Source organism: Salegentibacter haimaensis, from assembly GCF_054121495.1.
In genome coordinates, this window is sequence record NZ_JBSYGH010000010.1 from 70,405 (window position 1) to 125,885 (window position 55,481).

The 55,481-nt window shown below is 41.1% G+C and carries 62 protein-coding genes and 1 tRNA gene (2 of these 63 only partly in view); 30 read left to right on the forward strand and 33 right to left on the reverse strand.

The features are described 5' to 3' along the window. The 3 genes from ACW6QP_RS10660 to ACW6QP_RS10670 form a co-directional block, all read right to left on the reverse strand. On the reverse strand, positions 1-698 hold the start of the coding sequence (locus tag ACW6QP_RS10660) for a CusA/CzcA family heavy metal efflux RND transporter (RefSeq protein WP_457910855.1). Its footprint begins 3,736 nt before the window's first position; 698 of the gene's 4,434 nt are visible here — the first part of the coding sequence; it begins with the start codon at positions 696-698; the stop codon falls past the left edge of the window. A gap of 127 nt (positions 699-825) precedes the next feature. After that, on the reverse strand, positions 826-1,242 hold the full coding sequence (locus ACW6QP_RS10665) for a DUF6660 family protein (protein WP_457910856.1): 417 nt from the start codon (positions 1,240-1,242) through the stop codon (positions 826-828). A 200-nt stretch (positions 1,243-1,442) separates the two neighbouring features. Next, positions 1,443-1,524 (reverse strand) — tRNA-Leu (locus tag ACW6QP_RS10670). Between the two features lie 139 nt (positions 1,525-1,663). Here ACW6QP_RS10670 and ACW6QP_RS10675 point away from each other — a divergent pair. From ACW6QP_RS10675 to ACW6QP_RS10685, 3 genes are all read left to right on the forward strand, one after another. Further along, entirely contained in the window at positions 1,664-3,058 is a 1,395-nt protein-coding gene (locus tag ACW6QP_RS10675) for a dipeptidase (protein WP_457910857.1), read from the forward strand. Between the two features lie 126 nt (positions 3,059-3,184). Beyond that, positions 3,185-3,436, forward strand: coding sequence for a hypothetical protein (locus ACW6QP_RS10680; protein WP_457910858.1), 252 nt, complete (start codon positions 3,185-3,187; stop codon positions 3,434-3,436). After that, positions 3,433-3,699, forward strand: coding sequence for a type II toxin-antitoxin system RelE family toxin (locus ACW6QP_RS10685; protein WP_457910859.1), 267 nt, complete (start codon positions 3,433-3,435; stop codon positions 3,697-3,699). The genes ACW6QP_RS10680 and ACW6QP_RS10685 overlap by 4 nt, the downstream gene beginning before the upstream one ends. Positions 3,700-3,707: 8 nt before the next feature. Here ACW6QP_RS10685 and ACW6QP_RS10690 read toward each other — a convergent pair whose 3' ends face one another. The 12 genes from ACW6QP_RS10690 to ruvC all read right to left on the reverse strand — a co-directional run bounded on the left by ACW6QP_RS10690 (position 3,708) and on the right by ruvC (position 13,721). Next, complete coding sequence (locus ACW6QP_RS10690; RefSeq protein WP_457910860.1) at positions 3,708-4,286, reverse strand: PhnA domain-containing protein; 579 nt, start codon at positions 4,284-4,286, stop codon at positions 3,708-3,710. A 416-nt stretch (positions 4,287-4,702) separates the two neighbouring features. Beyond that, the gene (locus tag ACW6QP_RS10695; RefSeq protein ID WP_457910861.1) at positions 4,703-4,927 is read right to left on the reverse strand and encodes a hypothetical protein; all 225 of its coding nucleotides are present in this window, start codon (positions 4,925-4,927) and stop codon (positions 4,703-4,705) included. A gap of 76 nt (positions 4,928-5,003) precedes the next feature. Next, on the reverse strand, positions 5,004-6,722 hold the full coding sequence (locus tag ACW6QP_RS10700) for a DUF885 domain-containing protein (RefSeq protein WP_457910862.1): 1,719 nt from the start codon (positions 6,720-6,722) through the stop codon (positions 5,004-5,006). Positions 6,723-6,771: 49 nt separating this feature from the next. Beyond that, positions 6,772-7,779, reverse strand: a complete 1,008-nt coding sequence (locus ACW6QP_RS10705; RefSeq protein ID WP_457910863.1) for a metal-dependent hydrolase — start codon at positions 7,777-7,779, stop codon at positions 6,772-6,774. Between the two features lie 63 nt (positions 7,780-7,842). Continuing rightward, positions 7,843-9,621 carry a MutS-related protein gene (locus ACW6QP_RS10710; protein WP_457910864.1) on the reverse strand — a complete coding sequence of 593 codons (1,779 nt, stop codon included), beginning with the start codon at positions 9,619-9,621 and terminating at the stop codon, positions 7,843-7,845. After that, positions 9,618-9,980, reverse strand: a complete 363-nt coding sequence (locus ACW6QP_RS10715) for an MmcQ/YjbR family DNA-binding protein (RefSeq protein ID WP_457910865.1) — start codon at positions 9,978-9,980, stop codon at positions 9,618-9,620. Before ACW6QP_RS10715 ends, ACW6QP_RS10710 begins: the two co-directional genes overlap by 4 nt. A 52-nt stretch (positions 9,981-10,032) precedes the next feature. Next, complete coding sequence (locus ACW6QP_RS10720) at positions 10,033-10,383, reverse strand: DUF4260 domain-containing protein (RefSeq protein WP_457910866.1); 351 nt, start codon at positions 10,381-10,383, stop codon at positions 10,033-10,035. A 2-nt stretch (positions 10,384-10,385) separates the two neighbouring features. Then, the gene (locus tag ACW6QP_RS10725) at positions 10,386-11,132 is read right to left on the reverse strand and encodes a cyclase family protein (RefSeq protein ID WP_457910867.1); all 747 of its coding nucleotides are present in this window, start codon (positions 11,130-11,132) and stop codon (positions 10,386-10,388) included. A 92-nt stretch (positions 11,133-11,224) separates the two neighbouring features. After that, complete coding sequence (locus ACW6QP_RS10730; RefSeq protein WP_457910868.1) at positions 11,225-11,623, reverse strand: PIN domain-containing protein; 399 nt, start codon at positions 11,621-11,623, stop codon at positions 11,225-11,227. Positions 11,624-11,625: 2 nt separating this feature from the next. Continuing rightward, entirely contained in the window at positions 11,626-11,865 is a 240-nt protein-coding gene (locus ACW6QP_RS10735; protein ID WP_457910869.1) for a hypothetical protein, read from the reverse strand. A gap of 69 nt (positions 11,866-11,934) precedes the next feature. Continuing rightward, on the reverse strand, positions 11,935-13,071 hold the full coding sequence (hemW, locus tag ACW6QP_RS10740) for a radical SAM family heme chaperone HemW (protein WP_457910937.1): 1,137 nt from the start codon (positions 13,069-13,071) through the stop codon (positions 11,935-11,937). A 65-nt stretch (positions 13,072-13,136) separates the two neighbouring features. After that, positions 13,137-13,721 (reverse strand): crossover junction endodeoxyribonuclease RuvC, encoded by a 585-nt coding sequence (ruvC, locus tag ACW6QP_RS10745; protein ID WP_457910870.1) that lies wholly within the window; start codon positions 13,719-13,721, stop codon positions 13,137-13,139. 79 nt (positions 13,722-13,800) lie between these two features. Between ruvC and ACW6QP_RS10750 the strand changes: the two genes are divergently transcribed. Together ACW6QP_RS10750 and ACW6QP_RS10755 are read left to right on the forward strand one after the other, a co-directional pair. Next, entirely contained in the window at positions 13,801-14,946 is a 1,146-nt protein-coding gene (locus tag ACW6QP_RS10750) for a glycosyltransferase family 2 protein (protein WP_457910871.1), read from the forward strand. 225 nt (positions 14,947-15,171) lie between these two features. After that, complete coding sequence (locus tag ACW6QP_RS10755) at positions 15,172-15,462, forward strand: YciI-like protein (RefSeq protein ID WP_457910872.1); 291 nt, start codon at positions 15,172-15,174, stop codon at positions 15,460-15,462. Between the two features lie 7 nt (positions 15,463-15,469). On the opposite strand, the gene ACW6QP_RS10760 is transcribed toward ACW6QP_RS10755, so the two are convergent. From ACW6QP_RS10760 to ACW6QP_RS10780, 5 genes are all read right to left on the reverse strand, one after another. Continuing rightward, on the reverse strand, positions 15,470-15,679 hold the full coding sequence (locus ACW6QP_RS10760) for a hypothetical protein (RefSeq protein WP_457910873.1): 210 nt from the start codon (positions 15,677-15,679) through the stop codon (positions 15,470-15,472). A 139-nt stretch (positions 15,680-15,818) separates the two neighbouring features. After that, positions 15,819-16,292, reverse strand: coding sequence for a hypothetical protein (locus tag ACW6QP_RS10765; protein WP_457910874.1), 474 nt, complete (start codon positions 16,290-16,292; stop codon positions 15,819-15,821). A gap of 58 nt (positions 16,293-16,350) precedes the next feature. Beyond that, the gene (locus ACW6QP_RS10770; RefSeq protein WP_457910875.1) at positions 16,351-17,493 is read right to left on the reverse strand and encodes a tetratricopeptide repeat protein; all 1,143 of its coding nucleotides are present in this window, start codon (positions 17,491-17,493) and stop codon (positions 16,351-16,353) included. Further along, the gene (locus ACW6QP_RS10775) at positions 17,486-18,922 is read right to left on the reverse strand and encodes a M56 family metallopeptidase (RefSeq protein ID WP_457910876.1); all 1,437 of its coding nucleotides are present in this window, start codon (positions 18,920-18,922) and stop codon (positions 17,486-17,488) included. Before ACW6QP_RS10775 ends, ACW6QP_RS10770 begins: the two co-directional genes overlap by 8 nt. Beyond that, positions 18,922-19,284, reverse strand: coding sequence for a BlaI/MecI/CopY family transcriptional regulator (locus tag ACW6QP_RS10780; protein ID WP_457910877.1), 363 nt, complete (start codon positions 19,282-19,284; stop codon positions 18,922-18,924). Before ACW6QP_RS10780 ends, ACW6QP_RS10775 begins: the two co-directional genes overlap by 1 nt. Before the next feature lie 212 nt (positions 19,285-19,496). Between ACW6QP_RS10780 and ACW6QP_RS10785 the strand changes: the two genes are divergently transcribed. After that, a complete protein-coding gene (locus ACW6QP_RS10785) occupies positions 19,497-19,994 on the forward strand; it encodes a DUF456 domain-containing protein (RefSeq protein ID WP_457910878.1) in 498 nt (165 codons plus the stop codon). A gap of 40 nt (positions 19,995-20,034) precedes the next feature. Here the strand turns inward: ACW6QP_RS10785 and ACW6QP_RS10790 are convergent, their stop codons facing one another. Further along, the gene (locus ACW6QP_RS10790) at positions 20,035-20,334 is read right to left on the reverse strand and encodes an HPF/RaiA family ribosome-associated protein (protein WP_457910879.1); all 300 of its coding nucleotides are present in this window, start codon (positions 20,332-20,334) and stop codon (positions 20,035-20,037) included. A gap of 176 nt (positions 20,335-20,510) precedes the next feature. Here ACW6QP_RS10790 and ACW6QP_RS10795 point away from each other — a divergent pair, with 176 nt between their 5' ends. After that, positions 20,511-21,563, forward strand: coding sequence for a glycoside hydrolase family 130 protein (locus ACW6QP_RS10795; protein ID WP_457910880.1), 1,053 nt, complete (start codon positions 20,511-20,513; stop codon positions 21,561-21,563). After that, a complete protein-coding gene (locus ACW6QP_RS10800; protein WP_457910881.1) occupies positions 21,560-23,896 on the forward strand; it encodes a glycosyltransferase in 2,337 nt (778 codons plus the stop codon). Before ACW6QP_RS10795 ends, ACW6QP_RS10800 begins: the two co-directional genes overlap by 4 nt. Here ACW6QP_RS10800 and ACW6QP_RS10805 read toward each other — a convergent pair. Then, entirely contained in the window at positions 23,856-24,308 is a 453-nt protein-coding gene (locus ACW6QP_RS10805) for a hypothetical protein (protein WP_457910882.1), read from the reverse strand. The genes ACW6QP_RS10800 and ACW6QP_RS10805 overlap by 41 nt on opposite strands. Positions 24,309-24,449: 141 nt before the next feature. Here ACW6QP_RS10805 and ACW6QP_RS10810 point away from each other — a divergent pair, with 141 nt between their 5' ends. Genes ACW6QP_RS10810 through ACW6QP_RS10820 form a run of 3 tightly spaced genes read left to right on the forward strand, consistent with a single transcriptional unit; the run spans position 24,450 to position 26,488 of the window. After that, a complete protein-coding gene (locus ACW6QP_RS10810; RefSeq protein WP_457910883.1) occupies positions 24,450-25,106 on the forward strand; it encodes a dienelactone hydrolase family protein in 657 nt (218 codons plus the stop codon). Then, complete coding sequence (locus ACW6QP_RS10815) at positions 25,099-25,746, forward strand: phosphoribosyltransferase (protein ID WP_457910884.1); 648 nt, start codon at positions 25,099-25,101, stop codon at positions 25,744-25,746. The genes ACW6QP_RS10810 and ACW6QP_RS10815 overlap by 8 nt, the downstream gene beginning before the upstream one ends. Continuing rightward, complete coding sequence (locus tag ACW6QP_RS10820; RefSeq protein ID WP_457910885.1) at positions 25,727-26,488, forward strand: SDR family NAD(P)-dependent oxidoreductase; 762 nt, start codon at positions 25,727-25,729, stop codon at positions 26,486-26,488. The genes ACW6QP_RS10815 and ACW6QP_RS10820 overlap by 20 nt, the downstream gene beginning before the upstream one ends. Here ACW6QP_RS10820 and ACW6QP_RS10825 read toward each other — a convergent pair. The 3 genes from ACW6QP_RS10825 to ACW6QP_RS10835 are packed head-to-tail and all read right to left on the reverse strand — an operon-like array spanning position 26,485 to position 31,902. Then, positions 26,485-29,124, reverse strand: a complete 2,640-nt coding sequence (locus ACW6QP_RS10825) for a cation-translocating P-type ATPase (protein ID WP_457910886.1) — start codon at positions 29,122-29,124, stop codon at positions 26,485-26,487. The genes ACW6QP_RS10820 and ACW6QP_RS10825 overlap by 4 nt on opposite strands. Before the next feature lie 4 nt (positions 29,125-29,128). Beyond that, positions 29,129-31,507 carry a phosphoenolpyruvate synthase gene (gene ppsA / locus ACW6QP_RS10830; RefSeq protein WP_457910887.1) on the reverse strand — a complete coding sequence of 793 codons (2,379 nt, stop codon included), beginning with the start codon at positions 31,505-31,507 and terminating at the stop codon, positions 29,129-29,131. Between the two features lie 56 nt (positions 31,508-31,563). Continuing rightward, positions 31,564-31,902 (reverse strand): hypothetical protein, encoded by a 339-nt coding sequence (locus ACW6QP_RS10835; protein ID WP_457910888.1) that lies wholly within the window; start codon positions 31,900-31,902, stop codon positions 31,564-31,566. Positions 31,903-32,086: 184 nt separating this feature from the next. Between ACW6QP_RS10835 and ACW6QP_RS10840 the strand changes: the two genes are divergently transcribed. Beyond that, positions 32,087-33,367: a cation:proton antiporter gene (locus tag ACW6QP_RS10840; RefSeq protein ID WP_457910889.1), complete on the forward strand. Its 1,281-nt coding sequence runs from the start codon at positions 32,087-32,089 to the stop codon at positions 33,365-33,367. On the opposite strand, the gene ACW6QP_RS10845 is transcribed toward ACW6QP_RS10840, so the two are convergent. The 4 genes from ACW6QP_RS10845 to ACW6QP_RS10860 all read right to left on the reverse strand — a co-directional run bounded on the left by ACW6QP_RS10845 (position 33,364) and on the right by ACW6QP_RS10860 (position 35,879). After that, positions 33,364-34,056 (reverse strand): LrgB family protein, encoded by a 693-nt coding sequence (locus ACW6QP_RS10845; RefSeq protein ID WP_457910890.1) that lies wholly within the window; start codon positions 34,054-34,056, stop codon positions 33,364-33,366. The genes ACW6QP_RS10840 and ACW6QP_RS10845 overlap by 4 nt on opposite strands. Beyond that, positions 34,053-34,388: a CidA/LrgA family protein gene (locus ACW6QP_RS10850; protein WP_457910891.1), complete on the reverse strand. Its 336-nt coding sequence runs from the start codon at positions 34,386-34,388 to the stop codon at positions 34,053-34,055. The genes ACW6QP_RS10845 and ACW6QP_RS10850 overlap by 4 nt, the downstream gene beginning before the upstream one ends. Then, positions 34,389-35,162: a creatininase family protein gene (locus ACW6QP_RS10855; protein ID WP_457910892.1), complete on the reverse strand. Its 774-nt coding sequence runs from the start codon at positions 35,160-35,162 to the stop codon at positions 34,389-34,391. Between the two features lie 96 nt (positions 35,163-35,258). Continuing rightward, a complete protein-coding gene (locus ACW6QP_RS10860; protein WP_457910893.1) occupies positions 35,259-35,879 on the reverse strand; it encodes a fasciclin domain-containing protein in 621 nt (206 codons plus the stop codon). A gap of 165 nt (positions 35,880-36,044) precedes the next feature. On the opposite strand from ACW6QP_RS10860, the gene ACW6QP_RS10865 reads away from it, so the two are divergent. Genes ACW6QP_RS10865 through ACW6QP_RS10890 form a run of 6 tightly spaced genes read left to right on the forward strand, consistent with a single transcriptional unit; the run spans position 36,045 to position 42,142 of the window. Next, entirely contained in the window at positions 36,045-36,257 is a 213-nt protein-coding gene (locus tag ACW6QP_RS10865; protein WP_457910894.1) for a membrane or secreted protein, read from the forward strand. Further along, a complete protein-coding gene (locus ACW6QP_RS10870; RefSeq protein ID WP_457910895.1) occupies positions 36,257-37,360 on the forward strand; it encodes a glycosyltransferase in 1,104 nt (367 codons plus the stop codon). Before ACW6QP_RS10865 ends, ACW6QP_RS10870 begins: the two co-directional genes overlap by 1 nt. After that, positions 37,351-37,929, forward strand: a complete 579-nt coding sequence (locus ACW6QP_RS10875; protein WP_457910896.1) for an RNA polymerase sigma factor — start codon at positions 37,351-37,353, stop codon at positions 37,927-37,929. The genes ACW6QP_RS10870 and ACW6QP_RS10875 overlap by 10 nt, the downstream gene beginning before the upstream one ends. A gap of 51 nt (positions 37,930-37,980) precedes the next feature. Continuing rightward, positions 37,981-38,859 carry a lipoyl synthase gene (gene lipA / locus ACW6QP_RS10880; protein WP_457910897.1) on the forward strand — a complete coding sequence of 293 codons (879 nt, stop codon included), beginning with the start codon at positions 37,981-37,983 and terminating at the stop codon, positions 38,857-38,859. Positions 38,860-38,864: 5 nt separating this feature from the next. Further along, positions 38,865-39,875: a type I glyceraldehyde-3-phosphate dehydrogenase gene (gap, locus tag ACW6QP_RS10885; protein WP_457910898.1), complete on the forward strand. Its 1,011-nt coding sequence runs from the start codon at positions 38,865-38,867 to the stop codon at positions 39,873-39,875. Between the two features lie 41 nt (positions 39,876-39,916). Further along, positions 39,917-42,142: an ATP-binding protein gene (locus tag ACW6QP_RS10890; RefSeq protein ID WP_457910899.1), complete on the forward strand. Its 2,226-nt coding sequence runs from the start codon at positions 39,917-39,919 to the stop codon at positions 42,140-42,142. Between the two features lie 112 nt (positions 42,143-42,254). On the opposite strand, the gene lpxK is transcribed toward ACW6QP_RS10890, so the two are convergent. Further along, positions 42,255-43,262: a tetraacyldisaccharide 4'-kinase gene (gene lpxK, locus ACW6QP_RS10895; protein WP_457910900.1), complete on the reverse strand. Its 1,008-nt coding sequence runs from the start codon at positions 43,260-43,262 to the stop codon at positions 42,255-42,257. Positions 43,263-43,366: 104 nt separating this feature from the next. On the opposite strand from lpxK, the gene ACW6QP_RS10900 reads away from it, so the two are divergent. The 5 genes from ACW6QP_RS10900 (at position 43,367) to ACW6QP_RS10920 (ending at position 48,240) form a co-directional block, all read left to right on the forward strand. Then, a complete protein-coding gene (locus ACW6QP_RS10900; protein ID WP_457910901.1) occupies positions 43,367-44,461 on the forward strand; it encodes a Nif3-like dinuclear metal center hexameric protein in 1,095 nt (364 codons plus the stop codon). 2 nt (positions 44,462-44,463) lie between these two features. Beyond that, complete coding sequence (locus ACW6QP_RS10905; RefSeq protein ID WP_457910902.1) at positions 44,464-45,246, forward strand: zinc ribbon domain-containing protein; 783 nt, start codon at positions 44,464-44,466, stop codon at positions 45,244-45,246. Between the two features lie 147 nt (positions 45,247-45,393). After that, positions 45,394-46,005, forward strand: coding sequence for a hypothetical protein (locus ACW6QP_RS10910; RefSeq protein ID WP_457910903.1), 612 nt, complete (start codon positions 45,394-45,396; stop codon positions 46,003-46,005). A gap of 1 nt (position 46,006) precedes the next feature. Then, complete coding sequence (gene msrA, locus ACW6QP_RS10915) at positions 46,007-46,663, forward strand: peptide-methionine (S)-S-oxide reductase MsrA (RefSeq protein ID WP_457910938.1); 657 nt, start codon at positions 46,007-46,009, stop codon at positions 46,661-46,663. 83 nt (positions 46,664-46,746) lie between these two features. Then, the gene (locus tag ACW6QP_RS10920) at positions 46,747-48,240 is read left to right on the forward strand and encodes a potassium/proton antiporter (protein WP_457910904.1); all 1,494 of its coding nucleotides are present in this window, start codon (positions 46,747-46,749) and stop codon (positions 48,238-48,240) included. Here ACW6QP_RS10920 and ACW6QP_RS10925 read toward each other — a convergent pair. Continuing rightward, positions 48,237-49,589, reverse strand: a complete 1,353-nt coding sequence (locus tag ACW6QP_RS10925) for an FAD-dependent oxidoreductase (RefSeq protein WP_457910905.1) — start codon at positions 49,587-49,589, stop codon at positions 48,237-48,239. The two genes, ACW6QP_RS10920 and ACW6QP_RS10925, sit on opposite strands and share 4 nt — an antisense overlap. A 191-nt stretch (positions 49,590-49,780) precedes the next feature. Between ACW6QP_RS10925 and ACW6QP_RS10930 the strand changes: the two genes are divergently transcribed. From ACW6QP_RS10930 to ACW6QP_RS10960, 7 genes are all read left to right on the forward strand, one after another. Then, positions 49,781-50,026, forward strand: a complete 246-nt coding sequence (locus tag ACW6QP_RS10930; RefSeq protein WP_457910906.1) for a hypothetical protein — start codon at positions 49,781-49,783, stop codon at positions 50,024-50,026. A gap of 105 nt (positions 50,027-50,131) precedes the next feature. After that, positions 50,132-50,788 carry a flavin reductase family protein gene (locus ACW6QP_RS10935; RefSeq protein ID WP_457910907.1) on the forward strand — a complete coding sequence of 219 codons (657 nt, stop codon included), beginning with the start codon at positions 50,132-50,134 and terminating at the stop codon, positions 50,786-50,788. Continuing rightward, entirely contained in the window at positions 50,775-50,927 is a 153-nt protein-coding gene (locus tag ACW6QP_RS10940; RefSeq protein ID WP_457910908.1) for a DUF2256 domain-containing protein, read from the forward strand. Before ACW6QP_RS10935 ends, ACW6QP_RS10940 begins: the two co-directional genes overlap by 14 nt. After that, the gene (locus ACW6QP_RS10945) at positions 50,920-52,467 is read left to right on the forward strand and encodes a cryptochrome/photolyase family protein (RefSeq protein WP_457910909.1); all 1,548 of its coding nucleotides are present in this window, start codon (positions 50,920-50,922) and stop codon (positions 52,465-52,467) included. Before ACW6QP_RS10940 ends, ACW6QP_RS10945 begins: the two co-directional genes overlap by 8 nt. 83 nt (positions 52,468-52,550) lie before the next feature. Continuing rightward, the gene (locus ACW6QP_RS10950; protein ID WP_110688256.1) at positions 52,551-52,709 is read left to right on the forward strand and encodes a lmo0937 family membrane protein; all 159 of its coding nucleotides are present in this window, start codon (positions 52,551-52,553) and stop codon (positions 52,707-52,709) included. Between the two features lie 89 nt (positions 52,710-52,798). Beyond that, positions 52,799-52,954 carry a lmo0937 family membrane protein gene (locus tag ACW6QP_RS10955; protein ID WP_457910910.1) on the forward strand — a complete coding sequence of 52 codons (156 nt, stop codon included), beginning with the start codon at positions 52,799-52,801 and terminating at the stop codon, positions 52,952-52,954. Positions 52,955-53,065: 111 nt separating this feature from the next. After that, the gene (locus tag ACW6QP_RS10960; RefSeq protein WP_457910911.1) at positions 53,066-53,749 is read left to right on the forward strand and encodes a hypothetical protein; all 684 of its coding nucleotides are present in this window, start codon (positions 53,066-53,068) and stop codon (positions 53,747-53,749) included. Between the two features lies 1 nt (position 53,750). Here ACW6QP_RS10960 and ACW6QP_RS10965 read toward each other — a convergent pair whose 3' ends face one another. Together ACW6QP_RS10965 and kynU are read right to left on the reverse strand one after the other, a co-directional pair. Continuing rightward, a complete protein-coding gene (locus ACW6QP_RS10965; RefSeq protein WP_457910912.1) occupies positions 53,751-54,677 on the reverse strand; it encodes a serine hydrolase in 927 nt (308 codons plus the stop codon). A gap of 9 nt (positions 54,678-54,686) precedes the next feature. Then, positions 54,687-55,481, reverse strand: the 3' portion of a protein-coding gene (kynU, locus tag ACW6QP_RS10970; RefSeq protein WP_457910913.1) for a kynureninase. Its footprint extends 483 nt past the window's final position; 795 of the gene's 1,278 nt are visible here — the last part of the coding sequence; its start codon lies off the right edge, out of view; the stop codon is at positions 54,687-54,689.

Genomic DNA, 55,481 nt, shown 5'->3' on the forward strand with positions numbered 1-55,481 from the left:
TTGGACATCCGGTTTTTCTCGATATAAGCTCCGCCGGTATTCACATTATTTCGTGCAAGGGCTTCATATACATCAGAAATGCTTATCCCCATACTGTTCAACTTCTCAGGGTTGATGGCCACTTCATATTGCTTTATTGAACCTCCAAATGAATTTACTTCCACAACACCTTCCAAAAGGGTTAGCTGTCTTTTCACCAGCCAGTCCTGGATGGTTCGTAACTCCATAGGGGAATATTCGGTTTCATATCCCTCCTGGGGTTTGATCGTATATTCATAGATTTGGCCTAATCCTGTGGAAATAGGTCCCATGGAAGGGCTTCCGAATTTTTCAGGAATCGTTTCCCTTAGCTCATTAAGCTTTTCCTGCACTAATTGCCGGGGAAGGTAAGTGCCCATATCATCTTTAAAGACAATGGTAACCACCGATAGTCCAAAGCGCGAGACAGAACGGATCTCCGTCACTCCGGGCAGGTTTCCCATAGAAAGTTCAACGGGATAGGTTACAAATTGTTCTATATCCTCGGTAGCCAGATTGGGAGATTGTGTAATTACCTGAACCTGATTGTTTGTGATGTCTGGTACCGATCCAAGATTTACGGTAGCCATAGACCAAATACCGGTACCGATAAGAGCTAAGGTGAGTAGGCCAATAATAAATTTATTATTGATAGAAAATGATATGATTCTATTAATCATAAAAGAAAATTTAATTCAATTAAAGTATTCCAGGGTGTTGCAGGATTTGCCATACAGCTGATTAGTCCTGGAAGAAATAGGATAAAAGGATTGAAAAAAAAGGATATAAGTATCCTTCTAAATTGAATTAAACTCTTGGAGGTTGTAAAATAGAATGAGGAATTTCTTTTCCTAAACTATCAAAGTGAAGAAATAGCTCAGAAGAGATGCTGGCTATAAAAGGTTGAAATTCCGCAGAATCAAATTTCACGGTGTGCACATGGCAGCAATGACAGCTACAGAAGGGAGGACAGAGATCTGCCGTTTGATCGTGAGAATGATCTGGATCCATGTCTTGAAAATTAACCACCGAGATCTCTGTATCAGGATTTAAGGTAGACGCACTATCATTACAGGCTAAAAAATTAAGCCCTAAAACATAGAAAGATAATATGACAGCGATTATTTTCACAAGCACAAATATAAGGAATAATAGATGCACAGGGTATGCAAAAATATCCTGGTATCCGATTCGGCGAACACTCTGTTTTAAAATAAAAATCACCTAATATCACCAAATATGAAGCCATAAGGTTTTAGAAACCCTCAATTTAAATCCAGAAATTTCCAAAGAAAATTATCAAATGGCTTTGATGTTAATTAAAGTTAAAATTTAATTACTCGAAAAATTTACTGAATATGTGTTACCCCGGTGTTACCCAAACAAAAAAAGCCGACTCCTAAAAGTCGGCTTTTCCCTTGCTGTGCGGGCGAAAGGACTCGAACCTTCACACATTGCTGCACTAGATCCTAAGTCTAGCGTGTCTACCAATTCCACCACGCCCGCATTTTCAATTTACAACACTTAGGACTCGTTGTAAATGCACTTACTTGTTGTAAGCGGATGCAAATATACACAAATGTTTCAATTCACAAATAGTCCGCAAAAATTTTTTTTACCTTTATCTCAGTTTAAAAATTGAACGATGAAAGACATTACTACATACATTGAAGAAAACAAAGATCGCTTTATAAGCGAACTCATTGATCTTCTGAAAATTCCATCGGTAAGTGCCGACTCAAAACATAAACCCGATATGCTCAAAACCGCCGAAGCGGTGAAGGAAAAACTTTTGGAAGCCGGCTGTGATTCGGCTGAAATTTGTGAAACTCCGGGTCATCCTGTGGTCTATGGCGAAAAGATTATCGATAAAAAGCTCCCAACAGTACTGGTTTATGGGCATTATGATGTGCAACCTCCAGACCCGCTTGATTTATGGAATTCCCCGCCTTTTGAACCGGTGATCAAAAAAACCGAAATTCATCCTGAAGGAGCCATCTATGCCAGGGGCGCCTGTGACGATAAAGGCCAGATGTATATGCACGTGAAAGCCCTGGAATATATGACCAAAAACGATGCGCTTCCCTGCAACGTGAAATTTATGATCGAAGGAGAAGAAGAAGTGGGCAGTGAACATCTTAATTGGTTCATTGAAAATAATAAAGAAAAACTTGCCAATGATGTAATCCTGATTTCAGATACCGGGATGATCGCCAAAGATACGCCTTCTATCACCACAGGCCTGCGCGGCCTCAGCTATATGGAAGTGGAAGTTACCGGCCCTAACCGGGACCTTCATAGCGGACTTTACGGCGGAGCGGTGGCTAATCCTATTAACATACTATCCAAAATGATCGCCTCGCTTCAGGATGAGGACAACAGAATTACCATTCCAGGATTCTACGATAATGTAAAGGAATACAGCGAAGCTGAAAGAGCTAAAATGGCTGAAGCTCCCTACGATGAAGAAGAATACAAAAAGAAACTCGATATAGCTGAAGTTCACGGGGAAAAAGGCTTTTCAACCCTGGAACGGGCCTCTATTCGTCCCACACTGGACGTAAACGGAATTTGGGGCGGTTATATTGGCGAAGGTGCCAAAACCGTTTTGCCTTCAAAAGCATACGCTAAAATTTCTATGCGACTGGTAAGCGATCAAAACTGGGAGAAGATCAGCAGGCTTTTTACAGAGCATTTTGAAAGTCTTGCCCCGAAATCGGTTAAGGTAAAGGTTAACACCCATCACGGCGGGCAGGCCTATGTCACCCCAATCGACACTTTGGAATATCAGGCGGCTAATGATGCTTATAAGGAAGCTTTCGGAAAGGAACCAATTCCACAACATAGTGGCGGTAGTATTCCAATAGTTTCGCTTTTTGAAGAACAATTAAAAAGCAAAACCATCTTGATGGGCTTTGGGTTTGATACCGACGCCATCCACTCTCCCAATGAGCACTTTGGGATTTGGAATTATTTAAAAGGAATTGAAACCATTCCCTTATTCTACAAACACTTCACAAAGCTGAAGCAGGCAGAATAAAGACTATTTTAATTCGAACTAACTTAAACCTCACAGGTCTTCGAGACTTGTGAGGTTTTTTTAATTCATAATGGTATATTTGTATATAATATACATTTTGCATATTATATACAAAAAAGCCAGGCAATGAGAAAAAATATAGATGTAGATGAAACAACTCTGAAGAAAATCAAGATTATCTCAGCTTATGAAAATAAAAGTGTAAAAGCTCTTCTGGAAGAAGCCATTACTACTTATGTAAAATTAAAAGAAAGGGAAAAATTTGAGCAAATGACAGATGAGGAGAAAGAAGACATTGGGCTACTGCTTTTAATGCAACAAAATGATCCTGAAGATTTGGTTTCTGAAGAAGAAATCCTCAATCTGCTTGATGAATGATCTTAAACTATAACAGAAAATTTCTGAAAGATCTGGAGTGGGTAAAAGATAAAAAGATCAAACTTGCACTGAAGAAAAAAATTCTGAATTTAAAAGAAGCATCAGATTTAAGTAAGGTTAAAGGAATCAAAAAAATTAAAGCTCACCCTGATGCTTATCGCATTAGAATTGGTAAATACAGATTGGGATTATTTTTTTCCGGGGGGAAAATAATCCTGCAGCGATTCCTAAAACGCGAAGATATTTATAAGCTATTTCCGTAAGTAGGGAACTACACCTTTTTCACAAATTTGGTAAGGATCACAATTTGTTGTCCCTCTACCTTACCTTCGATCTGATCAGGGTTATCGTGAACCAGGGATACCCGTCGAACTGCAGTGCCTCGTTTTGCGGTTAAACTGCTGCCTTTCACATTCAGGTCTTTGGTAAGCACTACAGTATCTCCGGCTTCGATCACCGCACCGTTGCTATCGCGATGCACAGTTTCTGCAGAAGTTTCATCCTTCTTAATTCGCTTTTGCGCAAAAACTTTCAGCTCGTCATCCATATACATCATATCCAATAGGTCCTGCGGCCAGCCTTCAGCCTTAAGATAAGTAAGCATTTGCCAGGCTGCAACCTGCACGGCCGGCACGCTGCTCCACATCGAATCATTAAGACATCGCCAGTGATTTGGCTCTGCTTTTTCAGGATCTTCAAATTGTTCTCTGCAAACCGCACAAATCATAAAACTTCCATCTATTTCCTCTCCCGGGAAATCCTCAAAAGTGTAAATACTTAGGTTTTCTTTATTTCCGCAGAGCTCGCAGGTGGAGTCGCTGCGTTGTTTCAATTCTTTTTCCAGGTTCATCGATGGAGATTTAAAGTGGCGAAGTTACAATTTTAGACCCCGAACTTACCAGGGTTAAATTTAACATTATAAAAATGTACAGGCTCATTTAACAGAAATAGATAGGTGCCCATGTTATTTTTTAAACTGTTTTTCCAATTTCTCCGGATTCTGCCTGCTATCCCAAATAATCAAAACAAAAATCTCATCCTTAGTTGTTTCGTAAATAAGCAAATATGTACGAACAACCTTAATCCTAATATCCTAAAAATCTGTTGGTTTCCCTATTTCAGGATAGTTAGAAATTAACTTTTCAACTTCCTTGAATAAGTCTGCGAGTTTCCTGCTGTATACTTTAGATTTATTTCTCTTTATCCAATATTCCAGGATTTCTTTTCTATCATTTTGCGCTCTAAAAGACCAAATTACTTTTTTAGCTATTCGTCAATTTCCTCATTGGCTTGCTCACTCGTAAGGTAATCTCCATTATCAATCTGCTCCCTGGCTTCAAGTATGGCAGATTTTTGATCCTCACTCAAATTATAGATATCCTGGGTTTTATTTTCTCGTCCCAGGTATTGATAAAGTTCCTGAAGCAAACTTTTGTTGGTTGAGGAATTGATCTCCCTAATCAACTTTTCTCTAATTTCAGCAGTTTTCATCGCATTAAGATTTACTACAAGTTATGAAATTCCGGGCGAACTAATAGATTTTTTAATCCGGCAATAACCCAACATTTTATTCAATTTCCCCTTCAATAAAATCATTCACCCTTTCCTCCAAAATCGGTAACGTAACCACACCCTGCTCCAGGATCACTTCGTGAAAGTCCCGCACATCGAATTTAGCTCCCAGAGCTTCCTCGGCTCTTTTTCTCAGTTCCCTGATCTTTATCTCGCCAATCTTATAGGAAACCGCCTGCCCCGGCCAGGAGATATAGCGATCTACCTCAGTGTTGATATTATGCATAGAAAGCGCCGTATTTTTCCTGAAATATTCCACAGCCTCTTCCCTGCTCCAACCCATCGCGTGAATTCCTGTATCGATCACCAACCTGCAGGCCCGCCACTGCTCGTAAGTGAGTTTCCCGAAGCGCTCGTAAGGGGTGCGGTAGATGCCCATCTCTTCAGCCAGGGTTTCCGAATAAAGTCCCCAGCCTTCCCCGTAGGCCGATAAATACATATTTCTTCGGAATTTTGGGATGCTATCCCCCAGCTCAGCATTAAGGGCATTTTGCAGGTGATGCCCCGGCACAGCTTCGTGTGCGGTAAGCGAGGGTAACACATAAAGCGGACGATTTGGCAAATTATAGGTATTCACCCAATAATAACCCGGCTGGGTTTCGTCGGAAGCACCAATATATCTTCCAGTGGTGTATTTTGGAGCGATGGCATCAGGCACCGGCGCTACCCCATAAGGTTTCCGCGGAAGGGTTTTAAAATACGCCGGAAGCTTCGCGTCTATTCGTTTAGAAATATCCCGGGCTTCCTTCAGCAATTCTTCTGGCGTTGTCGCGTAGAATTGTTCATCGGTTCTCAGAAAATGAATAAAATCTTCAAAACTCCCATCAAATTCAACTTCTTTGATAATCTCTTTCATGTCAGCATTGATACGAGCTACCTCATCGAGGCCGATTTGATGAACCTCTTCTGCAGAAAGATTTAGGGTAGTGTAATAATCGAGTCTGTTTTGATAATATTCCCGCCCGTTTGGAATTTCTGAAACCCCAAGCTCAGTGCGGGTATTTGGCAAATATTCATTCTCGAAGAAATCCTTTATACGCTGAAACTTTGGCACTACATTTTTAGAAATAGCCTCTTCCGCAGCAGTTAAAACCGAATCTTTTTGAGCTTCTGAAAGTCCGCGCGGAAGGTTCTCAAAAGGCTCGAAGAAATAGCTTTCCCGGGGAGAGTCCACTAGCTGATCGTTATAAGTTGACTCATAGCCTTCAAAGATCACCCTTGGTTGAGTGATACCCTTTTCTAGGCCTTTCCGAAGCAAAACCAGATGTTGGTCTACATAGCCCGGAATCGCATTTAGTTTATTGAGATAAGATTTTACTTGCGAATAATTGTTGAGATCCCGCACCTGGTAGGCCAGACTCAAATGGAATCCCGCATCAGAAAGCAGCGGATTAAGATAAGCCTCGTACTCATAACTATCTACATCTTCCTGAAGTTTGAATTTCAGCAATTCCAAAGAGATCTTTTCGGTTTCGCTAAGGGATTCGGTATTGATTTTTTCCAGTTCTGCGATACGCGCCTGGGCAAATTCTGCCTGATTTTTATAGTGTTCTTCGGTATAAAGTCCCAGGGGAAATTCCTCCCGATCATAGAATTTATGTTCCTGAACCGTTTGTATGATGGAATCAAGTTTTGCCGATTCAGTTTGAGACAGAAGTAAATTACTGAATAGAAAAACTGAAAGAAAAAGAAGGTATTGAATTCTGGTTCTCATATATGAAGTGGATATGGGTTAAAGATAAGAAAGCTTTTGAATTCAAACTTTAATTCCCCATCACCCGCTCTCCCAGCTGAGCCAGAAGCTCTTTTGCATCTCCCCGGGTTTTGGGAGTTTCTTCAGCCATAATTTCTCCGTTTTCTTCTACCAGTTTATAATTAAAAGCGAATTCAGAATCGGCACGTGGAATAGGATCAAGGGTCCCGAAGCGGAGGTCGTTGAAATATAGCTCGCCTTCTTTCTCTGAAATCGTATACCAGCCTTCAGATATTTTGATGAGTCGTTGTACATTTCTTTTGTCTTTCCAATCACCCAGCAAATGATGATTTTTGGGGTATGCTACAAATTGAATGGGTTTTGAATCGAAGAGGGAATAATCTCCAATTAAATAAGAATCCTCCACCTCAACATTGGCAGTCCACAAAATCGTATTGAGCGGGGCCGGTTTGGTTTCGATCTTTTTATACGCAATTCTCTGCTCAGCAAGGGCGTTGGTGAATTTATTATAGGTATAGAGTTTTAAACCGGGAGTGATGATGAGCAGATAAATACTGGAAATAATAAGCCCGAGATTATTATACTTTCTGCGCTTTCGGGATTCCCGTTTTTGTCGCATTGCCATAATTAGAAATACCAGAAACGGCAAAGTGTACAGCGGATCTATAACAAAGATATTTTTATAAGCCAGCCTCACTTCCAGCGGCCACAAAAGTTGGGTTCCCCAGGTGGTATGCGCATCCAGCAACGGATGCGTGACCAGCCCCCAAAACATCAACCAGGACCAGTTTTTCCAGGTAGCGACCGACTTTCTTTCGATTTTCGATATAAGCCAGCCAAAAACCGGAGCGAAAAGAACCGAGAATACAATAGAATGTGTAAATCCGCGGTGTATTTCTATCGCGGTGATGGTATCGGTAAAAGCACCGGCGAAAGTATCAAGATCGGGAATGGTTCCGGCTATTGCGCCGTAAAGCATTGCCTTATTCCCCACTTTTCTGCCGAGTACGGCCTCGCCCACTGCGGCACCGAGAACTATTTGAGTTAATGAATCCATAGTTTAAATTCCAAACCTGACAGGTTTTAAAAACCTGTCAGGTTTAAAAGCTCGATTTAATTTTTAATCATCCACAATTTCCATTTTCCGAAGCAAAAAAGACGCATTCATATTCTGGCAAATCCCGTCTTTGAACTTATAGTCGAAAAACAATTCATCGTTTACAATCTCGGCATCGAAATAATGGTTTTTCACCTGGGGTAATTCCGAAGTGATCTCGCATAGACTCAAATCGTGGGTAGCGATGATCCCCGTTGATTTCGATTTCACCAGTTTTCTGATAAATTTTTTAGAGCCCGATGCCTTATCGCTGCTATTAGTACCTTTCAGAATTTCATCGAGAATGATGAAATAGCGATCGGTTTTAATTTCGTCTACAATAAATTTCAGGCGTTTTAATTCAGAAAAGAAATAAGACTCATCGTCACTTAAAGAATCGCTGGTGCGCATACTGGTGATGAGTTTAATCGGCGAATATTTACAGCTCTCAGCACAAACCGGAAGCCCGATATTGCTCATTAAAATTTGCAAAGAAACCGTGCGCAAAAAAGTACTTTTTCCGGCCATATTCGCCCCGGTGATGATAAAAAACTCTTCACTATTTATGCTGAAATCATTTGCCACCCGCTTTTTAGGATCCAATAATGGGTGCGCGAGGGCGGTGGCTGAAATCCCGTTTTCTTCAGCTGTGATTTCCGGAAAAACATAGGTTGGATGGTTAAAGGAAAAATTACCCAGCGAGTTGAGGGCGTCGGTGGCTTCAATTACTTCAAACCAGTGTTTTACATTTTGCCTGTAAGTGCCAATCCATTTTTCAAGTTTATAACTTTGACGCAGGTCCCAAAGCAAAAATCCGTTGCCAAAAATTCCAAAAATCACATTGTTGCGCTGGTCCAGGGCATCAATGGCTTTAGAAAACTCTTTAAAAATTGCCGAAGCCTTTTTCTTTTCACTGCGAATAAGCTGCTGATTCTCCTTCAAAATTTCAGAAGAAAATTCCTCACTTTCCAACAAGGCCAGCAAATGATGATATTGATGAAAAGTATCCTGCACCTTGCTCACACTGCCCGAAAGCAGGTTGATCTTTTTCAGGTAAATTCCGGTAAAGAGCAAACCTGAGAGAAACCACAGGAAAAGGTGAATGCCTTTTAAATAATCGAGGGAATAGCCCAGAATTACCAGCAGTGAAAGCACAGAAAAAACGCCGGGCAACCACTTCATATAAGACGGCACGAATTTTCTGTAATTTTTCAACCATTTTACTACGATTTTAGAAGGCGTTTCGGTTTTCACCAATCCAGCCAGGGCGGTGAATTCCTGCCGCCATTTAGGTTTTTGTTCCAGTTCTTTGATCGCCTCTTGTTTCTGCGGAATTCCTTCGATAGAATTTTCAGTTAAAATCGCCGCCAGTTTTTTGGTTCCCTCGTAAAGCGCGGTGCGGTTAAGGTATTGAAAGAAAGAACCCCTTCCGAAGAGATCGATATCCTGACTAAATTCGTGCATCGAATCTTCAAATTCGGTGCCTTCAGACAAATCCTGAAAATTGCGGGTTTTGATGATATCAATTTCTACTTCATTGAGCCTGATGAGTTCTTGCTGTTTATCGGCCTTATCCTTAAGGTCGCTATGCCGGGAAACCAGGAATAGGAAAATTGCAATCCCGCCAATTACCACAGGAACTATAACATTATAATTTCCGAAGAAATAATAAACCAGAAAGGCAATAAATAAAAAAACCAGCAGCCTGATTAAACTCGAGACTAATAACTTTTTGGATAATTGTGAGAGTTGGGATTGATGGGATTTCTTTTGATTTATATAAAATTCTAAAACCTGTTTCATTGTAAATTTTGAAGTTCCTGCTGTTGCTTTTTTGTTAGCCCGCTCACCACCAACTTATAAGAATGATCGATGAGCTCGAAGACCAGCTTTTTTTCTAAATATCCGTCTAAGATAAGGCTATTCCAGTGTTTTTTGTTCATATGATATCCGGGAAGAATATGTTCTTCATAAGTTTCCCGCAATTCGATAGCCCGTTCGGGATCGCATTTGAGGTTTACCGATAATGGCACCTCATCCAAACCGGCCAGGGCAAACATTTTTCCCATAACCTTAAACACCAGTGTATCTGGCCCGAAAGGAAGTTCTTCAGTCACCCCTTTTTTGCTGAGACAGTAATTCCTAAAAGTTTCAATATCCATAAGCCCCGCCCTGGCCCTCCCCCTGAAGGGGAGGAAAAAAAATGATTAAAAATTATTTTCCGATTTCCCCCAAATGCGTGAATTTAAATCCGGTTTCGTATTTGAGTCCGTAGCCCAACATTCTGTCAAAAGAAGCGTGAGCAAATAAAATTATGCCTGATAATTGAAAAATTTGATCCTCAATACTAAAGCCCAAAAACCAGACTAAAATTGCCAGTCCTTTATGGTGAAAAATATTATAGAGAAGAGCTCCAAATTTATTTCCGAAGAGATAACCCAACATCCCGAGATCGGGAGCGAGAAAAAACAGCAAAAACCACCACCAGGCAAAATCGAGCTGACTAAAGGCAAAGATTGCCAGAAGCAACATCGCTAGTTCTTCCAGTTTTAGGATTACTTTCATAATTACATAAGTTTGTATAAAACAGGTTTTGAAGGAGTCGCATCATTTTCAAAAGAAGCGATTTGAAGATTCAGCAAATACTCCCCATCGGGTATTGAATTCGGCACATAAATAAGTTCGGTAATTGTAGCTTCAAATCGGGTATTTTTAGGATAATTCCAGAAAGCTTTATGGGCCAGCAGTTTCCCGTCATCTTTTTCCTTATCTACCGAGGGCAGGTCGATAAGCAGATGCTCAACCCCACAATCCCGAATGTAAGTTGCGGCGTTTTCACTTAAGAAGGGCCAGTTGGTATGAGAATATTTCCTGCTGCGTTTTTCGATATAATTGGGCAGGGTTCTAATCACCAAAGCCTCAGTTTCTCCGTTTTTCAAAAGCTTTTGAACCATTGCCTGGGTGATTTCCATATCTTCCAGCCATTTTTCAGGAGTTACAGAGATCACTTTTGCGGTAAAGAAAAAGTTTTTCAGGGTTTGATTAATGCTAAGAAATTCCCGGGTAATGTGTCCCACACATTCGGTATGCGTTGCGTGTGCGTGCGGATTGAATTGCACGTTATTGAAATTCACCGCAGAGCCTTCAGAAACCTTCCCGATAAAATCCCCATCTTTCACCGGCTCGATTACCGGAGACCCCAGATACCAGGCAATAGGATTTTTGGCATCCCCTCGTAAACCCAGGGAAATATCCAGAGGTTTAGAAAGGTCTATCGTATAAGTTTTGTCTTTATGAATAATGTTGGCCAGCATTTCGTAAAATTACGAAAAGGGGGAGAAAATTTGCTTTTATTCGAACAGCGTAATCGGAATATATTCCTAAGGAATTTTTAATTTTTTTTAATTTATCTCTTGATCCAGTTTTCAATTTTGATACCCTGAATTCTTTTAAATTCACCAAGATTCTCAGTGACCATAATCAATTTGTGGGAAATCGATGTTGTTCCAATGAATAAATCCAAATCACTTATCATTTTCCCTAGTTTTCGGAGCCTCACCTTTTCCTTTGCGTAAAGATTTATCGAATTAAATATTGGTAGAATATTAATTTGATCTGAAAATTTTTCTACTAAAATCGTATTGCTCTCAGGGTGCGGACTATTTTCTGCACCAAACATCAATTCTGCCAATGTGATTTCAGAAATCGCGAAATTTTCCACACCACTAGCCTTCAATTTTTCTTTTAGATTAAATCTACCTCTAAGGAAATGAATACAAATATTGGTATCTAAAAGGTATTGCATTATTAAAATTCGGTTGACTGTTTTTCAATTCGTGAAGCTCGAATTTCTGAAATTATTTCATCTGAATCCCTGGTATCCATCCAGGCTCCAAACAGTTCGTCGAGCTTTGAATTATTTTTTGATGAATTTTCCATTGAAGCTGTCAATTTAGAAATGAGTTGTTTTTTTGATTTAATATCAAAGCTATTAAGTAAACTAAAATACTTTTCCAGAAGTTTATTTGAAATAATTAAATCTGCCATTGGAATTCTTTAGGTTATTACAAGATAATAAAAATCAGGCTTTTAATTTTGAGCTTTAACAATTCAAAACTATTGCGGAATATAAAAAAGATCAGCCGCAATGCCGTCACTGAGGAATTTGCCTTTGGGGGTGATATGGAATACCCCGTCCAGCTCTTCCAAAAGTTGTTTTTGCTGAAGAGGCTCAGCATTTTGAAGTAAATGCTGCCAATAATCGGCTCCAAATTTCTCTTTCACCTCAACAATTGAAACCCCGAATTTAGTGCGCAGTCGCGTCATCACATACTCATTGAATTTATCGGCAATGGAAAGCTCTTCGGTTTGCTGCGGAAGCTGGTCTTTTTCCAGGGCTTTTATGTAAAGGCTGTTATTGCTAATATTCCATTTTCTCGAATTCCCATCGTACGAATGCGCCGAAGGACCTATTCCCAGATAGGGTTTTCCCAACCAATAAGCAGTGTTGTTCTGTGAAAAATAACCCGGTTTGCCAAAATTGGAAAACTCGTAATGTTCAAAATTGTTTTTTTTGAGAGTCTCCACCAGAATTTCAAAATGTCGCCGGGCAACAGCATCATCTACTGGTTTTACTTTGCCTTTTTCGATGAACTTTTGAAGCGCGGTATTCGGTTCTACAGTAAGCGCGTAACTGGAAATATGCGGCACGCCAAGCTGCAGAGCGATTTGCAGATTCTCTCTCCAGCGCTCATCGCTCATCCCTGGCACGCCGTAAATTAGGTCGATTGAAATATTATCGAAATACTTTTTAGCCAGTTCGATGCTTTCCAGCGCTTCCTTCGAATTATGGGCGCGGTTCATCAGTTTTAAATCTTCTTCAAAAAAAGACTGCACTCCAATGCTAAGCCGGTTGATTTTGGACTCGGCCAGGCTTTTTAATTTTTCTTCTGAAAGATCGTCGGGATTGGCTTCCAGAGTGATTTCAGGATTTTCTGCAATCTTGAAATTGGAATAGATCGTCTCAAAAATGCGTTCCAGTTCTTCAATAGTGAGTAAACTCGGGGTCCCTCCTCCAAAATAGATGGTTTTTATCTCAGCACCTGGCAATTCTTCCTTCCGAAGTTCCAGTTCCCTGCACAGCATTTCTACCACCTGGTCTTTTTTCTTTAGCGAAGTCGAAAAATGAAAGTCGCAGTAATGACAGGCCTGTTTGCAGAAAGGGATGTGGATGTATAGGCCGGCCCCACCCAGCCTCCCCAAAGGGGAGGAGTTTTTATCATTACTCTCTAACAAATTTCCGTTCAAATTTAAATTAATTAGGATTTCTTATTCCCCCTTTGGGGGTTAGGGGGCTTGACTCTAGCATTATTCTGCTTCACAAATGCTTCCCAGCCCGAGTAACTCTTGCCGATCTCGGTTCGGCCTGAATTGTAAAAATGACAAACCGCTGCGGCCAGCCCATCGGTTGAGTCGAGATTTTTAGGTAAAGATTTCAGTTTTAGTAGGCTTTGAAGCATTTTGGCTACCTGTTCCTTACTGGCGTTTCCGTTTCCGGTGATCGCCATCTTTATTTTCTTCGGAAGATATTCAGTGATGGGAATTTGACGGGAAAGCCCGGCGGCCATCGCCACGCCCTGTGCCCGACCCAACTTCAGCATAGATTGCACGTTTTTTCCGAAAAAAGGCGCCTCTATCGCGATCTCGTCGGGGTTGTAAGTGTCGATGAGTTCTATGGTACGCTCAAAAATGAGCTTTAATTTGATATAGGGATCTGAATATTTGCTGAGCTGCAGTTCGTTGAGTTGCAAAAACTGCATCTTTTTGTTTTCCACCTTAATGAGTCCGAAGCCCATAATCGTGGTTCCGGGGTCGATGCCTAAAATAATTCTTTCGCCTTTCAAAATCGCAGATAGGGTTTAAAGCCGTCAAAAATTACGTAATTTCGGGCGGCCAGGCAAAGCTAAGGAATTCTAAGGGCCAATGATAATTTTCGTATTCATAAGTATCGCTTACCTCGTGCTCGTGATCTTCCTGATCTACGGCTGGAAGCAAATCCCGGAATTTTCACCCGATTTTTCTCCTGCGGAAACCGTTTTCTCGGTCATTATCCCTTTTCGAAATGAAGCTGAAAATCTACCGCATTTGCTACAATCGCTGGCCGACTTGAAGTACCCTTCAGATAATTTTGAGATCTTACTGGTGAATGATGCTTCAGGCGATGACTCGGTTAAAATCTGCGTGGAATTTCAGCAAAATCATCCTGAAATTAGGATAAAAATTCTGGAAAATAATCGCCTGTCGAATTCGCCAAAAAAAGACGCAATCACCACTGCAATTAAAGAGGCTAAATTCGAATACATCCTAACAACCGATGCCGACTGCAGTGTCCCAATGCTCTGGCTGCAGACTTTTAATGATTTTATAAATAAAACCAAATCGAAACTGATTGCAGGTCCAGTAATCACAAGCCCCCCTCTAACTCCCCCCGAAGGGGGGAAAATAAGACCCGCACACATTTTTGAAGAATTGGATGTTTTAAGTTTGCAAGCGGCCGGGGCAGGTGCTTTTGGAATCGGGCAGGCTTTTATGTGCAACGGGGCAAATTTGTGTTACCGCAAAGAAGCTTTTCTGGAAGTTGAAGGTTTCAGGGGGAATGATGCGATCGCTAGCGGAGATGATGTGTTTTTGCTTCAGAAATTTCAGCAGAAAAAATTTAAAATGGCCTTTTTGAAAAGCAGGGAGGCCATTGTGCAAACCCGGCCACAGGAAAATTTGCAGGCATTGATTTCTCAACGCGTACGCTGGGCCGCGAAAACTCCGGCGTACAGCTCGCTTTTTGCAAAATTTGCGGGCGCCACGGTTTTATTGATGAATGCCGGACTCGTTCTGGGAGCGGTTTTGTCTTTAATGGAAATCTGGCCTTATTATCCGGTACTTATTATTTTTCTTTTAAAATTTAATTTTGATTTCGGGCTTCTATATCTTTCAGCCAAATTTTTCCAACGTGAGGAAGTCCTGCGTAGCTATTTTTGGAGCAGCCTGGCTTATCCGTTTTTTTCAACTTACGTGGCGTTTAAATCCCTGGTTGCAGGATATGAATGGAAAGGAAGGAAGTTTAGAAGTTAGAAGTACGAGGTTAGAAGTATGAGGTTAGAGGTACGAAGGTAGAAGTACGACATTAGTTTTAGGAAGTGAGAAGGATTAATTAGTACCTATACATCAATTATTAACTTGAAAAAAGGCAACCTTAAACAGGCAAGGTCATACTGGTAACGGGGAACGGGTAACATGGAACAGAGAACAGACAACAGACAACAGACAACAGACAACAGACAACAGACAACAGAAAATATGGAATATTACATTTTAAAATACACTCCCATCCCTACTTATCTGGAAGAGCGTGGGAAATACCGGGAAGAACATCTTAAACTGGCAAAAGATTATGCCGAGCGCGGATTGTTAATTTTAGGCGGTGCCTTAAGCGATCCGGCAGATGAAGCAATTCTGGTTTTTAAAGCAGATTCAGAAAAAGTAGTGGCTCAATTTGCAACAAAAGACCCGTATGTTCAAAACGGCCTCATCGCAAAAACCGAAATTCGCAAATGGAAGGTGGTGATTGGGAGCTGTTTTAAGGATTAGAAAAAAATTACAGGGAAACCGATAACAAATCTTCGCCTAACTCGTGAATGGCCTTTTCTATTTGCCGCGCCCTATCTTCAGAGGCGTTAGCTTTGCCCGTGGCATATTGTCTCATCAAAGAAGGATTTATACCGGTTTTCTCTGCTATGGCAGAAATTTTTATGGGTAAAAGTTTAAAAAATGAAGCAATATCTAATTGGTATTCAAACTCGGTCATTTCTTTAACTTCAGCTACCCAGTCTTCCTGAAGATCTTCAGCGACTTCAAGATATTCCAGCTCCTAATTTCAGCCTGAAAAAGATAGGTTTTCTTAAAATAGATAATAAAAAATCCCCCCTTTGGGGGCTAGGGGGCTTTTATTCCGCCTTAATGAGAATAGGCATTTTAAAAACGGTGGACACGGGAACACCGCGTTTGCTGGCAGGATAAATTTTTGGAAGGGAATCTATGCTCTGGTCTAGCCAAAGTCTTAAATCGGGGATCTGGGCGGTAGTGCTGCTGTCAATTTCTACTGAATCTATCTGCGGCCTGCCCTCTTTGCTGATTTTTAAAAACAATAATATGGTGTCGTTAATAGCTTCGGTCACTACGGGTTGTTGTTTAGCCAAATAAGCATATACATTTTCGGCCACCTCGCGCTCAAAACAATTTCGCGCCTCGGCGAGTTGGGTTTCGTTCTGGCATCTATCAAAGGCGGGGTACTGGTCTACTTCCTTCCAGTTTAAGGTCTGGGATTCGAGTTCCAGCACCTCTTCCGAAGAGATTTTTTTGGTCTCGAAATTACAGGAAAGCAGCAAAAATGGGAAAAGCAGGAGTAAAGTTCTTTTCATTGGCAAACAGCGCTTTGACTCGAAAATTTAAATTATCTCAAACAAAAGTAAGCATTCTTTAATTTTCAAGGTGCATCTCCCGACTTATATCTTTGATCCTGTTTTTTGATAGTCTAATCAAACCTGCATTTCCAGAATTTTCAAATTTGTTGAGATAGGCTTTGTAATGATTAATAACGGTTTCCCGGTCCTCAAAATAATTATCGGCAGCCACCGCTTTTTCATAGAACGCCCGTTCATTGTCAGGGTTTTCTTCCAGGGCTTTATCAAAATACTCCAGGGCGTCTTTGTGTTTTTCCTGAAGTTTATACGTAAGTCCCAAACTCAAAAATTCGGCATCTACGGGTTGCTTTTTGATTAAAATTGACATCAGCAAATGGGTTTCCGATTTTTCCAGATCTCCGGTTTGCGCATACAATTTCCCCAGGCTATAATGGGTAGCAGAATTGCGGTCCTCGATCCTGAGAGCATTTTTATAATTCTCGATGGCCATTTTATAATCGAAAAGCTGGTAATACGCAAAGCCGAGTTTGGAATAAATAAATTCGCTTGCCTGCCCCAGCTCCAGCAATTTTTCATAATGCGGAATGGCTTCCCGGTATTCCTTCATAGCCGAATAGGTTTGCGCTAAGATTGAAAGCAGCGAAACATTATTGGGGTTGACTTCCAGACCCTGCTTGCTATAAACTTCAGCCATCGTATAGCGACCGGATTGCAATTCCTGTTTTGCAATTTTATAAAGCGCACCCTGATGCTGCCTGTCATAAGAAAGACTCATCATATAAAAACGTCGCGCTGTGCTATCCTGCTGTCGTTCTTTAATTAACCCACGCTGATAATAAAACCTGGCATTCTCCGGATATTTTTCAGAAAGTTTCTCAAAGAGGCTATCGGCTTTATTTAATTTACCCGATTTCACCAGTAAATTCCCATAATCTATCGCCGCCAGGAGTCGGTTGGGGTTTAACTCCAGTAATTGCCGGTAATGCTGAATGGCCTTTTCTGAATTCCCCGAAGCCGCATAGAATTTTGCCAGTTTTTGATGTTTATTTTCACTTTGCTGCCCGCTTGCTTCCAGAATTTCAATTGCCTGCCGGTACTCGCCAACCGCAGCCAAACTATCTGAAACAGCCAAAGCCGAAGATTGTGCTTCGGCCCCGGCAAAACTCAGTAAAAAAACTATTAAAATAAATCTATTCACTTGTCTGATCTCCTACCTGAAAAACTATGGGTAAAGAATACATTACATTAACGGGATTTCCCTGGTGCCTACCTGGAGTCATTTTTGGCATTGAAGCAATTACACGTTTTGCTTCTTCTTCCAGTTCTGGCTTTGCAGCACGGGCTTTTACTTCTACTATCTGCCCCGTATTATCGATTTTGAATTGTACAATTACACGATTAACTCCGGTAAGACCTAATTTATCACCTATATCTGAATCAAAGTTTTCATTTACAAAATTTTTGATTTTTTCCGAAGTACAGGCTTTTCTCGCATCACTTTGCTCATCCTCACAGCCTTCAAAAGCTGGAACTTCGTCTATTACGGCAAAAGGTACATCAGAAGCATTCGAATAATCTATTTGACTTTTAGTAGGAAAATCACCTTTTTCAACAATATCCTGCATCAAAAGGAAAAATTCTTGTTTTTCTTCCTTAGTTAACTCCTTGCCATTATCAATTGCCATTTTAATTTCAGCAATCTTTTCAGAGATGGTTTGATCGTTTTGGCTAATCTGTTCAGAATCTTCCGAACAGGCCACATAAGTAAGCATTACCAGTAAAAGCGGGACGATGATTAAAAACTTAAATTTCGCGATAGATTTCGATTTTGATTTTTGTAACATAATGATTCGTTTTTTGATTAATGAATGATTAAAAAACTGATTGATAAATGAAATATTCTGCGTGTTAAACGCGCTGTTGAGCAACTGCTCGTAATAATTGCGTTTCTGGGTGGTTTTAACCACGCTGGCATCGGCGATGAATTCGTGCAGGCTACTGATTCTATTCTGAAAAATATAAACCAGTGGGTTAAACCAAAAGACGATTTTAAGCAACTCGAAAATGAGCAAATCCAGGCTGTGTTTTTGTTTTATATGCACCAGCTCGTGGGACAGAATTTGCTGTTTTTCGGCTTCTTCTAATTTATCGCCTAAAAACACGGTCTTATAAAAAGTACAGGCGATATTGGAATTAGGCACTTCTACAATCTCAAAATCTTTTTCTTTTGAAATCTTTCTGAAACGGAAAAGTCGGTTAAGGCTATGTAACTTTCTTAAAAATATAGCTAATGCCCCAAAAAAGCCTACCGCATAAGTCAGCAGCCACCAATTAATCTGGAAGCCTTTATTCTCAATGACTACTTCCGGCAGTTGTTCCACGCTCTGCGGTTGTGTACCTATAAAAACTTCAGGCAACCAAACCGGTGTGAATCCCTGAACGCTTTCAGCAGGGAAAAGACTCCCCAGGCTTTCAATTTTCAGCAATGGGAGCAGAAGCGCAAGAATAGGAGTAATTATTAAATAAGCCCTATTTGCATTGAAAAAGGTCTCTTTCTTCAGCAAAAGCTCATAAATGAGCAAAAAAGCCAGCTGAAACAATATGATTTGTAAAAAGTACTGTAACATCACTCCTTTTCTTTTTCGATTTCTTTTAAAATAGCCTCCAGCTCCTGCGTGCTCAGGTCGTTCTTTTTCATGAAAAAGGAAAGCATACTTTTAAAAGAACCGTTGAAATATGAATTCATCAATTTATTCATAGTCTGGCTGCTGTAGGTTTCCTTCTCCAAAAGCGGAAAATACAGGTAACCCTTTCCCTTCTTCTCATGATCTACAAAACCCTTGTCTTCAAGAATGCGCACAATGGTTGAAACCGTATTGTAGGCGGGTTTTGGTTGGGGCATTTCTTCGATGATAGATGCCACATTGGCTTTGCCCAGTTTCCACAAGATCTGCATGATCTCTTCTTCTGCTTTGGTGAGTTGTTTCATAGTAGCCCCTCCCCAACCCTCCCCAAATGGGAGGGGGTTTTAGCGGGTTGTATTTAAAGTTTTATGTCAGTTTTGATTGAATTAAATCTGAATAATCAGTTATTCAACTCTGCTAATATAAAACTAATTATTTAGTTCTACCTAATAAATTAGTTAAAAAATTAATTTAACCAATCTATATTATTTGTAATTTCACCTGAAACAGAGGAAAAATGGATTTACTTTTTGTGATTCTTGGCGCGATTTTAATGATTACAGGCATACTTGGAAGTTTTCTTCCGGTACTTCCCGGGGTGCCGGTGAGCTGGGTGGGTTTATTAATGTTGTTTCTTGCGCCTTCGGTTCCTTTTAACTATACTTTTTTGGGGATCACCTTTGTGATCGCGCTTTTAATTTATGTGCTGCAGTTGGTTATACCGGCTGTGGGCACAAAGCGATACGGCGGGAGCAAATACGGTATGTGGGGCGCCACCATTGGTCTGGTAATCGGGATCTTCACCCCTATCCCCTTCGGAATAATAATCGGGGCGTTTATAGGTGCATTTATTGGAGAGATAATCAATAGAAGTGATTCCAGGTCGGCGGTGCGGGCGGCATTTGGCTCTTTTATTGGTTTGCTGGCTTCCACTTTTATGGAATTTATAGTGGCGGTAGGCTTCTTCTTTTTGTTTGTATATAAGGTCTGGGAATTCAGCGCAGTCTTATTCTAAAAAAAAGCCTGCCTGAAAAGGTTCCAGGCAGGCCGGGTATTTAATGAGTCATAAACACAGCTTTTCTTTTTTTAAGCTGCTGCTCAAGTTCAAGGATGGTACTTTTGATGGCTAATTCAAAACTATTTTCCTTTGAAGCTGCAAAAATGCGGGGTCCGGGAGCGCTAAGCTCAATTTCGCAAATATGCGAATTGCCCGTTGCATCATTTTCGGTTTTGATATAAACTTCAGCTCTTATGAGCCAGTCATATTTCTCCTGAAGTTTATGTAAATGTTCACTTACCAAATGGGCCAGCCGGCTGCTGCTTTTGGTTTTGATGAATTGTATATTGATGTTCATATGCTGAATATTTTATGCTTCAAAGGTAACTTTGACAGCCGGCCATAAATATGACCGCCATCAGCTTAAGCTTAAACTTCAAAATCCTTCAAAATTATTTTACAAGCCTGACTTTTATCATTGCCAAACTCATCTTCTAAAATCATATTTAGGAAGGATTTTGAGAGCAAAAAGCGATGCCATTAGAAGTAAGAAAACACGGGGTCATTCTGGAGAAAACCAGGAATTCGTTTGAAAGTCAAGGGGTTTTAAACCCCGCGATCGTTCAGGAAGGCAATACGCTGCATATGATCTACCGGGCCGTACGTGAAGGAAATTTTTCTACTTTGGGCTATTGCAAACTTAAAGGCCCTCTGGAAGTTACCGAACGCAGCAATAAACCCATATTTTTTCCGGAAAACGATTATGAATTTAAAGGCACCGAAGACCCCAGGCTGGTTAAAATCGAAGACACCTATTATCTAAGTTATTCGGCCTATGATGGCATAAATGTTTTTGGCGCCTATGCTACCAGCAAAGACCTGAGACATTTCCAAAGACAGGGCATCATTACTCCAAAAATTGGTTATGAGGAGTATGCTGCTTTAATGCGGGAGAACTTTGAGCAGATTAGTGAAAAACACCTCTTCTTCTACGAAATGTTTATTCGCTATAGGATTGAGGAATTGATGAAAGGAAAAATTTACGTTTGGGATAAGAACATCATCTTTTTTCCGGAAAAAATAAATGGAAAATTTGCAGTTCTACATAGGCTTTATCCTTCTATTCAGGTCTTTTATTTTAATGATCCTGCTGAACTCACAGCCGACTTCTGGAGGGAACATATTAGAAGCCTTCGCAATCACATTGTTATTAGGCCCCGATACCATTTTGAATGCAGCCATATTGGTGGCGGTTGCCCACCCCTACGCACTCCCCGGGGCTGGCTATTTATCTATCACGCAGCAGAATCTACCAGGGAAGGACTCATCTATCACGCCGGGGCGGCCCTTCTGGATCTGGAAGATCCTACCAAAGTCCTTGCCCAACTTAAGAGACCCTTGTTTTCCCCTACAGAAGATTGGGAAAAAAATGGTGTGGTAAAAAACGTGGTTTTTCCCAGTGGAAGTGCAGTTTTCGGGGAAGAACTCTATATCTATTACGGTGCCGCCGACGAGCGAATTGCGGTGGCATCGGTGCATCTTCAGGAATTAATTAATGAACTTCTTCAACAATCCAGCAAATCATGAAAATTCAGGCTTCAAAAATATTATTTGTCTCAAGCTTTCCTCCTACCCGATGCGGGATAGCCACCTTCACCACCGACCTTATGCAGGCGCTTTCCCAAAAATTCTCTCAGAGCTTTACGCCCGAGTCTTGTGAACTTGCTTCAGAAGAAAACTTAATTGCAAAACCGGCCTTTAGTTTTAATCCTAAAAACAAAAAGGAGTATGCTCAAATAGCGCAGAAAATCAATCAGGCGATGGAAATAAGCCTGGTGCATATTCAACACGAATTTGGATTGTTTTCGGGGGAATACGGTGAAAATCTATTTGATTTTCTCGACATTTTGAACAAACCTGTGGTATTTACATTTCATACCGTACTTCCTGAACCCAATGCCAGGTTGAGAGAAGTGGTTAATAAACTGGCGTCTTATGCCTCGGGAATTTTTGTGATGACCTGCAAATCGGTTGAGATTTTAGAACAGGAATATGATATAAACCCCGCACTCTTACACTATGTTCCTCACGGTACCCATCTTGTAAAATGGGTGGAAAAGCGAAAAATCAAAGCCCGGTTTGACCTTGAAAAGCGTACTGTTCTTTCAACCTTCGGCTTATTGGGGCCGGGAAAAAGCATAGAAACCGCATTAAAGGCCTTGCCTCAAATCATTGAATTTGAACCTTCTATTCTTTATTTAATCATTGGAAAAACGCATCCTAATCTTATCAAAAACGGCAAAGATGAATATGGTGATTTTCTGAAGCGACAGGTAAAAATTTTGAACCTGGAGAAACACGTGATCTTTGTTGAAAAATATGTAGAATTGCCCGATTTGTTGAGATTATTGCAGGCTTCAGATATATATTTATTTACCTCAAAAGATCCCAACCAGGCCGTGAGCGGAACTTTTTCGTATGCGCTTAGCTGTGGATGCCCCATCATCGCTACCTCGGTGGCTCATACCCGGGAAACCCTTAACCCAGATTTGGGGATTATTATTCCTATTGAAGACCACGAGCAGTTAGCCAGAGCTACTATAAGCCTTATTGCCGATAAAAACCGGCGCAAGCAAATGAGTCGTAATGCTACTGTATATACATTGGCTTCAGCCTGGGAAAATGTGGCGATTAAACACGCCGGATTATATCAGGAGATCATCCAGGCCCAACCGGTTCTTGAATTTGATTTACCGGCTATCAAATTGTCTCATCTATTTAAAATGACCAGTCGTTACGGTATACTTCAGTTTTCAAAATTCAGCAAATCCGATCCCGAATCGGGGTATACCCTGGACGACAATGCCAGAGCCCTGATCGCTATGATCAGGTATTATAAAATCTTCAGAAAAGAGAAGGTGATCAAGTATATGAGAATTTATCTCAACTTTATTGAGCGTTGCCAAAAACCCGAGGGTAACTTTGTGAATTATATAGATATTGACAATAAGGTGCATATTAAAAATGATTATGTAAACCTTGAAGACTCTAACGGAAGGGCTATCTGGGCCCTGGGAGAATGCATGTCGGCCGGGGCTTTACTTCCAAAAGATCTAACCAATAAAGCCTGGAAAATTTTCAAAAATACTGAAGCCTGGCTTGCTGGTTTTATGTCGCCGCGTGCGGCCGCATTTGCGATAAAAGGTTTGTATCTAATCGATAAAAATCAAAAATCATCAGAATTTATTTCAAAAATCGATCAGTTGGCTTCACATCTTATTACCCGTTATGATTTAAACCGGGAACGAAGCTGGAACTGGTTTGAAGAAAATATGACCTACGCAAATAGTATTTTACCCGAGGCCCTGCTTTATGCATATTTAGCCACCGGCGATGTTGCTTATAAAAAGGTTGCCAGAGAAAGTTTCGATTTTCTGTTGTCAAAAATATTTGTTGATGGGCAATTTAGGGTCATCTCCAATCGCGGCTGGTACCATAAAAATACACAGCCTAACCTGTATGGAGAACAGCCCATCGATGTTTTTACCACGGTGCAGAGTCTGGGCCTGTTTTATCAGGAAACTGGAAGACCTAAGTACAAAAGTTTTATGCAGAAGGCATTTAATTGGTTTTTGGGAGATAATCATTTAAATCAAATCATTTACAATCCCGCTACCGGAGGTTGTTTTGATGGTTTGGAGGCTAAAAATGTAAATATCAACCAGGGAGCAGAATCGAGCATTTGTTATTTGCTGGCCAGGCTGCTTATGGAAAAACTTAAAAATTCTGAAGACCTAACAACACAGGAGTTCCCTGTTCCTGAATTCAAAAAAGCAGGCTATGACAGAAAATCCAGACGCTCAAAATTTGCTGAAGATTTTAAGAGCTCATTAAGCCCGAAAGATCCTCGGTATCAATAACCTTTTCTGTGATCTTGAATACCTCGCGCCGGTTTTCTCTAAAGGCCTTAACGAAATCTACAATTTCGTTTTCCAGATGTTCGTGTTCGATACGAAATAATCTGCCGTTGTTTTCTTCGGTTTCATTCTCTATCATAGAACCCAATTGAAGCAGATGCTTTTTGGTTTTCTCGAGCAGGTCCTGGTTTTGGAATGCGACTTTTTTAAGTTCAGCCTGTAATTTACCAACCTCCTTATAATTCTCATCTGTGCTAATCCAGATAAAATATTTCTGAATTAATTTATTGAGAAATGTGAGGTCTTCCCTGTAGAATTCAAGATCAGATTTCCAATAGCGGGTAAGCACGTATAATTCAGACCAGGAGGCTTCTGAAAGAAAACTGCCTTTGGGACGTTTACGAAATTCGTTCATAGCTGCAGGGTGTTTATTAGCTTCTAAATTAAACTCTAAAAGTCACTGAAAAAATGACTAAAATCATCCTAAACAGCCTGACAAATATCATTTTACTGAAGCTAACTTCTTACTAAATTTAGAATTCAAGCAGGTTGAAAAATGAGCAATACTCTATTTAAAGAAATCCATATCCCGCTGAAGAAAGGTGAGATTCAGGGCAACCTGGTAATTCCAGAGGCTGCTTCAGTCATTATTATATTTTCTCACGGCCGCGGAAGCAATCGCTATTCTCCCCGTAACAATTTCGTGGCTAGAAGACTTCAACAGGCCGGGATGGCTACCCTGTTATTGGATTTGATCAATGAAAACGAAGACCGGGATTATGAAAAGCGCTTCAATACCTCACTTTTTACAAAACGGTTGATTGCTACCAGTAATTTTTTAAGCATACTTCCCGAAACCCAACAACTGCAACAGGCTATTTTCGGTGCCAGCACGGGAGCAGCCCCGGCTATTAGTGCAGCCGCAAAATTAGGAGATAAGATCATTGCCCTGGTTTGCCGGGGAGGAAGACCCGATCTGGCCCACGATGAAGATCTTAATAACCTTTCTACCCCCTCACTTTTTATCGTTGGAGGAGAGGATCCCGCCATTATCGAATTGAATCAAATCGCGCTTGAGAAAATGCACTGTAAAAAAGCACTTGAACTTATTCCGGGTGCCACTCATCTTTTCGAGGAAGCGGGTGCCCTGGAGAAAGTCACAGCTCTCGCCCTGGATTGGTTTGAACAAAATCTCATCAAAAAAAATGTTTGAAAATCGCACTCAAGCCGGGCAGCTACTGGCCAAACAATTACAGCATCTTAAAAATAAAAATGCTGTGGTACTTGCCATCCCCAGGGGAGGCTTGCCGGTGGGGGCAGAAATCGCAAATTCGCTGAACCTGCCTCTCGAAGTTGCACTTTCAAAAAAAATTGGGCATCCTTTCAATAAAGAGTTCGCAATTGGAGCGGTGAGTTTAGAAAATGAGATGATTATAGCCGATGCAGGAGTATCGGCCAGATACCTGGAAGATGAGATCAAAAGCATAAGAAGCGTACTTCAACAGCGACATAAACAGTACTATTCCAATCAGAAGGAATACCCATTAAAAGACAAAGTAGTAATTATTACCGATGATGGAATCGCCACCGGAAATACGCTCCTTCTCACCATAGATCTGGTTAAACAGAAGCTTCCCAAAGCCATCATCGTAGCTATCCCGGTAGGTCCACCCCAAAGTGTGGAGGCTTTATATGAACATCCGTACGTGACCGATTTGATATGCCTGGAAACCCCCTTTAATTTTAGAGCTGTAGGTCAATTTTATGAAGATTTTGAACCGGTTAGCGATAAGGAAGCTATCTCAATTTTTAATCAATTTAAAGATAAAGGTTATGAAAACACTCGAAAATAAGGTAGCAATAATCACGGGAGGTGCAGGCGGAATTGGCCTGGCTACTGCAAATTTATTTCTAAAGGAGGGAGCTAAAGTTGTGATCGTAGATCTTGATGAAAATAATTTAAAAGAGGCATCCAGGGAGCTGAATAACCCTAATTTAAAATGGTTTAAGGCCGATGTCTCCAGTTCTGCAGATACCGAAGCATTTCTGAATTTTACACTCAGGGAATTTGAAAAAATAGATGTCTTTTTCATCAATGCCGGAATTGAAGGAAAAGTTAGTCCACTCCCAGATTATCCTGAGGAGGCTTTCGATAAAGTAATCGCTGTAAACCTCAAAGGGGTTTGGCTTGGCTGTAAAATGGTAATTCCGAAAATGCAGGATGGCGGGAGCGTGATGATTACCTCATCGGTTGCCGGTTTAAAGGGATTTAGCGGGCTTAGCGCTTATGTGGCCAGCAAGCACGGAGTGATAGGTTTAATGCGAACCGCTGCTATTGAATTTGCGCCGAGGAAAATAAGGGTCAACTCTATTCATCCCGGGCCTGTAGATAACCGCATGATGCGCTCGGTAGAATCGCAAATTTCACCAGATGATCCCGGGCAGGCTAAAGAAGGTTTTTTACACGAAATCCCCTTTCAACGATATGCAACTTCTGCTGAAGTTGCTGAGCTGGCCCTGTTCCTGGCCGGGGATTCCAGTAAATACCTTACCGGCACTGTTCAGGTTATAGATGGTGGGATGAACCTGCTTTAATGAGTCAGGCCAAATCGTTTCAGGATTTGACTGAGTACCAGGGATCCAAGACCAAAAATCAAAACCAGGATAAAATACTCTGCCGGCAGGTAAACCAGCGAAAGCACTTCGGCCATTACCGGAATAAAATAAACCACAACCATTATCCCAAGGCTTAGCAGCAATGCTAACCAAACCCAGATATTTCTGGTGACTTCATTACTGAAAAAATGAGCTTTACGGGAAGGCAGGTTGAAAACATTGAGCAACTGCCCAAAGATTAAGGTGTAAAAAGCCATATTATTAACCACCGCTGCAGAGGCCTCCAGTATAAAATGCGCATAAATAGTTATTCCTAATACAGCAGCAGTTATTGAAATTCCATAAATAAGGGTTGAGGTCCATAATTTCCTGGTAAGTATAGGTTCTTCTGGTTTTCTGGGAGGTTGATTCATAATTTGAGGGTCGCCCTTCCCTACTCCCAATGCCAGGGCGGGGAAAACATCGGTCACTAAATTCAGAAAGAGAATTTGTAAGGGCAAAAGCGGCATTGGTAAATTGCTTAAAGCCGCCAGGCCTACCGATATAATTTCGGCCAGATTACAGGACAGTAGAAACACCACGAATTGCCTGATATTTTCAAAAATAGTGCGACCCTGTCTAATGGCCAGTTCTGTAGAAGTGAACTTATCGTCCATAAGAATTACATCGGCCACCTCTTTGGCTGCTTCGGTGCCACGAATTCCCATAGCTATGCCTATATCGGCTTTTTTCAGGGCCGGCGCATCATTTACTCCGTCGCCCAGCATTCCTACAATGGCATTATTTTCCTGATAAAATTCTACCAGTTCCAGTTTTTGCCGGGGAACCATTCTTGAAAAGATTGGGGCTTTTAACAATCGAGTTTTAGTCGCTTCATCCAAAGTTTTAAAATCGCCAAGATCACCTCCATATATTACCTCGGCATCATCATTTTCATCTATCAATCCTATCTCCTCCCCAATTTTTTTTGCAGTGGCAGGGTGATCGCCGGTAATCATCACCACGCGAATTCCGGCATTTTTATAGGTATCGATAGCTTGTTTTATATCTTTTCGCGGCGGATCTAAAAATCCTGCCATTCCTAAAAAAACCAAATTTTCCATCAGAAAATCATAATCGGGTTTAGCCGAATCTTCTCGGTAGGCAAAGGCCAGAATCCTGATTCCTTCAGATGCGATTTCGTTGGCCAGCTCGAGCCATTGCTGTTTGTTTTCGAATTCTATAAGCCTCTCTCCCTCAAGAATCTTATCGCAACCGGGCAAAATCGCTTCCAGCGCCCCTTTTACACAAACCAAATATTGATTTTTGTACTTATGGAGGCTGGCCATTTTCTTGATCTCTGCATCAAAAGGGATTTCAAGAATTTTAGGGAATTCTTCCCTTAGCTGGGCGTGTTCGCGACCTGATTTTTCAGCAAATTCTACCAGGGCAATTTCAACCGCATCGCCGTTTAGCTGCCCGTCTTTAGGACGTGCATTATTACATAAGATTGCGACTTCCAGCAATCGTTCAAATGCCCAATTCCCCTCCAGGCTATTGATTTCTTCTGCTTCAAAAATTTTAATTTCTCCTGAAGTAGAAATGACAATATTTTGCACGCTCATGCGGTTTTCGGTGAGTGTCCCCGTTTTATCGGTACAGATGAGCCCGGTTTCCCCCAGGGTTTGCACGGCTTCCAGTTTTTTAATTACCACATTTCTTTTAGACAACCTCAGCATTCCGCGGGCAAGAGCAATAGTAGCCACGATGGGAAGCCCTTCAGGAATTGCAGCCACAGCCAGGGCAATCCCGGTTTTAATCATAAGCATAAGATCCTTTCCCTGCAGGTACCCCGAAATACTAATAAGAATGGCCATTCCAAGGGTTAACCATATTAGCCACCTGCTTAAATGCTTCAGCTTTTTCTCTAAGGGAGTGCTTGCTTTTTCTGCCTCCCGGGTAAGAGCGCCTATTTGACCCACCACGGTTCTATCTCCGGTTTCGGTAACAATTGCCCTGCCTGCGCCCCTGGCCACTATGGTGCCTTTGTAGAGCATATTTTTCCTTTCTGCAAGAATGCATTCCTGAGGTAATTCTCCGGGATTTTTTTCAATCTGATTGCTCTCCCCCGTAAGCACGGCCTCTTTTACAGCAAGGCTCTGTGATTCCAGCACACGGGCATCGGCCGGGATTACATCCCCGGCCTCAAGAATAATGATGTCTCCGGGAACAAGAGAGGCCGCTGGTAAATGAAGAATTTTACGATCTCTAAGCACATTGGCCTGGGTTTGAACCATTTTCTGCAAAGCTTCAACCGAACGTATAGCCTGCCATTCCATAAAAAATCCGATAAGTGCAGTAATAAGAATCACCACCAAAACCGCTATCCCTTCCAGCCACTCCCCGAAAACAAAAGCCAGGATCATAGCTATTGCAAGAATATAAATGATAGGATCGAGAAACTGGTCGAAAAGTATAAGCCAAACATTTTTGGGTTTGGTTTGCCTCAGGCGGTTAGGCCCATATTTTTCCAGGCGCTTTTGAGCTTCTACTCCTGAAATTCCTGTCTCAGGATCTGAGTCAAGATAGGATAGCAGCTCTTCCTGCGCAATACTGTGAAAGCTATCTGGCTGCATCTAATTAAGAGGATTTTGAGCTATTAGCTTCGGCTTTATTAATATTTTCTATGCCCTTAAGCAGGGCATCGGGATTAAATGAAATACTATCGATACCGCAATTCACCAAAAACTCTGCATATTCAGGGAAATCGCTGGGGGCCTGCCCGCACAGGCCTATTTTAATTCCGGCTTTATTGGCCTTCTCAATAGCTGTTCGAATCATAAGCTTTGCCGCAGAGTCATTCTCATCAAAACTTTGCGCCATCAATTCTGAATCGCGATCAACTCCAAGAGTAAGTTGAGTAAGGTCGTTGGAGCCTATTGAAAATCCGTCGAAAATTTCAGCAAATTCTTCAGCCAGAAGAACATTGGAAGGAATTTCTACCATCATATAAATTTCGAGGCCACCCTGCTTTTGCTCCAGTCCAAATTTTTTCATCAACGCGACAACTCTCTTGGCTTCATCAAGAGTTCGGCAAAACGGAATCATCACTTTTACATTTTCAAGTCCCATTTCTTCTCTCACTTTTTTAATGGCCAGGCATTCCAGTTTGAAGCCTTCCCTATAGAGGTCATGATCATAACGCGCAGCTCCACGAAAACCAAGCATTGGGTTTTCTTCTTTGGGTTCAAACTGAGCCCCTCCCAATAAATTGGCGTATTCATTGGTCTTAAAATCGCTCATTCTTACGATCACTTCCCGCGGATAAAAAGCGGCAGCCATCATCCCGAGACCGCGGGCAAGTTTTTCAACGAAATAATCGGCTTTTTCGGGATATTGCCAGGTTAGTTCCCCGATCAAATCTTTGGTTGGAGCATCTTTAATTTCATCAAATTTCACCAGGGCCATGGGGTGAATTTTTATGAGGTGGGTGATGATAAATTCCATTCGCAGCAACCCTACCCCATTATTGGGATAGGCAGCAAGATGAAAGGCTTTGTCGGGATCTGACAGTATAAATTTCACTTCGGTTTTAGGCAGTTTTATCTTCCTGAAATCGATTTCTTTTTTTTCAAATTTCAGGATCCCTCTGTAAACCACGCCGGTTTTACCTTCGCAGGAAATGGTGATCTCATCTCCATTTTTAAGAATTTCAGTGGCATTACCGGTACCCACTACCGCGGGCACGCCCAATTCCCGGGCTACAATAGCCGCGTGACTGGTACGCCCTCCACGGTTGGTTACTACTGCAGCCGCACGCTTTAATAGTGGATCCCAGTCGGGACTGGTAGTATCGGCCACCAAAATTTCCCCCGGAAGGAGTTTTAGACTTTCGGTGGGAGACTTGAGCACCCGGGCTTTTCCTGTGGCAATTCGGGAGCCAATGGCATTGCCGGTTAAAAGAGGTTCAGCTTTTTCTTTTAATTTGAATTCGAGGTGAACCCGTTTCTCCTTCCGGTGAACGGTTTCAGGCCGGGCCTGGGTGATGTAAATTTTATTTGAAATCCCGTCTTTGGCCCATTCGAGATCCATAGGTTTATCGTAATGCTCTTCTACGGCCAGTGCCCAATTCGCGAGCTGCAAAATTTCTTCTTCTGAAAGAATAAATTGATCCTGAAGTTCAGGTGAGGTTTCGATATTTACAGTGGAAGAATGCCCGTTGGAACCCGCATAAACCAGGGTCATTTCCTTTCTTCCCAGGCTTTTTTGGATGATCGCATTTTTTTTCTTCCTGAGACTGGGTTTAAAAACATCAAATTCATCGGGATTCACCAGGCCCTGAACTATATTTTCTCCCAGGCCCCAAACTCCGGATATATGTATGATTTCTGAAAAACCCGATTCCGGATCAAGGGTAAAGATGATTCCCGAGCAACCTTTATCGGCTCTCACCATAATTTGAACCCCGACAGAAAGCGCTATCTCCAAATGTTTGAAGTCTTTATCTTCCCGGTATTTGATCGCCCTGTCGGTAAACAGGCTGGAAAAGCAATTTTTTACCGCTTGTAATAAATTATCATTTCCGTGAATATTTAAAAATGTATCGTGCTGTCCCGCAAAACTTGCTTCGGGAAGATCTTCGGCAGTTGCACTGCTACGCACTGCCACGCGGGCTTCAGCCTCACCACCAAGTTTTTGATAGGCCTCAATTATTTCAGCTTTAAAACTTTCGTTGAAGTTGGCATTCAGGATGAGATTCCTGGCCTTTGAACCAATTTCAGATAAATTTGAAAAATTATTTCTATCCAATGCATCGAGTAATTCCTGAAGTTTCGGTTGCAGTTTATTTTCTGAAATAAATTCTCTGAAAGCTTCTGCAGTGGTTGCGAACCCATTGGGGACCAGCACACCTTCAGAACTCAATTCATTAAACATTTCACCCAATGAGGCATTTTTACCGCCAACTTCTGGAAGATCGGCCATTGAAAGTTCACTGAAGAATTTGATATACCGGCTCATAATTTTTATTTAATAGTAAATTAGCTCATAGCCTATATTGAGAAGAAACAACCCGGTTAGATCAGGAATACGTAGATGGTTTGCACCAGTTTTATCTCTATAATTTCCAGGCGGCTGGTCACCGAGTCGGGAAAAACGAAGAGACCAATCCCCATTAACAGGGCAAGCCATCCTAAACCGGTAATGAGCAATCGCCAGTTAAGTTCCCAAACATTATGGAAAAGCACATTCAACAAGCCCAGGATTATGGCCATAAAAGCGACTAAAATCAAAAATTTCTGATCTCTTAAATCTTCAAAGATTTGCCTGATTCTTTTGGGATTGAAACTGAGGATAAAAAAGAAAATCAACAGATACCAACCCCAGAATTTTGCAAGAAATATGGAAATATCCATCCTGATTCTAATTTGAATTCCATTATAAATTTAGGAGGTACCTGCTGCTTTTAATATGATAAAAGTCATAAGTAGTTAGCTTAATGCCGAGACGGTCTTTTAATGATCACCTTTGGAAATAGTTATGCCAAAAGCCGGTTAAAGAAAAATAGAGCTGTTGAAATTTTAGTAATTTTAATCTTCTATGAAAGATCACTACTACATTTTGGCCGCTATTGGCTTTGCCACTCTCATTATGGCCTGGTTGCCATCAATTTCGAAAAAAATCAAGGTAAGTTCGCCTATACTACTTTTATTAATCGGATTTGTATTGTTTGGTCTTGATGTTCCTCTCTCCTGGCCAGACCCATTATGGAACGACAGGTATCTTATGTATTTTTCTGAAATGATTGTGATCATTTCTTTAATGGGTGCGGGCTTAAAAATAGGAACCCGTTATAGTTTAAAAACCTGGAAGAGACCTCTATTATTGGTGTTCATCACGATGCCCCTGTGTATGCTTTCGGCTTATTTAATAGGCCATTATTTTTTATTTTTAAGCATACCCTCTTCTCTCTTGCTAGCCGCTATACTGGCTCCCACCGACCCTGTACTGGCAGCCGAAACCCAATTGGATGATCCTAAAAGAGAAAAAAGGTTTAAAGGAAAAATTCGTTTTTCCTTAACTGCCGAGGCCGGCTTAAACGATGGTATGGCTTTCCCGTTTACCTACTTGGCTTTACTGGTTGCACAGGCAGGTAGTTGGGCCCTGTTTGACTTTAGTGATTGGTTTTGGGACAAATTATTGCTGAAAATTTTCATCGGAAGTTTGTTGGGAATTATAATTGGCCGACTTATTGGCTTTGTTTTAGATAGGTTAAATGTGGTCACCGGTATTAAAACTTTCGACGGATTTCTTGCTCTTTCCCTTACCGTTTTCGCCTATGGCATCACAGAACTTCTTCACGGCTATGGCTTTCTTGCGGTATTTTTCGCCGGTTTAAGCCTTAGATATTACGAGAAGATAAGCGGAGATTATAAAAAGAAAATGCACGATTTTGTACACGAAATTGAACGATTGATGTTGGTGGTGTGGATTATACTTTTTGGAGGCTCTATAATGAATGGCATGTTAAATTTAACCGATTGGAAAGGTATCTTATTTGCACTTGTTTTTATTGTCATAATCAGACCGCTGACAGGATTAATAGGCCTTGCAGGGATCAAAGACGATTTTAGAAATAAGCTCGCAATAAGCTTTCTGGGAATTCGTGGAATTGGTTCAGTTTTTTATCTCTCCTGGGCTTTGGTTCAATTTAACGGATTTGAAAATAAGAATGAATTATATTCAATCACTGCATATATCATTTTATTCTCGATCGTCTTACACGGTCTAACAGCACCTTCAATTATAAATTATTTCAAAAAGAAAGATTTGGAAGAATCTAACCCTGAAGATGAAGGCTTCGACGAAAAGGAGGTTTAAAGCATCCACTCTAAAAAATACGGGGTGATTAGTGCAGTAATTATTCCGTTTAGGCACATTGCCAGGCCGCTGTAAACCCCGGCAAGTTCGCTTTCTTCGAAGGCCCTGGCAGTACCGATTCCGTGGGCTGCGGTGCCTAGGGCAGTACCCAGGGCTATGGCACTTCTAATTCGGGTTTTCCTTAAAAACCAGGGACCAAAAGCGTTTCCAAAGATTCCAACGGCAATTACAATCCCTGCCGTTACCTCTGGCAATCCGGAAGTGATTTTTGTGATCTCTATCGCAATAGGCGTGGTCACCGATTTTGACGCCAGCGAGCGAACCAGAATTTCAGGCACCTGCAACAGCTGTAAAAATAGCACGACTGAGATTACTCCTGCCACTCCCCCTGCAAAAACCGATAAAACGAATATTTTCAAATTCTTCTTCAGCTCTTCATATTTCTCATAAAAGAAAACTCCCAAAGCCACCACCGAAGGGCCCAGGAAAAAACTGATATAGCTTCCGCCGCGATTATAGGATTCAAAATCGATTTGAAACAATTGAAGAAAAAGAATGATACCTACAATTGAAAGAAGCACGGGATTAAGCAGTACGTGCTTTCTAAGTTTTCTTATTCCTAAAGCCAGAGAATAAATAGCCAGGGTGAGAAAAACCCCAAAAATTGGTAGATCGAAAAACGCAATCATTCTTTCCCCAGTTTTTCAAGGATTAAGGCGGTAAGGTACATACTAAGCAGACTGCTAAAAATTACTGTTAGAATAATGTGGGGCCAATAGCCGGTGAGAATATTGAAGTATTCCATAAGGCCAACGCCATACGGAATAAAAAATAGAACCAGGTATTGAATAAGTTTATCTGAAGCCGGTTTAACCTGTTCAAGTTTTACGAGTTTAAATCGCAGCGCAAAAAAAATCAGGAACATTCCCAGGATATTCCCGGCTACCGGAATTTCAAAAAATCGGGTGATTCCCTCTCCTAAAAGCAGGAAACCAAAAATATAAACAAGACCTTTTAGCATCTATTCATACATTTTGTCAAGCGGGGTTTGATGCAACTCTACCAAAAACTCAGAAATCATATCGGTAGTCTTTTCAAAAAATCTGGCTCCTTTTTCTTTAGTGGCTTTTTTGGGATCTCCCACTCCGGTATCGGCTGTAACGCTGGTCCAATTTCTTTGAGCACTCACCCAGCCCTCTTTAAGGCCTTTGATCTTAAAAGATTTTGCCGAGCCATCTCCCGCCTCCTCCAGCGGTAATACCAATTCTGGTCTAAGGTGCATAACTGCGGCAGTTTCTAATTCCCCTGCGTGATCGCCCGGCTCATCAAAATATTTAGCGGGCTCTCCCACCTGCCACCAGTTTATACTACACACAAAAACTTGAGGAAACTCAAGGCTGAGTTCCCTGATCATCTGTTTAAAATTATTTCCGCCGTGGGCATTTAAAATCACCAGTTTCTCAATTTTATGTGCCGTAAGCACCTGCACAATATCTTTTAAAACCGCATATTGAGTCGATGGATTCATATTCAGGCAAAGTTTCACATCCATTTGCCCGGTATTTACTCCAAAAGGAATAGTAGGCAAAACTACAGGACGTGAATTTTTCTCCCAGGCCTTTCGAGCCGATTCTATGGCATTGGCCTCGCCCAGAATATTATCGGTCGCGTAAGGCAGGTGATAATTGTGGGCTTCGGTAGCACCCCAGGGCAATACCGCTACGCTATAGTTGGCATCTTTAACATATTTCCAGTTGGTATCGGCAAGTACGTAAGGTCGAATGGAGTTTTTCATTTGCGGAAAGCTTTCTTCAAAAGTAAAAAATCTAATGAACTCGCATAAAAAAAGGCCACCCTAAGGCAGCCTTTTTAATTGAAAAATTATAATTGGTTACGACTTCGCTTTTTTCATTACCACGGCATCGATCACGTGTACTACCCCGTTAGAGGCTTCTACATCGGCCTGGATTACGGTTGCAGTATTTCCGTTCTCGTCTTTAATTACTACGTTTTCACCGCTTAGCATTGCAGTTAACTCGGTACCTTCCATAGTTTGGAATTTGTACTCCCCGTTGTTGTCTTCGATCATTTTGATCAATTCATCTGAAGTGATTTCATCTTCTACCACGTGATATTTCAATACCTTGGCAAGATCATCTCTACGATTTTCAGACATTAAAGTGTCCAGTTTGGCTTTTTCAATTTTAGAGAAAGCTTCATTGCTGGGAGCAAAAACGGTATAAGGTCCTTCCTCTTCGTTTAAAGTTTGATCTAACTCAGCGCTTTGAAGGGCGGAAGAAAGAGTGCTCAAATTTTGATTTTCTCTGGCACGGGCAGCAATGCTGTTAGATTCCCATTCCATTCTTTCTTCTTCGGCACGCAATTCAGCCTCACGTTCGGCTTCCATACGTTCCATTCTTTCTTTTTCTTCCTGTTCTGCTTTGTTATCCTTACATCCTGTAAATACAACTCCTGAAAGGATTAGCATTATCATAAAAACTTTGGTTCTCATATTCTTAATTTTTATTTGATTGGAGATGCAATTTATTGCGTAAACCCGACATATACAGTGCTTTGCCATTAAATTTTAGTTAAATAGTGTAAAGCTTATGCTAACGGCCGGTATAATTTTAGTTTAAGGCTTTTTCTTAGTATTTTTGCATCACAAATCGAAGTCATGAAAATTCTACTTATATCTATAGTATTATTAGCACTGGCCTTTGCCGGAATCGCCATAAAAATCTGGGGAAAAAAGGATGGGAAATTCGCCGGCACCTGTGCGAGTCAAAGTCCGTTTCTAAATAAGGAAGGTGAACCTTGCAGTTTTTGCGGAAAACTTCCTGAAGAAGCCGGTGATTGTTCTGATGTAAACAAGTCGAAGCAGGCTTAATGGCAACACTACTACCGGGTTTATTTATTCTCTTTACATTAATTTGCCTGGTATATTATCTGGTATTCTTAAGATATGGTTTTAAGAATTGGGCGGCACCTTCTTCTGGGCAGCCTCCGGTTTCAGTTATCATCTGTGCCAAAAACGAAGCCGAAAATCTTCGAAATTTCCTCCCGGCATTCCTGGAGCAAAATTATCCTGAATTTGAACTTATTTTAATCAACGATGCTTCGGTAGATGATACTCTCGAGGTTATTGAAGAGTTCCAGGCCAGAGACTCCCGCATTAAACTGGTAAATGTTCAAAACAACGAAGCATTTTGGGCCAATAAAAAATATGCTCTTACCCTGGGCATAAAAAAAGCCCGGTATAAACACCTGCTTTTTACCGATGCCGACTGCGTGCCGCAATCTGAATTCTGGATTGAACATATGGTGGCCGGCTTCGCCCCGGAAAAACGATTGGTATTGGGCTATGGAGGCTATTTCAAAAACAAAAAATCTCTCCTCAATAAATTAATTCGTTACGAAACCCTGCTTACCGCCATTCAGTATTTTTCTTATGCCGGGGCCGGCAAACCTTATATGGGAGTGGGCAGAAATCTGGCTTATACCTCAGATCTTTTCTACGAACAAAAAGGCTTCGCCAACCACCTGCACCTTCGCTCGGGAGATGACGACCTGTTCGTGAACGAAGCCGGAAACGCAGAAAATACTTCGGGTATAATTAATGAGAAAGCAATTACGCGGTCTATTCCAAAAAGATCATACCGGGATTGGTTCGAGCAAAAACGCCGGCACGTCTCTGTAGCCAAACATTATAAATTAAGCGACCAAATGCTGCTGGGAATTTTTTATATAAGCCGGGTTGCCTTTTGGTCGTTATTACTCATATTGCTAATACTTCAGAAATATTTATTCATCGCCTACATCGGTTTGGGAGCTTTATTGTTAGTACAGGGACTGGTTTACTATTCCTGGAGTCGTAAACTTAAAGAAAGCGATGTGGTTTGGTTATTTCCGGTATTGGAAGTATTTTTATTGTCTTCGCAATTTGCGATTTTTATAGCTAACCTTTTTTCAAAACCCAGGCATTGGAAATAAACCCTGAAGAATTGATGCGGAAGATTGCAGCCGCTAAAGATGGAAGCCAATCTGCCTTTAATTTTTTGCTGGACGCCTATTGGAATGAAGTGTATGGTTTTCAGCTTAAGAAAACTCAAAATGAATACGAGGCCGAAGATATTACCATTCAAACTTTTTCCCGGGCTTTTAAAAAGATAGACACTTTCGATGAGAATTACTCTTTCAGCACCTGGCTTATCGCCATTTCCCGAAACCTGCACGTAGATATGCTTCGGAAGAAAAAATCTTCCATCAACCTGAGAACGAGTTATAAGGCCCAGGAAGAAATCCACGATATAGCAGATGAAACTCCCGGGATTGAAGATAAACTCATCAACGAACAACATTTGGCTCAGCTGCTTCAGGACATCAAGCAATTAAAACCTCACTATCAACAGGTAATCAATTTGAGGTACTTTCAGGAGAAATCATACAAGGAAATTGCAGAAGCCTTAGACGAACCTCTTAACAACGTGAAAGTAAAACTTTTAAGAGCAAAAAAGCTGTTGGCCGAAATTATAGAAATCCGCAATTCACGACAGGGCTGAAAATTATTCAGTTCAACTTAAAATTGTATCTTTGGGCCCAAGATTTTTGCTATGAGTACAGAAACCCTTACCCCGATAAAAGAGAAGCCAAAAGCCAAACCAAAATGGCTAAAAGTTAAGCTCCCTACAGGCAAGAAATATACTGAACTTCGCAACCTGGTAGCCAAATACGATTTACATACGATTTGTACTTCGGGAAGCTGCCCGAATATGGGCGAATGCTGGGGAGAAGGCACGGCTACTTTTATGATTCTCGGAAATATTTGCACCCGCTCCTGCGGATTTTGCGGCGTTAAAACCGGAAGACCTGAAAGTTTAGACTGGGATGAGCCAGAGAAAGTAGCTCGCTCAATTAAACTTATGAAAATCAAGCACGCCGTAATCACCAGCGTAGACCGTGATGATATTAAGGATATGGGTTCGATTATGTGGGCTGAAACGGTGAAAGCCATTAGGCGAATGAATCCCGAAACCACTCTTGAAACCCTTATCCCAGATTTTCAGGGGAACGAGAGAAATATAGATCGAATAGTTGAAGTGATGCCCGAAGTGGTTTCCCATAATATGGAAACGGTTAAAAGACTCACCCGCGAGGTGCGCATTCAGGCGAAATACGACCGTAGTTTAGGAGTTTTAAAATATCTAAAAGACCAGGGTGTTAGAAGAACCAAATCGGGAATTATGCTTGGGCTTGGAGAGCAGGAAGATGAAGTTATTGAAACCCTGCACGATCTAAGAAATGCAGGAGTAGATGTGGTAACTATTGGACAATACCTGCAACCCAGTAAAAAACACCTCCCAGTCAAAGAATTTATAACCCCCGAGCAGTTTAAAAAATACGAAGAAATAGGTCTTGACCTTGGATTTAGACACGTGGAAAGCAGCGCGCTTGTTCGCTCCAGTTATAAAGCTCAGAAACACATCAACTAAGTTAGATGGTTTCAAAAACTAAAATTGCCATTAACGGTTTTGGCCGTATTGGCCGAAGTTTGTTCAGGCTTTTGCTTGATCATCCTCATTTCCAGGTAGTGGCCATAAACGATCTGGCCGATATTAAAAGCCTGGCTCATCTGCTAAAATACGATAGTATTCACGGCCCTCTCAACCGAAATCTGGAGGTTAAAGCCGATACTATTGTAGTTAATGAAAATTCCACACGATTTTTTCAATTTTCGAAACCCGAAGATATCCCCTGGGATGAACTCGAGGTCGATTATGTAGTAGAGGCTACCGGGAAATTTAAACACAAAACAGAACTTGAAGCTCACCTGAAACCCGGAGTAAAGAAGGTGATTTTAAGTGTCCCACCTTTAGATAATAGCATCAAAATGGTAGTTTTAGGCGTAAACGACCATATTTTAGATGGTTCTGAAACCATCATCTCCAACGCCTCCTGTACCACCAATAATGTAGCTCCTATGCTAAAGTTGATGCAGGAAAATTTTGGCATCGCCCAGGCTTACATCACCACCGTGCATTCCTACACCACCGATCAAAGTTTGCACGACCAACCACACCGTGACCTTAGACGAAGCAGAGCTGCTGCCCAATCTATTATTCCAACAACCACAGGAGCAGCGAAAGCCCTCACCAGAATTTTCCCTGAATTAAGTGATGTTATTGGAGGTTGCGGCATTCGGGTACCTGTCCCAAATGGGTCGCTAAGCGATTTAACCCTGAATTTAAAAAAGGAAACCAGCATCGAGGAGGTAAATCAAATCTTTAAAACAGCAGCTTCAGAAGAAAAATTTAAAGGTATACTCAGTTATACCGAAGACCCCATCGTTTCTATAGATATTATAAACAACACTCACTCCTGCGTATTTGATGCAGAAATGACCTCGGTGATTGGAGGAAAATTACTGAAGATTATAGGTTGGTATGACAATGAATATGGCTATTCCTCAAGGCTTATCGATATAATTTCAAGAGTTAACAATTATTAACTATATTTAACACTTATTAGAAGCTTACTGATCAACCGCCCATGAAATACTTTAAGCTAAACCTGCTAATGGTGTTCTTCTTATTGAGCTTTGCTGCCCTTTGCCAGAAGCAACCAGGCCTCAATGAGGTGGCTAAGACCAATGATGAAATTCAGGTTTTGCTTGCCGAGGCCGAAATTTCTATAGACCAGTTGGATTTTGATTCGGCGATGGAGCAGTTAAACCATAGCCTGGAATTATCGAAATCTATTGGTCATAAGCGCTATATCGCGCTAACCAGCAGCATCATCGCCAAGCTCTACTATATCAAACACGATTACGAAAGAGCCATTACCGAATTGCAGCGGGCGATTTCTATTCAAAGAGAAATTGAAGATGAAGTTGGCCTGGCCTATAGTTATGTAAATTTCGGAAAAACCTTTCTGGCTAAAAAAGATGCGCAACGGGCACTTTCTTATTTTAATCAGGCCGAGCGTATTTATAAGGAAAGAGGAGACGAAGAGCACCTGGGAATTATTAGTCTAAACCGGGGATCAGTATACCTAAACCTAATTGGTGATCACGAAAAAGCCCTGGCCGAATTCAATAAAGCCGAGACTTTGCTGGAAAATTCAGAAAATTACTACGAGAAAGCAAGGCTAAATTATTTTCGCGGTCGCACTCATTTAAAACTCGAAAACATTAATCTCGCCGAAGAAGATGCTATGGCGGGTCTTGAACTAAGCCGTAAAAAGGCCTTTTCGGGGATGGAGATGAGCAATAATCGCCTGTTAAGCGATATTTACGAGGCTAAGGGAGATTTTGCCAAAGCCCTGGCCTATGCGCGGATAAGCGACGAGATAAGAGAATCGATTTTTAATTTAAACAAGGAAGCCCTTGCAGTAGATGCCAATACCCGCTATGGAGTTGATGCTTTACGAAGCAGTATGAATGAGCTTACCCGGCGAAATGCAGAGCAGCAACGCTCGCTCAAGGTAAACAAACTCACCACCATTTTAAGTGTTGCCCTTATCACGATTTTATCGCTGCTCACCTTATCTTTATATAAAAACAACAATCTAAGGGCCAGAGCCAACGAATTGCTTCAAAAGAAAAACAACGAGCTTACCAGGGCTAAAGAAAATGCCGAGAAAGCTTCCCTGGCAAAGGCACAGTTTTTATCTACTATCACCCACGAACTTCGTACACCTTTATATGCTGTTACTGGGCTAACTCATCTTTTGCTCGAGGAAAGCCCTACTGAAAATCAAAAAGAACATCTTAATTCTTTGAAATTTTCAGGGGAATATTTGCTTTCTCTTATTAATAACATTCTCGATCTAAATAAACTGGAAGCCAACAAGGTTGAAATTATTGAGACCAATTTCGATTTGGAAAAGAGGATCTCAGATGTGCTGGTGGCGCTTAAAAATTCGGCCGATGAGAAAAACACCAAAATTCATTTCGATTTCGACCAGGCTATTCCGAAGAAATTAAAGGGAGACCCTTTAAAAATTTCCCAGGTGCTTATCAACCTGATTGGAAACTCCATCAAGTTCACCGAAGATGGGGATATTTGGATCTCAGTAAAAAAGGCCAGGCAGGAAAGTGCTTTTGTATGGCTGGATTTTGAGATTAAAGATAATGGGGAAGGGATTTCAAAAGAGAAACAAAAGGCGATTTTTGAGAATTTCACCCAGGGTTCAACCCAAATTAACCGAAAATTCGGTGGTACAGGCCTGGGTCTTTCAATCGTAAAGAATCTGCTCAACTTAATGGGTAGCGAGGTAACGCTGGAGAGTGAGCTTGGCAAAGGTTCAAGGTTTAGCTTTCAACTAAAATTTGAAGCTCTTGAAATCCCAAAAGAGGCTTCAAAAGAAAGCATCGCCCTTGAGGATGCCAATATTATGAAAGGCAAAAAGATCCTTATCGTAGAAGACAACAAGATCAACCAGATGATCACCCGAAAGATTCTCGAAAAGAACGGGGTGATTTGTGAAGTTTCAGATACGGGAGATCTGGCCATAGATAAGGTGAAAAATGGAGATTTTGATCTTATTTTAATGGATATTCATATGCCCGGAATTAGCGGGATTGAAGCCACCGTTCAAATTAGAAAATTTAATGAGGATATTCCAATTATCGCGCTTACTGCGGTAACCCTGGAAGAAAGCCTGGAAGATTTCTACAAAAACGGCTTTAATGACATCATTCCGAAACCCTATAAAACCGAAGAGTTCTTCAATAAAATTAACAAACACTTAAGCCTAACTAAACATACGGTTTAAGCTTTTGGCAAGCTCTTTGAATAAAACTGGCCAGTAGAATTATATAGATCAGATTTCGAATATATAGTTTGAATTAGCCAAAACAAAAAGAGGTGCAATGTGCGCCTCTTTTTTATTTATAAGAATTTACAAACTTCAGCAATTCCTGCTGAAATTCCTCTTCCTTGCCCAGAAATGCCGATCTAATAGATAGATAGTAAAGCTTATTGTCACTAATTTTATCCTGAAGCCTTACATAATCCTTTTCGGTGGTGAGAATAAAGTTTTCTTTATTTAATTTTTTGATTTCCTCTTTATTGAAATTATGATGATCTCCAAAATTGAGATGTTTGAAATCCAATTGTTGTTTCTGAAGAAATTGCAGCAAAGGCTCAGGCTTAGCGATTCCGGTAACCAGGCAAAATTCTTTATTTTTTAAGGCATTCAAGTCCAGGGAACCTTCTTTGGAAACCAGCCGCGAATTATAGTCGATATAACTAAAAAACAGTTTTTGATAATTTCTGAGTTCCAGTCGGCTTCTAATTCGGTCCTTTTCAGGTGTAGTTAAATTTTTTGGGCATTTTGTAACCACAATGATTTGCGCCCGGGAAGCCCCGTTGCTGAACTCCCTTAAATTGCCGGTAGGCAGCATAAAATCGTCGGAATACAAATCTCCGTAGGCCGTGAGCAAAATCGAAAAGCCAGGTTTAATTTTTCTATGCTGAAAAGCATCATCGAGCAAAATCAACTCAGGTTTTATGGAGAGTAATTTTTCCACACCCCGTATTCTATTGGCATCAACGGCAACCAAAGCCTCCGGAAATTTTCGCTTAAACTGAAGCGGTTCGTCACCAACGGCTTCAGCCCTTTCGTTTCCCTTCAACAGGCAATAACCTTTGGTCTTACGTTTGTAGCCGCGGCTTAAGCTGGCCACCCGATGTTCCTTTCCGAAGAAATCCAACAAATACTCGATCATAGGACTTTTTCCCGTGCCGCCTGTGTTGAGATTACCCACACAAATTATGGGTAGGTTGAATTCAGTAGATTTTTTCCAGCCACTATCGTAAAGCATATTGCGCACCCAGGTTATGAGTCCGTACAGGATTGAAAAAGGCAACAGCAATTTTCTAAAAAGCTTCATAAAGGCAGAGAATAATCTTTAAATTTGAAAAAACCTGAATTCAGAGCTGTTTCAGCATCGAAAATAAGTAAAAAGCAAGGGCTTTTTATAAAATCCAGAGAAAAATGAAAATAAAGGAAGTAATAAAAATTCTTGAAGACTTCGCCCCTACTGCCTATGCCGAAGATTTCGACAATGTTGGTCTCCTAACGGGAGATCCCGAGACCCAGGTAAGCAATGCGCTTATTAGCCTGGACTGTTTGGAGGCTGTTGTTGAAGAAGCCATCGGTAAAAACTGTAATCTCATCATTTGTTTTCATCCTATAATTTTTTCGGGCTTAAAAAAACTTACCGGAAGAGATTATGTAGAGCGAACCATCATAAAAGCCATCAAAAACGACATCGCTATTTTTGCGATTCATACCGCCCTTGATAATCATTATAAGGGCGTGAATGATATGATTTGCGAAAAACTTGGGCTGGAAAACCGAAAGATTCTAATTCCAAGAAAAGATGTAATTCGCAAACTTACCACCTTTGTGCCCACCTCAGATGCCCAAAAAGTTCGTGCTGCCTTATTTGAAGCTGGAGCAGGCAGCATTGGCAATTACGATCACTGCAGTTACAATTTAAAAGGCGAAGGAAGTTTTAGGCCTAATGATGAAGCCAATCCAACTATAGGAGAGCGTGGGCAGGTGCATTTTGAGGAAGAAACCCAGATTGGCGTGACCTTTCCTGTGCATTTGGAATCAAAAATACTTCAGCAATTATTTGCCGCTCATCCGTATGAGGAAGTGGCCTATGAAATCACACGGCTTGAAAATGCGCACCAGCAAATTGGGATGGGAATGATCGGGGAATTAGCGAGCCCGGCGAATGAAAAGGATTTTCTTCAGCAGGTAAAATCTACCTTCGAATGCGGTTGCATAAGGCATTCAGAATTTCGCGGAAAAGAAATAAAAAAGGTCGCGGTTTTGGGCGGTAGCGGCAGTTTTGCGATCAATAAAGCCAAAGCTGCCGGGGCCGATGTGTTTCTCACTGCCGATTTAAAATACCACGATTTCTATAAAGCCGGAAAAAACCTGCTGTTAGCCGATATTGGTCACTATGAAAGCGAGCAGTTCACAAAAAATTTACTTCATTCTTATTTGACAAAAAAAATTAGTAATTTTGCACTTATTTTAGCAGAGACAAATACCAATCCTATCAAGTATATTTAACTATGGCAAAAAAAAACGAAGTAACTGTAGAAGAGAAGTTAAGAGCGTTGTACGATCTTCAGCTGGTAGACTCCAGAATCGATGAGATTAGAAACGTACGCGGCGAACTTCCCTTGGAAGTTGAAGACCTGGAAGATGAAGTAGCAGGATTAAACACTCGTTTGGAAAAATTAGATGCCGATATTGAGGTTATTGAAAATGATATTAAGGCCAAGAAAAATCTTATAGATGAATCTAAGGCCACTATCAAAAAATACAGCGAGCAGCAAAAAAATGTTCGCAATAACCGTGAATTCAATGCTTTATCTAAAGAAGTTGAATTTCAGGAATTAGAAATCGAATTGGCAGAAAAGCACATTCGCGAGTACAAGGCTCAAATTGAGCAAAAGAAGGAAGTAATCGCTCAAACTAAAGAGCGTGTTGAGGAAAGAAAAAAACACCTTGAGCACAAAAAAGGTGAGTTAGACGCGATTTTAGCTGAAACCGAAAAGGAAGAGCAGGCGCTTATCGCCAAATCGGCCGAGTTTGAAAAGAACATCGAGGAGCGTTTAGTGAGAGCTTATAAGCGTATTCGTGAAAATGTAAAGAACGGATTGGCGGTAGTTCCTGTAGAAAGAGGTGCTTCAGGTGGATCTTATTTCACCATTCCTCCACAGGTGATTATGGAAATCGCCGGAAGGAAAAAAATCATCACCGATGAGCACAGCGGAAGAATATTGGTAGATGAGGATCTTGCTAAAGAGGAAAGAGAAAAAATGGAAAATCTTTTCACCAAAGTTTCATAAAACTAACAGCCCGATTCCGGGAGGTTCTAAATACAAAACAACCCTGAAGCAACTCGCTTCGGGGTTGTTGTTTTTTGGTAGCTTAACAAGTATTTCACAGTATAGGCTTATGAAAAGCTTTACCTTTAAATTATAAACCCAACTATTATGAAAAGATTTTTTATAATTCCGGTACTTATGCTGGCCCTTGTGTCCTGTAAAAATGAAACAGATCAAAACGTGACCCAGGTAGACGATATAGAACAAACCGATGATTTCAATATTGAGAATCAGGAAGGCAATGATCAAAACAGAAACTCTACTGGCAACCCGCCTTCTCAAAATAACCAGGGTCGCAGGGATATAGACAGCTCTCAACCCGATCGTGCCAATAACTCTACAAGGAGCGGATCAACTTCAGGAAAATATACAAAGGTAGATGAAAGTGATGCCACCTGTAATTGCTATTGCTTAGATGTAGTTGAAGGCGGCACCACCGAGATGTGTTTGAGACCAGATGAAATTTACATCACAGCCCGCGTAGAAAAAGGCCCGGGGAGCGAGATTCATTTCTATTATACACAGCCATCATCGCGAAATACCAACACCGAACTGCCCTGGGAAGATTTCGATAAAAACCAGCCTATTGCGATAATGCTGCCCGGTGAAAATGGTCAAATGGACCTGGACTGGAAAGGTTTTCATATAGACGGCCAACTGGCCACCGATTACGCAATTTATGGCAAGAAAACCCTTGAAGGCAATTATAAAAGACAATAATATGAAGTCCCTTAGCCTGATTTTTAGCATAGCATTTTTATTCATTTCCTGCGGAAACACGGCACAGGAAAAAAGTGTAACCAGACCCGAAATCGCCAATGCCGATCCTGTTGAAGTTCCTGCCGAAAATGGACTGGAAAGAGCCTATTTCGCATCAGGCTGCTTTTGGTGCGTGGAGGCTATTTATGAAAGCGTAAGAGGAGTAGAAGAATCTATCTCGGGTTACGCAGGGGGACATACCAGGAATCCCACTTATGAAGAAAGCAATACCGGCAAAACCGGCCACGCTGAAGCCGTAGAAATTATATACGATCCCGATGTGGTTAGCTTTGAAACCCTCGTAGAAGTATATTTTGGCTCCCAAAATCCGACGCAGGTTAACGGGCAGGGTCCCGATATAGGTTCACAATACCGTTCTATCATCTTTTATCAAAATGAGGAACAAAAAAGAATTATAGAAAAAGTAAAAAATCGAATTGCTGAAGATTACGACAAACCCATAGCCGCCGAGGTATTACCATTTTTAAAATTCTGGGTTGCCGAGGACTACCACCAGGATTACAAAAAATACAATCCAAACAACCCCTACATTCAAAAGGTTTCCAACCCAAGATTCGAGCGATTTAAAAGAAAATTTCCTCATTTATTAAAGGATTAGAAATTTCTGAATTTGCCATTATTTCAAAGCCGGGAAATTCAGAAATTGGGTTTAGTTCATGTATTTTTAGCCAAAATTAGAAAATGAACATCACCATAGAAAACGTCCTGCTAATAGGTTCGCTCCTTCTTTTTATTAGTATCCTGGCAGGAAAAACTTCCTACAGGTTTGGAGTACCCACCCTGGTGCTGTTTCTCTTGGTGGGAATGTTGGCAGGAAGTGAAGGCCTGGGTCGTATAGAATTTAACGATCCCTCCCTGGCTCAATTTATCGGGATAGTTTCTCTGAATTTCATCTTATTTTCCGGGGGGCTTGACACCAACTGGAGAAGTATTAAGCCCGTGGTGTGGCAGGGAATTTCCCTTTCAACCCTGGGAGTTCTCTTTACCGCCCTGGGATTAGGGACTTTTGTATACTATATTACCGATTTCGGGATATTCGAAGCCTTACTGCTGGGAGCCATTGTTTCCTCTACCGATGCCGCAGCGGTTTTTTCAATTTTGAGATCTAAAAATCTGGCTTTGAAATCACGGTTGCGCCCCACCCTTGAGCTTGAAAGTGGTAGTAACGACCCAATGGCCTATTTCCTTACCATTGCTTTTCTAAGCCTCGTGGTAAGCCCCGATAAAAGCATACTTAGCATCATCCCATTTTTCCTACAGCAAATTTTAATTGGCGCCGCGATGGGTTTCCTCTTAGGAAAATTGAGCAAATTAATCATCAACCGAATTCGTTTGGATTTCGATGGTTTATACCCCGTATTAGCCATTGCCTTAATGTTCATCGTGTTTTCCCTAACCGATTTTATAGGCGGAAATGGGTTTTTAGCGGTTTACCTTGCCGGAGTTTACCTGGGCAACCACAACATTATTCACAAAAAAACGATAATGCGAATGTTTGACGGGCTCGCCTGGCTTATGCAAATCGTTTTGTTCCTCACCCTGGGATTACTGGTATTTCCTTCTCAGGTTATTTCTATCGCGGGCATTGGATTTTTAATCTCAGCATTTTTAATTTTTATAGCCCGGCCTTTGGGCGTTTTTCTAAGTCTTTCCTTTTTTAAAATGAAAATGAGGCGGCGCTGGTATATCTCCTGGGTGGGACTTCGGGGTGCGGTGCCCATCGTATTTGCGACTTATCCTTTAATTGCAGGAATTGAAAAAGCGAATATGATCTTCAATATTGTATTTTTCGTTTCCCTTAGTTCGGTATTGCTTCAGGGAACCACGCTCTCCCTGGTGGCCAAATGGCTGCACGTAGCCTTGCCTATGAAGGCAAAACCTAAATCGCCGGTAGATGTTTTCCTTTCAGATGGTGAAAAATCCTTTATCAAAGAGATTATTATTCCGGAGAATAATCATTCTGTAGGAAAAAGAATAGTCGATTTAAAAATTCCGCGGAAGGCTATTATTGCCATGATTTCCAGAGATGACAAATTCTTAACACCTAACGGAAATACGGTGATAGAACCTAACGACCTGCTTATCGTTCTTACCGAAGACCGGCAGAGCCTGGTGAATGTCTATGACAGTTTGCAACTCGAGATGTTAGAAGATGAGGAAGAGGTGTTACCTTAAAGCCCTTTTTCTTCAATTAAATCAAGAATTTTTCTTTCTACCTCGAGACTATCCCATTTTTGTTCAATTTCTGGCATTTGCATCACTTCTTCCATAAGAGCCCTTTGTTTATCGCCAATTTCGAGCGCATCGGTATAGGGTTTATCTGAAAAAGTCACCCTGGAATACAACGGAATCCATTTGTCGGGATACTTCGCCGCAAATTGCTTTTCTATTTTCTTCTGAAGCAGGAAGTTTTTATCGGCCGTTTTGCTGCTCATTTCCATAAAATTGCGATAGCTTAACTCGGCGATGGCATCAGTATTGGGTTTTCGCTCGGCCTGGTATTCGTTGAAAATTCGTTCCCAATCATCTCCATGGGCCTGCATTTTTTGAAACAAAACACTAATATCTTCAAAGCCCGCATTCATCCCCTGTCCATAAAACGGGACTATGGCGTGCGCCGAATCGCCAACCAGGACTACCTTTTCCCAGTATGACCAGGGGTAGCATTTTATAGTTACCATAGAGCTGGTAGGATTTTTAAAAAAATCCCGCTTCAGGTTATCAATTTCATTTTTGATATCGGGAAAATGAGTTTCAAAAAAAACATCGGCCTGCTCCTCGCTCTGCAGACTTTCAAAACTATATTTTCCTTCAAACGGAAGAAAAAGCGTGCAGGTAAAACTACCGTTAAGATTTGGCATCGCAATGAGCATAAATTCTCCGCGCGGCCAGATATGAAAGGAATTTTTATCGAGTTTGTGGCTGCCGTCTTCGTTGGGCAGAATGGTTAGTTCTTTATAGCCTACATCGATAAAAGCCTGGGAATAATCAAACCGGCTTTGTCGTTGCATTTTATGGCGCACCCTGGAAAACGCACCATCGGCACCAAAAATAAGGTCGAATTGATATTCCTGCCATTCGCCCTTTTCAGACTCTCCGGTATATAATTTGGCTTCGGGCATATCTATATCCCAAACCTTTTCTTCGAAACTAAACTTTACTCCTGCTTCTTCAGCCAGGTCTATCATTTTTCGATTTAGAACACCCCGGGATATGGAGTAGATTGCCTCCCCTTTTTTTCCGTAGGGCTGAAAATAAACCGGTTTTTCGTTAACGTGTAAAGCTCTTTTATCTAAGGGGATCGCTAATTTTCTCACTTCATCTTCGATTCCAGCCTCGCGCAGGGCACGCCACCCGCGATTAGACATCGCCAAATTAATGGAGCGGCCAGAGAATTCTACTTTTCGAATATCGGGGCGACGATCAAAAACCTGAACCTGATGCCCGGCTTGTTTGAGATAAAGCGCCAGTAAAGAACCTACCAGCCCAGAGCCGACTACGGCAATATTTTTTGGAGTTTGCATGATAATATAACCCGGCCAAAGACCTGTTTGCCTACGAAAATACTTAATTCTATAAAGCTATTGAAAGCTTGCCTCCAGAAATACCTAAAAGGCTGTCAAAGAATCTATAAAAAATTATAATTCGGGGTTAATTTTAAGTTTTTCGGCCGGGAGAATGGCTAAATTTAAGCATAAGCCTAAAAACTAAAATTATGGATGAGCAAAAACTGGAGCATATGCGCTCTGTATTAAATCGTTTGGAAGATGTGAAAAACACCCAGGAAAGCATTATAGACAAGATTAACCATATTATTACCGACCTCTTTGAGCATCCCGACAAAGACCTCGAAAAGGTTATGGAAGCAGCCCATCAAAAAGCTTCAGATAACGTTGATGCGATTCGGGAAGCGATGGATGACTATGAGATTAGAATCAATAAAATTGAAAATGAATCCTGATTAAAGTTTGAAATCAAATACAAAATAAGGTGATATCGATTAATCTATTTCAGGAAATATATAGCTTCTGAAAAATTAGTTGATATCACCTTAATTTTTAAACCTATGAAACATATTACTGCTGAAGAAATTAAAGCCATGGAGAAGATTCCGAGGCTTAATCTTGTAAATAGCATAACCGGATATAAATCGGCCAATCTTATCGCTACTAAATCCAGGGAACACGGCCCCAATCTGGCCATTTTTAGCTCGGTTACTCACCTGGGAAGCGATCCCGCCCTGCTGGGATTTATCACCAGGCCTATAAAGGAGGTACCGCGCAATACCTATAAAAACATCAGGGAAAATAACTTTTTCACCGTAAATCATATTCAGAAGAATATGATTGAAAGCGCTCATCAAACCGCAGCGAAATATGATGAAGAAATTTCAGAATTTCAAAAAACGGGGCTAAAGGAGGAATACCTGGATAATTTTTACGCACCCTATGTAAAACAATCGGCCATAAAAATTGGATGTCGTTATGTGAATGAGTATCTCATCAAAGAGAACAATACCGTGATGGTGATTGGCGCCATTGAACACATCTATTTTGAAGAAGGCATACAGGCCCCCGATGGCTGGTTGCGCCTGGATGATGCAGAAACCGTTGCGATAAACGGGTTGGATGGCTATGCCCTACCCCAATTATTGGACAGGTTTCACTATGCCCGGCCAGAACAGGAGATACGCTCATTCTTTACATCAAATGAAACATCTTAAGAAAGCCGATTTACCAACCAAGCTTTGCCCTATCTGCCAAAGACGATTTAGCTGGCGCAAAAAATGGAGAAACAGCTGGGAAGAGGTCAAATACTGCAGTGAAAAGTGCCGCAGAAATAGTTCCCGAAACAATGAGTAAAGACAAAAAGATTCTGCGTTTAATTTTAGGCGATCAGTTAAATTATAAGCATAGCTGGTTTGCGGAAACCCGGCAGGAAGTGGTGTATGTAATGATGGAAATGCGGCAGGAGACCGATTATGTGGTTCATCACATTCAGAAGCTGCTTGGTTTTTTTACCGCTATGCGCAATTTTGCTGAATATCAAAAAGAACGCAATCACGATTTAATTTATTACAAAATCGATGACAGGAAAAACCTGCAAAGCCTGGACGAAAACCTGAAACAAATCATTTCAGAATATAAAATTGAAAAATTTGAATACCAATTACCCGACGAATACCGGCTGGATGAACAGCTCAAAGATTTTTGCAAAAAGCTCAATATCAAATCTGAAGCAGTAAACAGCGAACATTTTCTAAGCTCCCGTACAGAATTGAGCGAATTTTATAAAGACAAAAAACAATTAACCATGGAGTATTTCTATCGCTATATGCGTAAGAAATACAACATTCTCATGGTTAATGAGAATGATCCCGAAGGCGGAAAATGGAATTATGATAAGTCGAACAGGAAAAAGTGGAAAGGAAAACCTGAAATCCCGCATGAAAGAGGTTTCAGAAAAGATATAAGTGCACTCTTAAAGGAAATTTCTGAAGCCGGCATTAAAAGCTTCGGAAATATAGATGCTGAAAAATTCAATTGGCCCACCAACCGGGAAGATTCTTTATCGGTATTAAATTATTTCTGCAAAAATCTATTGGTTCATTTTGGAGATTTTCAGGACGCCATGCATACAGATGAAGCCTATTTATATCATTCCCGTTTATCTTTTGCTCTCAACACCAAAATGCTTCAACCAAAAGAAGTTTTGGAAGCTGTAATTAACCATTGGCGATCGCATAAAACAGAAATTGACATCTCTCAGGTTGAAGGTTTTGTAAGGCAAATTTTAGGATGGAGGGAGTATATGAGAGGAATTTACTGGAAGGAAATGCCGGGCTACCGCCAAAGCAATAAGCTGGACAATCAAAATAAACTTCCCGACTTTTACTGGACAGCGAATACCAAAATGAATTGTCTAAAAACCAGCATTCAACAAAGTTTAGACAATGCCTATGCGCATCATATTCAGCGCTTAATGATTACGGGTAATTACGCTCTGCTTACTCAAACTCATCCAAACGAAGTAGACGCCTGGTATCTGGGAATTTATATAGATGCCATCGAATGGGTAGAAATCACCAATACCCGGGGAATGAGCCAATATGCCGATGGAGGGATCGTAGCAACCAAACCCTATATTTCCAGCGGTTCTTATATCAATAAAATGAGCAATTACTGCCAGGATTGTGCCTATAAAGTGAGTAAAAAGACCGGAGAACACTCCTGCCCCTTCAATAGTCTCTACTGGAATTTTCTACATGAAAAGCGGGAGTATTTTAAAGACAACCGGCGAATGAAAATGATGCTGAGCTTACTGGATAAAAAGTCTCCTGAAGAAATGGAAGCAATTAACAGCCGCGCAGCCGAAATTATTAAAAATCCCGATAAATTTTAACAGTCTAGTTAAACAGGCGTTAAATGCTCTTTACTGCACATTTTTCTTCTCTAATTTAGTTCTACCTAATCAAACTATCTATTATGAGAGATCTTATTTGGCTCATTGTCGTCATTTTAATCATCGCCTGGCTTATTGGTTATATAGGCTTTGGAGAAGCTGTAGGTAACCTGATTCACATTTTACTGGTACTTGCCATTATTGGGATTTTGTACCGTTTGGCTACAGGAAGAAGACCATAAATAGCTGAGCCTCAAAAACAATCAAAATAATACCTATCTTTAATACAATCAATTAACCAACGCAACATTGTTGCCTAAAAACCACTATTATGAGAGATTTAATTTGGCTAATCGTAGTTTTGCTAGTAATCGGATGGCTAGTAGGATTTTTTGCTTTTCCAGATTTGGGAAGCATTATCCACATTCTAATTGTACTGGCTGTGATTTTAATACTGTATAAATTACTTACAGGGCGTAGACTGTAATAGTTTACTAATCGAATCTATCAAAAACTCTCCGAACTTTCGGGGAGTTTTTTGTTTTCTGAAATGCCTGTAAATTTTAGTAACTTTAATGCATAACCAATCCAATCTAGCATGAAAAAAATAATTTTCTTTCTCCTGGCCCTCAGTATCATCTCCTGTAAGGAAACAAAAAAAGAAAGCCCTGTGGTTTCAGAAACCGAATTTGAAGTGCAGGAAGAAAACTCTATTGGCCGTCAAATCGCAGAGGCTCATGGGTTCAATAATTTCGAAAATGTTGAGGAGATAAATTTTACTTTTAATGTAAAAGTTGGAGATTCACTTAGAACAAGCCGTGCCTGGAACTGGAATACCAAAACCGATGAGATTCGCCTCACCGAGGCAGATATAAGCCGCACCTATAAAAAAGACGGAGATATTTCTGAAGAAGAAAAAGAGGTGGATCAAAAGTTTATCAATGATAGTTACTGGTTGTTATTCCCCTTTCAATTGGTTTGGAGTGATGCCGAGATTTCAGAAGTAAAAAAAGCTAAGGCGCCAATAAGCCAAACCGAAATGAATTATGTAGAAGTTTCCTATAAAAATGAAGGAGGCTACACCCCTGGAGACACCTATGTAATTTACTTTGAAAAAGATTTACTGCTGAAGGAATGGATTTACAAATCGGCCGATGGGAATAGAGAAATGCCCACCACCTGGGAAGATTTTAAGGATTACAAAGGTCTAAAAATTGCCCGTTCCCATAAATCTCCCGACGGGAGTTTTGAGCTTTTCTTCAGCAATATTGAAGTGAAATAAATTAATACCTCAAGCCTCTCACCAATTCTTCTGAATTTTTTGCGGGCTTCCAATCGCTTTGAGGTTCAAAATGCTGCCAGGTGATTTTAGAGATTTCGCGCTGCAGTTTCCAGGCTTCGTTCTTATAATCCCAGGACTCATCTTTATTATTTTTAGTAGCTATATAAAGCACATAATCGCCTGAAGGGGCATTTACCAGCACCACCTCAGATCGGGAGCGGTTTACCATTCCCTGTTTGGCTGCTGTCTGCACAAAAGGCGGAATTTGTGAAAGCACATAATCGGTATAAAAGCTATTGCTCAATAACCTGTACATTTCATCACTGGCCGCAGCACTTATAAGCTCCCGGTTTCTCATCATAATAACAAGCTGGGACATTTCGCGGGGGGTGGTTTGGCCCCAACCATATTTCTCCCAGATTTTTTCCCTGCCCTTGGTTCTGGAATTTACGCGAGTGTGTTCAAGCCCCAATTCGTGCATAAGGGCATTGATCTCTTTCCCACCCCCGGCAAGTTCCTGACTCCATAGCGAAGTCACATTGTCGCTTTGAGTAATCATTAACGAAGCAAGAATTCTGATATCGGTTTTGGTTGAATCTTTAAAAAACTGCATAAGCCCTGAGCCTCCATAGTGTCGGTCTTCAGTGTAAATTAAAGTATCGTTCAAACCCAGTTCACCTTTATCGATTTTATCGAAAAGCTTTACCAGAATAGGAATTTTCACAATGCTTGCAGTAGGAAAAACCGTGTCGGCATTAATAGCTACTTCCCTACCCGATTTAAGATGTTTTACATAAATTCCAACATCCCCCTGAAAATTCCTGGTGGCTGCCTCCAGTTTTTCCTGTAAGACTTCATCAACCTGCCTTTCCTGCGCATTTACCATGAAGAAAAAAAGACTAACGAAAACTGCTAAAATCGACCTCATAATATATTTTTATTGCTGTTGAATTCCCTTCATCAAAATTTGGCCAAATTCATACATATCCTCAAAAGAGCAGTAGAATGGCGCCGGTGCCAGTCTTATGACGTTGGGTTCTCTCCAATCGGGAATTACGCCATTTTCCATCAAATAATTAAAAAGCTCTTTTCCCTGCCCGTGAAGAAAAACCGAGAGTTGTGTGCCGCGTTCTTCAGGATTTGAAGGAGTAATAATTTCAAATTCTGCCTCAACTTTTTGGGCTATATCATTGAGAATAAACTCCAAATAACTCACTATTTTATCTCTTTTCGCAATCAAGGCAGGCATCCCAACCTCATCGAACATTTCTAAAGAAGCCAGGTAGGGTGCCATGGCTAAAACCGGGGCGTTGCTAATTTGCCAGGCCCTGGCGTCGGGTTCGGGTTGAAATTCGGGTTCCATTAGAAATCTTCTTTCTTTACTATGGCCCCACCATCCCTCGAAGCGGGGAATTTCTTTTAGATTATGGTATTTTTCGTTGATATAACATCCTGATGCATTTCCGGGCCCGCTATTCATATATTTATAACTGCACCAGGCCGCAAAATCTACCCCCCATTTATTCAGGCTCAGGTTTACATTCCCGGCAGCGTGGGCTAAATCCCAACCAACAAAGGCACCTGCATTGTGACCTGCCCGGGTGATTTTCTCCATATCCAGCACCTGGCCGGTATAATAATTCACTCCGCCTAATAACACCAGGGCACACGCATCGCCCACCTCATCGATTTTTGCCAGTATATCTTCAGTTCTGAAATTATGTTCTCCCGG

Bases quoted from the DNA above. Each gene is read 5' to 3' on its own strand.
- ACW6QP_RS10810 (WP_457910883.1), top strand. From the start codon at position 24,450: ATGAGCAATACTCTATTTAAAGAAATCCATATCCCGCTGAAGAAAGGT.
- ACW6QP_RS10680 (WP_457910858.1), top strand. From the start codon at position 3,185: ATGAGAAAAAATATAGATGTAGATGAAACAACTCTGAAGAAAATCAAG.
- ACW6QP_RS10735 (WP_457910869.1), bottom strand. From the start codon at position 11,865: ATGGCAGATTTAATTATTTCAAATAAACTTCTGGAAAAGTATTTTAGT.
- ACW6QP_RS10870 (WP_457910895.1), top strand. From the start codon at position 36,257: ATGGCAACACTACTACCGGGTTTATTTATTCTCTTTACATTAATTTGC.
- ACW6QP_RS10910 (WP_457910903.1), top strand. From the start codon at position 45,394: ATGAAAAGATTTTTTATAATTCCGGTACTTATGCTGGCCCTTGTGTCC.
- msrA (WP_457910938.1), top strand. From the start codon at position 46,007: ATGAAGTCCCTTAGCCTGATTTTTAGCATAGCATTTTTATTCATTTCC.
- ACW6QP_RS10765 (WP_457910874.1), bottom strand. From the start codon at position 16,292: ATGAAAAGAACTTTACTCCTGCTTTTCCCATTTTTGCTGCTTTCCTGT.
- ACW6QP_RS10700 (WP_457910862.1), bottom strand. From the start codon at position 6,722: ATGAGAACCAGAATTCAATACCTTCTTTTTCTTTCAGTTTTTCTATTC.
- ACW6QP_RS10905 (WP_457910902.1), top strand. From the start codon at position 44,464: ATGGCAAAAAAAAACGAAGTAACTGTAGAAGAGAAGTTAAGAGCGTTG.
- ACW6QP_RS10775 (WP_457910876.1), bottom strand. From the start codon at position 18,922: ATGTTACAGTACTTTTTACAAATCATATTGTTTCAGCTGGCTTTTTTG.
- ACW6QP_RS10805 (WP_457910882.1), bottom strand. From the start codon at position 24,308: ATGAACGAATTTCGTAAACGTCCCAAAGGCAGTTTTCTTTCAGAAGCC.
- ACW6QP_RS10715 (WP_457910865.1), bottom strand. From the start codon at position 9,980: ATGGATATTGAAACTTTTAGGAATTACTGTCTCAGCAAAAAAGGGGTG.
- ACW6QP_RS10865 (WP_457910894.1), top strand. From the start codon at position 36,045: ATGAAAATTCTACTTATATCTATAGTATTATTAGCACTGGCCTTTGCC.
- ACW6QP_RS10950 (WP_110688256.1), top strand. From the start codon at position 52,551: ATGAGAGATCTTATTTGGCTCATTGTCGTCATTTTAATCATCGCCTGG.
- ACW6QP_RS10850 (WP_457910891.1), bottom strand. From the start codon at position 34,388: ATGCTAAAAGGTCTTGTTTATATTTTTGGTTTCCTGCTTTTAGGAGAG.
- ACW6QP_RS10755 (WP_457910872.1), top strand. From the start codon at position 15,172: ATGGAATATTACATTTTAAAATACACTCCCATCCCTACTTATCTGGAA.
- ACW6QP_RS10785 (WP_457910878.1), top strand. From the start codon at position 19,497: ATGGATTTACTTTTTGTGATTCTTGGCGCGATTTTAATGATTACAGGC.
- ACW6QP_RS10930 (WP_457910906.1), top strand. From the start codon at position 49,781: ATGGATGAGCAAAAACTGGAGCATATGCGCTCTGTATTAAATCGTTTG.
- ACW6QP_RS10725 (WP_457910867.1), bottom strand. From the start codon at position 11,132: ATGCTGGCCAACATTATTCATAAAGACAAAACTTATACGATAGACCTT.
- ACW6QP_RS10935 (WP_457910907.1), top strand. From the start codon at position 50,132: ATGAAACATATTACTGCTGAAGAAATTAAAGCCATGGAGAAGATTCCG.
- ACW6QP_RS10960 (WP_457910911.1), top strand. From the start codon at position 53,066: ATGAAAAAAATAATTTTCTTTCTCCTGGCCCTCAGTATCATCTCCTGT.
- ACW6QP_RS10920 (WP_457910904.1), top strand. From the start codon at position 46,747: ATGAACATCACCATAGAAAACGTCCTGCTAATAGGTTCGCTCCTTCTT.
- ACW6QP_RS10730 (WP_457910868.1), bottom strand. From the start codon at position 11,623: ATGCAATACCTTTTAGATACCAATATTTGTATTCATTTCCTTAGAGGT.
- ACW6QP_RS10940 (WP_457910908.1), top strand. From the start codon at position 50,775: ATGAAACATCTTAAGAAAGCCGATTTACCAACCAAGCTTTGCCCTATC.
- ACW6QP_RS10675 (WP_457910857.1), top strand. From the start codon at position 1,664: ATGAAAGACATTACTACATACATTGAAGAAAACAAAGATCGCTTTATA.
- ACW6QP_RS10845 (WP_457910890.1), bottom strand. From the start codon at position 34,056: ATGATTGCGTTTTTCGATCTACCAATTTTTGGGGTTTTTCTCACCCTG.
- ACW6QP_RS10780 (WP_457910877.1), bottom strand. From the start codon at position 19,284: ATGAAACAACTCACCAAAGCAGAAGAAGAGATCATGCAGATCTTGTGG.
- ACW6QP_RS10945 (WP_457910909.1), top strand. From the start codon at position 50,920: ATGAGTAAAGACAAAAAGATTCTGCGTTTAATTTTAGGCGATCAGTTA.
- ACW6QP_RS10955 (WP_457910910.1), top strand. From the start codon at position 52,799: ATGAGAGATTTAATTTGGCTAATCGTAGTTTTGCTAGTAATCGGATGG.
- ACW6QP_RS10815 (WP_457910884.1), top strand. From the start codon at position 25,099: ATGTTTGAAAATCGCACTCAAGCCGGGCAGCTACTGGCCAAACAATTA.
- ACW6QP_RS10860 (WP_457910893.1), bottom strand. From the start codon at position 35,879: ATGAGAACCAAAGTTTTTATGATAATGCTAATCCTTTCAGGAGTTGTA.
- ACW6QP_RS10965 (WP_457910912.1), bottom strand. From the start codon at position 54,677: ATGAGGTCGATTTTAGCAGTTTTCGTTAGTCTTTTTTTCTTCATGGTA.
- ACW6QP_RS10760 (WP_457910873.1), bottom strand. From the start codon at position 15,679: ATGACCGAGTTTGAATACCAATTAGATATTGCTTCATTTTTTAAACTT.
- ACW6QP_RS10855 (WP_457910892.1), bottom strand. From the start codon at position 35,162: ATGAAAAACTCCATTCGACCTTACGTACTTGCCGATACCAACTGGAAA.
- lpxK (WP_457910900.1), bottom strand. From the start codon at position 43,262: ATGAAGCTTTTTAGAAAATTGCTGTTGCCTTTTTCAATCCTGTACGGA.
- ACW6QP_RS10820 (WP_457910885.1), top strand. From the start codon at position 25,727: ATGAAAACACTCGAAAATAAGGTAGCAATAATCACGGGAGGTGCAGGC.
- ppsA (WP_457910887.1), bottom strand. From the start codon at position 31,507: ATGAGCCGGTATATCAAATTCTTCAGTGAACTTTCAATGGCCGATCTT.
- ACW6QP_RS10840 (WP_457910889.1), top strand. From the start codon at position 32,087: ATGAAAGATCACTACTACATTTTGGCCGCTATTGGCTTTGCCACTCTC.
- ACW6QP_RS10925 (WP_457910905.1), bottom strand. From the start codon at position 49,589: ATGCAAACTCCAAAAAATATTGCCGTAGTCGGCTCTGGGCTGGTAGGT.
- lipA (WP_457910897.1), top strand. From the start codon at position 37,981: ATGAGTACAGAAACCCTTACCCCGATAAAAGAGAAGCCAAAAGCCAAA.
- ACW6QP_RS10825 (WP_457910886.1), bottom strand. From the start codon at position 29,124: ATGCAGCCAGATAGCTTTCACAGTATTGCGCAGGAAGAGCTGCTATCC.
- ACW6QP_RS10790 (WP_457910879.1), bottom strand. From the start codon at position 20,334: ATGAACATCAATATACAATTCATCAAAACCAAAAGCAGCAGCCGGCTG.
- ACW6QP_RS10900 (WP_457910901.1), top strand. From the start codon at position 43,367: ATGAAAATAAAGGAAGTAATAAAAATTCTTGAAGACTTCGCCCCTACT.
- ACW6QP_RS10795 (WP_457910880.1), top strand. From the start codon at position 20,511: ATGCCATTAGAAGTAAGAAAACACGGGGTCATTCTGGAGAAAACCAGG.
- ACW6QP_RS10685 (WP_457910859.1), top strand. From the start codon at position 3,433: ATGATCTTAAACTATAACAGAAAATTTCTGAAAGATCTGGAGTGGGTA.
- gap (WP_457910898.1), top strand. From the start codon at position 38,865: ATGGTTTCAAAAACTAAAATTGCCATTAACGGTTTTGGCCGTATTGGC.
- ACW6QP_RS10835 (WP_457910888.1), bottom strand. From the start codon at position 31,902: ATGGATATTTCCATATTTCTTGCAAAATTCTGGGGTTGGTATCTGTTG.
- ACW6QP_RS10720 (WP_457910866.1), bottom strand. From the start codon at position 10,383: ATGAAAGTAATCCTAAAACTGGAAGAACTAGCGATGTTGCTTCTGGCA.
- ACW6QP_RS10705 (WP_457910863.1), bottom strand. From the start codon at position 7,779: ATGGATTCATTAACTCAAATAGTTCTCGGTGCCGCAGTGGGCGAGGCC.
- ACW6QP_RS10690 (WP_457910860.1), bottom strand. From the start codon at position 4,286: ATGAACCTGGAAAAAGAATTGAAACAACGCAGCGACTCCACCTGCGAG.
- ACW6QP_RS10695 (WP_457910861.1), bottom strand. From the start codon at position 4,927: ATGAAAACTGCTGAAATTAGAGAAAAGTTGATTAGGGAGATCAATTCC.
- ACW6QP_RS10890 (WP_457910899.1), top strand. From the start codon at position 39,917: ATGAAATACTTTAAGCTAAACCTGCTAATGGTGTTCTTCTTATTGAGC.
- ACW6QP_RS10800 (WP_457910881.1), top strand. From the start codon at position 21,560: ATGAAAATTCAGGCTTCAAAAATATTATTTGTCTCAAGCTTTCCTCCT.
- ACW6QP_RS10750 (WP_457910871.1), top strand. From the start codon at position 13,801: ATGATAATTTTCGTATTCATAAGTATCGCTTACCTCGTGCTCGTGATC.
- ACW6QP_RS10710 (WP_457910864.1), bottom strand. From the start codon at position 9,621: ATGAAACAGGTTTTAGAATTTTATATAAATCAAAAGAAATCCCATCAA.